At 40.4% G+C, this 50,452-nt stretch carries 45 protein-coding genes and 6 pseudogenes; 27 read left to right on the plus strand and 24 right to left on the minus strand.

The features are described from left to right. The coding region (locus CV014_RS15710; RefSeq protein ID WP_236142889.1) for a thioredoxin-like domain-containing protein at positions 1-838 on the minus strand (838 nt) is incomplete at its 3' end. Positions 839-899: 61 nt separating this feature from the next. Here CV014_RS15710 and CV014_RS15715 point away from each other — a divergent pair. Next, a pseudogene (locus CV014_RS15715) lies at positions 900-1,813 on the plus strand (glutaminase). A gap of 92 nt (positions 1,814-1,905) precedes the next feature. Here the strand turns inward: CV014_RS15715 and CV014_RS15720 are convergent. Beyond that, entirely contained in the window at positions 1,906-3,456 is a 1,551-nt protein-coding gene (locus CV014_RS15720; RefSeq protein WP_236142926.1) for a hypothetical protein, read from the minus strand. A 729-nt stretch (positions 3,457-4,185) separates the two neighbouring features. Here CV014_RS15720 and psaA point away from each other — a divergent pair. Further along, positions 4,186-6,444 (plus strand): photosystem I core protein PsaA, encoded by a 2,259-nt coding sequence (psaA, locus tag CV014_RS15725; protein ID WP_236142890.1) that lies wholly within the window; start codon positions 4,186-4,188, stop codon positions 6,442-6,444. Between the two features lie 124 nt (positions 6,445-6,568). Then, the gene (psaB, locus tag CV014_RS15730; protein ID WP_236142891.1) at positions 6,569-8,794 is read left to right on the plus strand and encodes a photosystem I core protein PsaB; all 2,226 of its coding nucleotides are present in this window, start codon (positions 6,569-6,571) and stop codon (positions 8,792-8,794) included. Between the two features lie 113 nt (positions 8,795-8,907). Here psaB and CV014_RS15735 read toward each other — a convergent pair whose 3' ends face one another. Further along, positions 8,908-10,440: a hypothetical protein gene (locus tag CV014_RS15735; RefSeq protein WP_236142892.1), complete on the minus strand. Its 1,533-nt coding sequence runs from the start codon at positions 10,438-10,440 to the stop codon at positions 8,908-8,910. 285 nt (positions 10,441-10,725) lie between these two features. Between CV014_RS15735 and CV014_RS15740 the strand changes: the two genes are divergently transcribed. From CV014_RS15740 to CV014_RS15750, 3 genes are all read left to right on the plus strand, one after another. Next, a complete protein-coding gene (locus CV014_RS15740) occupies positions 10,726-11,250 on the plus strand; it encodes a DUF433 domain-containing protein (RefSeq protein ID WP_236142893.1) in 525 nt (174 codons plus the stop codon). Beyond that, on the plus strand, positions 11,244-11,717 hold the full coding sequence (locus CV014_RS15745) for a DUF7689 domain-containing protein (RefSeq protein WP_236142894.1): 474 nt from the start codon (positions 11,244-11,246) through the stop codon (positions 11,715-11,717). Before CV014_RS15740 ends, CV014_RS15745 begins: the two co-directional genes overlap by 7 nt. Positions 11,718-11,853: 136 nt before the next feature. Beyond that, positions 11,854-12,132: a UPF0175 family protein gene (locus tag CV014_RS15750; protein WP_236142895.1), complete on the plus strand. Its 279-nt coding sequence runs from the start codon at positions 11,854-11,856 to the stop codon at positions 12,130-12,132. A gap of 55 nt (positions 12,133-12,187) precedes the next feature. Here the strand turns inward: CV014_RS15750 and CV014_RS15755 are convergent, their stop codons facing one another. From CV014_RS15755 to radA, 3 genes are all read right to left on the minus strand, one after another. Continuing rightward, on the minus strand, positions 12,188-12,463 hold the full coding sequence (locus CV014_RS15755) for a hypothetical protein (RefSeq protein ID WP_236142896.1): 276 nt from the start codon (positions 12,461-12,463) through the stop codon (positions 12,188-12,190). 324 nt (positions 12,464-12,787) lie between these two features. After that, the gene (locus CV014_RS15760; RefSeq protein WP_236142897.1) at positions 12,788-13,543 is read right to left on the minus strand and encodes a Uma2 family endonuclease; all 756 of its coding nucleotides are present in this window, start codon (positions 13,541-13,543) and stop codon (positions 12,788-12,790) included. 81 nt (positions 13,544-13,624) lie between these two features. After that, entirely contained in the window at positions 13,625-15,148 is a 1,524-nt protein-coding gene (gene radA, locus CV014_RS15765) for a DNA repair protein RadA (protein WP_236142898.1), read from the minus strand. Positions 15,149-15,325: 177 nt separating this feature from the next. Here radA and rpaB point away from each other — a divergent pair, with 177 nt between their 5' ends. From rpaB to CV014_RS15800, 7 genes are all read left to right on the plus strand, one after another. Next, on the plus strand, positions 15,326-16,054 hold the full coding sequence (rpaB, locus tag CV014_RS15770; RefSeq protein WP_103135659.1) for a response regulator transcription factor RpaB: 729 nt from the start codon (positions 15,326-15,328) through the stop codon (positions 16,052-16,054). A gap of 89 nt (positions 16,055-16,143) precedes the next feature. Further along, positions 16,144-16,785 (plus strand): cofactor assembly of complex C subunit B, encoded by a 642-nt coding sequence (locus tag CV014_RS15775; RefSeq protein WP_236142899.1) that lies wholly within the window; start codon positions 16,144-16,146, stop codon positions 16,783-16,785. A 21-nt stretch (positions 16,786-16,806) separates the two neighbouring features. Then, the gene (locus CV014_RS15780) at positions 16,807-17,436 is read left to right on the plus strand and encodes a Uma2 family endonuclease (protein WP_236142900.1); all 630 of its coding nucleotides are present in this window, start codon (positions 16,807-16,809) and stop codon (positions 17,434-17,436) included. Between the two features lie 128 nt (positions 17,437-17,564). Continuing rightward, the gene (locus CV014_RS15785) at positions 17,565-18,071 is read left to right on the plus strand and encodes a hypothetical protein (protein WP_236142901.1); all 507 of its coding nucleotides are present in this window, start codon (positions 17,565-17,567) and stop codon (positions 18,069-18,071) included. Between the two features lie 5 nt (positions 18,072-18,076). Next, entirely contained in the window at positions 18,077-18,355 is a 279-nt protein-coding gene (locus CV014_RS15790) for a hypothetical protein (protein WP_236142902.1), read from the plus strand. Between the two features lie 222 nt (positions 18,356-18,577). Next, on the plus strand, positions 18,578-19,102 hold the full coding sequence (locus CV014_RS15795) for a DUF456 domain-containing protein (protein ID WP_103135664.1): 525 nt from the start codon (positions 18,578-18,580) through the stop codon (positions 19,100-19,102). 506 nt (positions 19,103-19,608) lie between these two features. Next, entirely contained in the window at positions 19,609-20,466 is an 858-nt protein-coding gene (locus tag CV014_RS15800; protein WP_236142903.1) for an exosortase-dependent surface protein XDP2, read from the plus strand. 432 nt (positions 20,467-20,898) lie between these two features. Here CV014_RS15800 and CV014_RS15805 read toward each other — a convergent pair whose 3' ends face one another. The 5 genes from CV014_RS15805 to CV014_RS15825 all read right to left on the minus strand — a co-directional run bounded on the left by CV014_RS15805 (position 20,899) and on the right by CV014_RS15825 (position 25,668). Further along, positions 20,899-22,713 carry a C2 family cysteine protease gene (locus tag CV014_RS15805; protein ID WP_236142904.1) on the minus strand — a complete coding sequence of 605 codons (1,815 nt, stop codon included), beginning with the start codon at positions 22,711-22,713 and terminating at the stop codon, positions 20,899-20,901. Positions 22,714-23,157: 444 nt separating this feature from the next. Continuing rightward, positions 23,158-23,820: a phycobilisome degradation protein NblB gene (gene nblB / locus CV014_RS15810; RefSeq protein ID WP_236142905.1), complete on the minus strand. Its 663-nt coding sequence runs from the start codon at positions 23,818-23,820 to the stop codon at positions 23,158-23,160. Between the two features lie 119 nt (positions 23,821-23,939). Then, complete coding sequence (locus tag CV014_RS15815; protein WP_236142906.1) at positions 23,940-24,398, minus strand: CBS domain-containing protein; 459 nt, start codon at positions 24,396-24,398, stop codon at positions 23,940-23,942. A gap of 198 nt (positions 24,399-24,596) precedes the next feature. Then, the gene (gene mutT / locus CV014_RS15820; RefSeq protein WP_236142907.1) at positions 24,597-25,007 is read right to left on the minus strand and encodes an 8-oxo-dGTP diphosphatase MutT; all 411 of its coding nucleotides are present in this window, start codon (positions 25,005-25,007) and stop codon (positions 24,597-24,599) included. Positions 25,008-25,323: 316 nt separating this feature from the next. Then, positions 25,324-25,668, minus strand: a complete 345-nt coding sequence (locus CV014_RS15825; protein WP_236142908.1) for a DUF760 domain-containing protein — start codon at positions 25,666-25,668, stop codon at positions 25,324-25,326. A 442-nt stretch (positions 25,669-26,110) separates the two neighbouring features. On the opposite strand from CV014_RS15825, the gene gmd reads away from it, so the two are divergent. From gmd to CV014_RS15840, 3 genes are all read left to right on the plus strand, one after another. Then, positions 26,111-27,190 carry a GDP-mannose 4,6-dehydratase gene (gene gmd, locus CV014_RS15830; RefSeq protein WP_236142909.1) on the plus strand — a complete coding sequence of 360 codons (1,080 nt, stop codon included), beginning with the start codon at positions 26,111-26,113 and terminating at the stop codon, positions 27,188-27,190. Between the two features lie 24 nt (positions 27,191-27,214). Next, positions 27,215-28,159: a GDP-L-fucose synthase family protein gene (locus tag CV014_RS15835; RefSeq protein WP_236142910.1), complete on the plus strand. Its 945-nt coding sequence runs from the start codon at positions 27,215-27,217 to the stop codon at positions 28,157-28,159. Positions 28,160-28,336: 177 nt separating this feature from the next. Next, a complete protein-coding gene (locus CV014_RS15840) occupies positions 28,337-28,843 on the plus strand; it encodes a 5-formyltetrahydrofolate cyclo-ligase (RefSeq protein ID WP_236142927.1) in 507 nt (168 codons plus the stop codon). Here CV014_RS15840 and CV014_RS15845 read toward each other — a convergent pair whose 3' ends face one another. Beyond that, positions 28,844-29,461 carry a Uma2 family endonuclease gene (locus CV014_RS15845; RefSeq protein WP_236142911.1) on the minus strand — a complete coding sequence of 206 codons (618 nt, stop codon included), beginning with the start codon at positions 29,459-29,461 and terminating at the stop codon, positions 28,844-28,846. A gap of 210 nt (positions 29,462-29,671) precedes the next feature. On the opposite strand from CV014_RS15845, the gene CV014_RS15850 reads away from it, so the two are divergent. Further along, positions 29,672-30,685 carry a catalase family protein gene (locus CV014_RS15850; protein WP_236142912.1) on the plus strand — a complete coding sequence of 338 codons (1,014 nt, stop codon included), beginning with the start codon at positions 29,672-29,674 and terminating at the stop codon, positions 30,683-30,685. An 82-nt stretch (positions 30,686-30,767) separates the two neighbouring features. Then, positions 30,768-31,607, plus strand: coding sequence for a carbohydrate ABC transporter permease (locus tag CV014_RS15855; RefSeq protein WP_236142913.1), 840 nt, complete (start codon positions 30,768-30,770; stop codon positions 31,605-31,607). 154 nt (positions 31,608-31,761) lie between these two features. On the opposite strand, the gene CV014_RS15860 is transcribed toward CV014_RS15855, so the two are convergent. Then, positions 31,762-33,405: a Ppx/GppA phosphatase family protein gene (locus CV014_RS15860; RefSeq protein ID WP_236142914.1), complete on the minus strand. Its 1,644-nt coding sequence runs from the start codon at positions 33,403-33,405 to the stop codon at positions 31,762-31,764. Between the two features lie 482 nt (positions 33,406-33,887). On the opposite strand from CV014_RS15860, the gene CV014_RS15865 reads away from it, so the two are divergent. Then, positions 33,888-34,760: a 4-hydroxybenzoate solanesyltransferase gene (locus CV014_RS15865; protein ID WP_236142928.1), complete on the plus strand. Its 873-nt coding sequence runs from the start codon at positions 33,888-33,890 to the stop codon at positions 34,758-34,760. 315 nt (positions 34,761-35,075) lie between these two features. On the opposite strand, the gene CV014_RS15870 is transcribed toward CV014_RS15865, so the two are convergent. The 3 genes from CV014_RS15870 to CV014_RS15880 form a co-directional block, all read right to left on the minus strand. Beyond that, a complete protein-coding gene (locus CV014_RS15870; protein WP_236142915.1) occupies positions 35,076-35,273 on the minus strand; it encodes a type II toxin-antitoxin system Phd/YefM family antitoxin in 198 nt (65 codons plus the stop codon). 14 nt (positions 35,274-35,287) lie between these two features. Further along, complete coding sequence (locus CV014_RS15875; protein ID WP_236142916.1) at positions 35,288-35,536, minus strand: type II toxin-antitoxin system RelE family toxin; 249 nt, start codon at positions 35,534-35,536, stop codon at positions 35,288-35,290. Positions 35,537-35,705: 169 nt separating this feature from the next. After that, positions 35,706-36,107 (minus strand): endonuclease domain-containing protein, encoded by a 402-nt coding sequence (locus CV014_RS15880; RefSeq protein WP_236142917.1) that lies wholly within the window; start codon positions 36,105-36,107, stop codon positions 35,706-35,708. Positions 36,108-36,339: 232 nt separating this feature from the next. Between CV014_RS15880 and CV014_RS15885 the strand changes: the two genes are divergently transcribed. After that, complete coding sequence (locus CV014_RS15885) at positions 36,340-37,443, plus strand: endonuclease NucS domain-containing protein (RefSeq protein ID WP_236142918.1); 1,104 nt, start codon at positions 36,340-36,342, stop codon at positions 37,441-37,443. Between the two features lie 43 nt (positions 37,444-37,486). Here CV014_RS15885 and CV014_RS15890 read toward each other — a convergent pair. The 4 genes and pseudogenes from CV014_RS15890 to CV014_RS15905 form a co-directional block, all read right to left on the minus strand. After that, positions 37,487-37,829 (minus strand): annotated as a pseudogene (locus CV014_RS15890) (XisI protein). Further along, positions 37,817-38,236, minus strand: a complete 420-nt coding sequence (locus tag CV014_RS15895; RefSeq protein ID WP_236142919.1) for a XisH family protein — start codon at positions 38,234-38,236, stop codon at positions 37,817-37,819. The pseudogene CV014_RS15890 and the gene CV014_RS15895 overlap by 13 nt, the downstream one beginning before the upstream one ends. Positions 38,237-38,313: 77 nt before the next feature. After that, a complete protein-coding gene (gene acnB / locus CV014_RS15900; RefSeq protein WP_236142920.1) occupies positions 38,314-40,938 on the minus strand; it encodes a bifunctional aconitate hydratase 2/2-methylisocitrate dehydratase in 2,625 nt (874 codons plus the stop codon). Positions 40,939-41,193: 255 nt separating this feature from the next. Then, complete coding sequence (locus tag CV014_RS15905; RefSeq protein ID WP_236142921.1) at positions 41,194-41,589, minus strand: hypothetical protein; 396 nt, start codon at positions 41,587-41,589, stop codon at positions 41,194-41,196. A 383-nt stretch (positions 41,590-41,972) separates the two neighbouring features. Here CV014_RS15905 and CV014_RS15910 point away from each other — a divergent pair, with 383 nt between their 5' ends. The 4 genes and pseudogenes from CV014_RS15910 (at position 41,973) to CV014_RS15925 (ending at position 43,357) form a co-directional block, all read left to right on the plus strand. Next, on the plus strand, positions 41,973-42,266 hold the full coding sequence (locus CV014_RS15910; RefSeq protein ID WP_236142929.1) for a helix-turn-helix domain-containing transcriptional regulator: 294 nt from the start codon (positions 41,973-41,975) through the stop codon (positions 42,264-42,266). 176 nt (positions 42,267-42,442) lie between these two features. Continuing rightward, positions 42,443-42,643, plus strand: a pseudogene (locus CV014_RS15915) (Uma2 family endonuclease); the annotation flags it as partial. An 80-nt stretch (positions 42,644-42,723) separates the two neighbouring features. Beyond that, entirely contained in the window at positions 42,724-43,038 is a 315-nt protein-coding gene (locus tag CV014_RS15920; RefSeq protein WP_236142922.1) for a 2Fe-2S iron-sulfur cluster-binding protein, read from the plus strand. A 133-nt stretch (positions 43,039-43,171) separates the two neighbouring features. After that, complete coding sequence (locus CV014_RS15925) at positions 43,172-43,357, plus strand: hypothetical protein (protein ID WP_236142930.1); 186 nt, start codon at positions 43,172-43,174, stop codon at positions 43,355-43,357. A 250-nt stretch (positions 43,358-43,607) separates the two neighbouring features. Here CV014_RS15925 and CV014_RS15930 read toward each other — a convergent pair whose 3' ends face one another. Then, on the minus strand, positions 43,608-44,102 hold the full coding sequence (locus tag CV014_RS15930) for a hypothetical protein (protein ID WP_236142923.1): 495 nt from the start codon (positions 44,100-44,102) through the stop codon (positions 43,608-43,610). A gap of 332 nt (positions 44,103-44,434) precedes the next feature. Between CV014_RS15930 and CV014_RS15935 the strand changes: the two genes are divergently transcribed. Then, positions 44,435-45,502, plus strand: coding sequence for a DUF3326 domain-containing protein (locus CV014_RS15935; protein ID WP_236142924.1), 1,068 nt, complete (start codon positions 44,435-44,437; stop codon positions 45,500-45,502). A 73-nt stretch (positions 45,503-45,575) separates the two neighbouring features. Continuing rightward, on the plus strand, positions 45,576-46,157 hold the full coding sequence (locus CV014_RS15940) for a CPBP family intramembrane glutamic endopeptidase (protein ID WP_103139664.1): 582 nt from the start codon (positions 45,576-45,578) through the stop codon (positions 46,155-46,157). A gap of 7 nt (positions 46,158-46,164) precedes the next feature. Here CV014_RS15940 and purN read toward each other — a convergent pair. Then, positions 46,165-46,805 (minus strand): annotated as a pseudogene (gene purN, locus CV014_RS15945) (phosphoribosylglycinamide formyltransferase). Positions 46,806-47,397: 592 nt separating this feature from the next. On the opposite strand from purN, the pseudogene CV014_RS15950 reads away from it, so the two are divergent. Beyond that, positions 47,398-48,282 (plus strand): annotated as a pseudogene (locus CV014_RS15950) (carbohydrate ABC transporter permease). 47 nt (positions 48,283-48,329) lie between these two features. Here the strand turns inward: CV014_RS15950 and CV014_RS15955 are convergent. Both CV014_RS15955 and fraD read right to left on the minus strand, forming a co-directional pair. Further along, entirely contained in the window at positions 48,330-49,103 is a 774-nt protein-coding gene (locus CV014_RS15955) for an ABC transporter permease (protein WP_236142925.1), read from the minus strand. Positions 49,104-49,216: 113 nt separating this feature from the next. Continuing rightward, positions 49,217-50,243 (minus strand): annotated as a pseudogene (gene fraD, locus CV014_RS15960) (septal junction protein FraD). Positions 50,244-50,452: the final 209 nt, after the last annotated feature.

Here is a 50,452-nt window from a genome sequence, read left to right on the forward strand (position 1 = left end):
CCCCATGAGGGTGAATATGACGGCTTTGTTCACCAGTCCCGGCGATGGTTTCTACTAATTGATGTTGCAGATCAACTCGACGTATTGCATGATTCTCGGTATCAGCAACATACAGAATTTGATTGCTGACATCAAATGTCATTCCTTGGGGTGCAGAAAACTGTGCTGTTGAAAAATCACCATCTGTCAAACCAGCTTTCCCATTACCAATTACATGAATAATTTCGCCATCCACAGAACTCATCACGATACGATGGTGTCCAGAGTCAGCAATATACAACGCTGCTGGGGTAGCCAATACTTTACCTGGAAAAGCCAGAGGTGTGATTAATGGTTGTCGCTGTTTTTCTAAAGTCAGCCTGAGTTCTTGAAAGTTAAGTGTACCTTTGTGTTGATGTTCTTGAATCAACTTTGCAATCAGTTGGTCTAAAGTATCACGATTACCTTCACCAGAAATAGTAGCAATTACGTAACCATCTGGGTCAATGACGATGAATGTAGGCCAAGCACGTACTGTATATTCTTGCCAAACACGAAAATTCTTGTCTACTATCACCGGATGTTCGATGTCGTAACGCAGGATGGCTTGGCGGATGTTTTCGGTTTCTTGTTCGTTGTCAAATTTAGCAGAGTGAACACCGATGACTGTCAGACTGTCTTGATATTTCTGCTCTAGATACTTGAGGTCTGGTAAAACATGAAGACAATTGATACAACAGTATGTCCAAAAATCTAAAATGACGACTCTACCCCTAAGTTTTTTGAGTAATATTGGTTGCTCAGTATTAAACCATATAAAATTTTGCGGTAGTTCTGGGGATCTGACACGAGAAATCATAAATTAATTCAAAATAAAGGCTGACAGTTAAATCTGATATTTTTTCGGGGTTGTGTCTGCTGTGAGCAAATTTGAGAAATTAAATACCGACGATTTACGTGATTGGGTGGAATTAGCGAAAACTCAAACGCATTTGGGGAAAGTTTGCGATCGCATTCCGCAATTAGCTAAGGCTGATCCCCGTTGGTTTGCAGTCCACATTTGCTGCGAATCCACACCAAGCTACAGTTTTGGAGATACGGCTTGTGTATTTCCACTGATGAGTGTCATCAAGTCTTTCTCTCTACTCTATCTGCTAGAACAATTTGGTGCAGAACAAGTGCTGCAATGGGTAGGTGTTGAACCATCTGATGCACCATTCAATTCTTTAGAACAGTTAGTGGCTGATGGTGGTAAACCCCGCAACCCGATGATTAATAGCGGTGCGATTACTTTGGCTGATAAGTTACCAGGAAGGGATGCTAGCGATCGCGTTCAATCTTTTTGTCAATGGTTAAATCAATCGGCTGGCTGTCAACTCCAGCTAGATGAAGTCATACTGGCTTCAGTTAGGTCATCTCGTTCTCCAGTAAATCAGGCGATCGCTAATCATTTAGCTCAGACAGGAAATATTACAAATCCCGATATTGCTCTTGACATATATGAACAAGTATGCTGTTTTCTGGAACTGTCCAAGATTTAAGCCTACTCGGAAAACTTTTAGCCTGTCAGCACCAGAAGATACCATCACAGCACCGTCAGATAGTCAATGGTGTGATGTTAACCTGCGGTTTATACGAAGCTTCACCGTTATTAGCAATCAAAATTGGACTACCGATGAAGTCGGGGATCGGTGGTGGGTTATTAGCGATATTACCAGGGGAAGGAGCGATCGCTTGTTACAATCCGGTTTTAGATCGTATCGGTAATCCCATAGCAGCGATCGCGTTTGTAGAACTGTTAGCTCAAAAGCTAGAGTTGAGTATTTTTCATTGAATCAGGAGAAGAGTAGGCAGGGTGCAGGGGTGCAGGGGGGCAGGGGAGAACCAATACAACCACCCAATGCCCCATGCCCAATACCCTATGACCTATTCTCCAGATGCAGGACGCGATCGCCTTTGGAAATAATCTCTCAAATTCACCTTTTTGGGTTTATTGGCAGGTTGTTCAGATGATTCAGCGTCCTTGACCTCTGGTTGAGATTCTGGGGTAGGAGTGGGAGAAGGTTGATTTGTAACTGGTGGTGGTAATTCTTCCTTAACTTGAGGCTGAGGTACTACCTCTGGCTGGGGTTCAGCAGTCATGTTTGGTGATGGTGTTGGCGTTATTTCTATCTGAGCTTCAGGGGTAACGCTGGGTGATGGTAATGCTGTTGGTTTCTCCTCCGGTTGTAGTTCAGGGTTAATGCTGGGTGGTGGTGTTGTAACTTCTGGCTGGGGTTCAGGAGTAATAGGTGATGGTAATGCTGTTGGTTTCTCTTCTGGCTTGGGTTCAGGAGTGATGGGTGATGGTGTTGCTGTGACTTCTGGTTGTGGTGTAGGAGTTGGAATTGGGGTAGGGAATGACTTTGGAGATTTAGGTTCTAACTCAGTATTTTCAGGTTGTTCTACTTCAGGTGTGGTCAGTGTAGGTGATTCGGTCGGTTTGGAACTAGGTGCAATTTCTGGTTGTGGTGTTTCTATAACTTCAGGCGTTGGCTGAGTTTCTGGTGTAGGTTCTGTGACTGGTTGTTTAGCTGTATAGGAGGAATCTACGATACTGCGTACCTCATCAGCCGTTAATTCGCCTCTGGTAATTCTAGAGAGTGTGTCTTTACCCTTCGGTTGGTAGTTAACTAGTCTAACTGTGGTGTTAAAAGCATTTTTGACTGGGTTTCCCTGATTATCGAGGAATTCTAACTTCACCCAGTTCACGCCCGGTTTAAAGCCTTTGAGGTAAACTGACTGCCAGCGATCGAGTACGAAACTTTCACCGTTAATCGTGCAGCGAATCCGCCAATCACTGAATAAGTCATTTGTATTATCTTCAGAGCGCAAGTGTAGAGGCGCGTTAGTCAGGTAAAAGTCTAACAAGATGGGTTCTGCACCATAACTACCTTGAGGACTGTTGTAGGTTAACAGGGGTAGGGATGGATCAGGGTTATTGTCGTCAGTTTTAGTGAATAAATGGAATGTTGTCTTGGCATAAGCACCTGCATTTTTAAAACTCTCGTGCCAAGGGCGAGACGCAAAGACCCGTAGAGTATGAGTACCTGGGGATAGGTCTGACAATACTAGGGGCTTTTCTAAGTCATGAATAGGAATATCAGGCTGATTATCAACTATTAAATGCAAATAAGGGCCAAGTTGCCATTGTGGATGCTGAAAAATCGGTAAATCTTTAACTTGAAGCCGGACTGTCACTTTGTTGTCTGTGAGAATCTCATCAGGTTGGGGCGTAATAATTTGGACTTGTGGCCGATAGGCTTCTAAAGTTGACCGTAGTTGTTGAATAACTGATGGTGGCGATACTTCAGAAAACTGCCGAGATATTTGTTGAGTTTGGTCTTTGTCCTGAACAGATACTTCCTGTCCAACGCTTTTTTCTCCACAACTAGCCAAGCTCAAGACGAACAATAGTGTAATTAGCCACCTCAACATAGGTGAAAAAAGGGTGTAGGGGTGTAGGGGTGTAGGGGTGTAGGGGATGAGGTTTTGGGCTTTGGGCTTTGGGAGCAAAATCTCCCCTAGCCTCTTGCACTCCTGACCCCTGCCCCCTGCCCCCTGCCCCCTGCCTCTTGCCTCTCCGAAGTTTCGAGCCGACGAAGCCTCGGCTCTAACTTCTCTCTGCCTGTGGTTCATGGCTGATACCCGATGATTATTTTTGACAATTGCTTGATTATTTTGACCGATATTATCTTCTGCAAACTACGGTCTTAAAGGTTAAATCTGTCTTGCATACCATGAATGTCTAAAATCGACATAATAAACGTTAGATTATTTACATCTTGTATTGATTAAGTATTTAAATAACCAATCAAATTCATTGATAAACAAATATACCAAGTGCTAGAGCCTGCTGTGGACTGGGCTTCCGATGTATCAAAGGATAAATTTTACGAATTGTTATTGTTTGTAAATTAAATAGATAAAGTATTGACTTTTTGGCAAATAGTTTGCAGGTAAAAGGCAAGTAAGACAATTATTCTGGGGATTTTGAATTATTGTTAAAATCTCTCCAACAATGTACAAGTGAAGACTTTATAATTCAACAGAAACAAATTTCCACATAGCGTCTTCATCGCGGCTCCAGAAAAATTCTGTGGGAAGCGATCGCGGTTCTCTCTGTGGTTTCATGATTCCTCATTCCTTATCTAGAGAGGAGGTCGAATGACGATTAGTCCTCCGGAGCGAGAGGAAAAAAAAGCAAGAGTGATAGTTGATAACGATCCAGTACCAACCTCATTGGAAAAATGGGCGCAACCTGGACACTTCGACAAATCCTTAGCTAGAGGCCCCAAAACCACCACATGGATTTGGAACCTTCATGCCCTCGCCCACGATTTTGATACACATACAAGCGATTTAGAAGACATTTCCCGCAAGATTTTTGCGGCTCACTTCGGACACCTGGCCGTTGTGACCATTTGGTTAAGCGGGATGATATTCCACGGCGCGAAGTTTTCTAACTACGAAGCCTGGTTGAGCGACCCCTTGGGTGTAAAACCCAGCGCGCAAGTTGTTTGGCCAATTGTGGGACAAGACATCTTAAACGGTGATGTTGGTGGTGGATTCCACGGTATTCAAATCACCTCTGGCTTGTTCCAAGTATGGCGGGGCTGGGGGATTACCAACTCCTTCCAGTTGTACTGCACCGCTATCGGTGGCCTAGTGCTAGCAGGTTTGTTCTTGTTTGCTGGTTGGTTCCACTACCACAAACGCGCTCCTAAACTGGAATGGTTCCAGAATGTGGAGTCCATGCTGAACCACCACCTGCAAGTGCTGTTAGGCTGCGGTTCTTTGGGATGGGCTGGTCACTTGATTCACGTCTCCGCCCCAATCAACAAGCTTTTGGATGCAGGTGTGGCTGTTAAAGACATCCCCTTGCCCCATGAGTTCATCCTGAACAAAGACCTGTTGATTGAGCAGTTCCCCGGCTTTGCCAGTGGTTTAACACCATTCTTCACCTTGAACTGGGGTCAGTATGCTGACTTCTTGACCTTCAAGGGTGGTTTAAACCCTGTTACCGGCGGCTTGTGGTTGACTGACATCTCTCACCACCACCTAGCGATCGCTGTACTCTTCATCATCGCTGGTCATCAATACCGCACTAACTGGGGAATTGGTCACAGCATCAAAGAGATCCTCGAAAACCACAAAGGCCCCTTCACTGGGGAAGGTCACAAGGGTCTTTATGAGAACATGACCACCTCCTGGCACGCTCAATTGGCAACTAACCTAGCTTTCTTAGGTTCTTTGACCATCATCATCGCGCATCATATGTACGCGATGCCCCCCTATCCCTACTTGGCGACTGACTACGCAACTCAGTTGTGCTTGTTCACCCACCATATGTGGATCGGCGGATTCTTGATTGTGGGCGGTGCTGCTCACGCTGCCATCTTCATGGTGCGTGATTACGATCCAGTTGTTAACCAAAACAACGTTCTGGATCGGGTGATTCGTCACCGGGATGCAATTATTTCTCACCTGAACTGGGTTTGTATTTTCTTAGGCTTCCACAGCTTTGGTCTATACATCCACAACGACACAATGCGTGCATTGGGTCGTCCCCAAGATATGTTCTCCGACACAGCAATTCAGTTGCAGCCAGTATTTGCTCAGTGGGTGCAGAATCTGCATACACTAGCTCCTGGTGGTACAGCTCCCAACGCTTTAGAAGCAGTTAGCTATGCTTTTGGCGGCGGTATTGTGGCTGTGGGTGGCAAAGTCGCAATGATGCCCATCGCTTTGGGTACTGCCGACTTCCTCGTTCACCACATCCATGCTTTCACCATCCACGTAACTGTACTGATTCTGCTCAAAGGTGTACTATTCGCCCGCAGTTCTCGCTTGATCCCCGATAAAGCCAACTTAGGCTTCCGCTTCCCTTGCGACGGTCCAGGCCGTGGCGGTACCTGCCAAGTTTCCGGTTGGGATCACGTGTTCCTCGGACTGTTCTGGATGTACAATTCCTTGTCAATTGTAATTTTCCACTTCAGCTGGAAGATGCAATCTGATGTTTGGGGAACAGTAGACGCAGCTGGTAATGTGTCTCATATTACTGGTGGTAACTTTGCCCAAAGTGCCATCACCATCAACGGCTGGTTGCGTGATTTCTTGTGGGCGCAAGCTTCACAAGTAATCAACTCCTACGGTAGTGCTTTGTCTGCTTACGGACTCATGTTCCTCGGCGCACACTTCGTTTGGGCATTCAGCTTAATGTTCTTGTTCAGTGGTCGTGGCTACTGGCAAGAGCTAATTGAGTCCATCGTTTGGGCGCATAATAAACTGAAGGTAGCTCCAGCAATCCAACCCCGCGCTTTGAGCATCACTCAAGGTCGTGCAGTTGGTGTAGCTCACTACCTCCTGGGAGGGATTGCCACAACCTGGGCATTCTTCCACGCACACATTCTTTCAGTAGGATAGCAATCAGTTTACGGAGTGCTGAGTGCTGAGTTGTGAGTGCTGAGTGATCAAAACTTAGAACTCAAAGCTCAGAACTCCAAAAGCTGAAACCTGATGGCTAAAGGTCAGAGGAAATATCAAACCTATGGCAACAAAATTTCCAAAATTTAGCCAGGATCTCGCACAGGACCCAACTACGCGGCGCATATGGTATGCGATCGCGATGGGCAACGACTTTGAAAGCCATGACGGTATGACCGAAGAAAATCTTTACCAAAAGATTTTCGCTACCCACTTCGGACACCTGGCAATCATTTTCCTTTGGGCTTCTAGCCTCCTGTTCCATGTAGCCTGGCAAGGTAACTTTGAACAGTGGATTAAAGATCCTCTACACGTCCGCCCCATCGCCCACGCGATTTGGGACCCCCACTTCGGTAAACCCGCTATTGAAGCATTTACCCAAGCTGGTGCTAGTAATCCTGTAAACATTGCTTACTCTGGTGTTTACCATTGGTGGTACACCATCGGTATGCGGACAAACCAAGAACTGTACATCGGTTCATTAGGTCTGTTATTATTCGCTGCCCTCTGTTTATTTGCTGGCTGGTTGCACTTGCAACCCAAGTTCCGTCCCAGCCTCGCCTGGTTCAAGAGTGCTGAATCTCGCCTCAATCACCACCTTGCTGGTTTGTTTGGCGTTAGCTCTCTGGCTTGGGCAGGTCACTTAATTCACGTTGCTATCCCCGAAGCTCGCGGACAGCACGTAGGTTGGGATAACTTCTTAACTACTGCACCCCACCCAGCAGGTTTACAACCCTTCTTTACAGGTAACTGGAGCGTTTACGCCCAAAACCCTGATACAGCAGGTCATATCTTCAGCACATCTACTGGTGCTGGTACAGCGATTCTGACCTTCTTAGGTGGTTTCCATCCTCAGACAGAATCTCTGTGGTTGACCGACATCGCTCATCACCACTTGGCGATCGCTGTTCTGTTTATCGTTGCTGGTCATATGTATCGCACCAACTTCGGTATCGGTCACAGCATCAAAGAGATGATGAATGCCAAAACTTTCTTTGGCAAGCCCGTTGAAGGTCCCTTCAATATGCCCCACCAAGGCATTTATGACACCTACAACAACTCTCTGCACTTCCAATTAGGTTGGCACTTGGCTTGTTTAGGCGTTGTTACCTCCTGGGTGGCACAGCATATGTACTCTATGCCTTCCTATGCGTTCATCGCTAAGGACTACACCACACAGGCAGCTCTGTACACCCACCACCAATACATTGCGATTTTCTTAATGGTTGGTGCGTTTGCTCACGGTGCAATTTTCTTAGTTCGTGACTATGATCCCGAACAAAACAAAGGCAACGTACTTGAGCGGATGTTACAGCACAAAGAAGCATTGATCTCTCACTTAAGCTGGGTATCTCTCTTCTTAGGCTTCCACACCCTTGGTTTATACGTTCACAACGACGTAGTAGTTGCTTTCGGTACTCCTGAAAAGCAAATCCTAATTGAGCCAGTATTTGCTCAGTTCGTTCAAGCTGCGAATGGTAAGGTACTCTACGGATTGGATGTTCTGTTGTCCAACCCAGAAAGCGTTGCCTACACAGCTTACCCCAACTATGCAAACGTCTGGTTGCCTGGTTGGTTAGATGCCATTAACGCTGGCACCAACTCCTTGTTCTTAACAATTGGCCCTGGCGACTTCTTGGTACACCATGCGATCGCTCTCGGTCTCCACACCACCACCCTCATCCTAGTCAAAGGTGCTTTGGATGCTCGTGGTTCTAAGCTGATGCCCGATAAAAAGGACTTCGGCTATGCCTTCCCTTGCGACGGCCCCGGTCGTGGCGGTACTTGCGACATCTCCGCTTGGGACTCCTTCTACCTAGCTCTGTTCTGGGCGTTAAACACAGTAGGTTGGTTAACCTTCTACTGGCACTGGAAACACCTGGGTATTTGGCAAGGTAACGTTGCTCAGTTCAACGAAAACTCTACATACTTAATGGGCTGGTTCCGTGATTACCTCTGGGCTAACTCTGCTCAGTTGATCAACGGTTACAACCCCTACGGCGTGAACAACCTGTCTGTCTGGGCTTGGATGTTCCTCTTCGGACACCTAATCTGGGCTACTGGCTTCATGTTCCTCATCTCCTGGAGAGGTTACTGGCAAGAGTTGATCGAAACCCTAGTTTGGGCGCACGAACGTACTCCTATCGCTAACCTCGTTCGCTGGAAAGACAAACCCGTTGCTCTCTCCATCGTTCAAGCTCGTGTAGTTGGTCTAGCTCACTTCACCGTCGGCTACGTCGTCACCTATGCAGCTTTCCTCATTGCTTCTACTGCTGGTAAGTTCGGTTGATCTGGCTGCTAGTTTTGTAGGAAAGTAATCAAAAATCCCCTGCCGCAAGGTGGGGGATTTTTTATCAGAGGGTAAAAATAAAAATCCTTTGATATTCATTCAATGTATAAAAACTAATTTTTTACCTGTGTACTAACAGCAGAGTAATTATTTTTATAAATAGATAGCTTTTCTTTAGCTTTTGTAGAAACAAATGTACTCTCTGGAATTGTTTCTAATAAATTAATCGCTTGTTGCCACTTATCTCTTGCTTGTTTCCAAACTATAGCTGGATGAGGAGGATTTTGCCCTAAAATAGCAGCTTCAATGGCTAATTTCTGAGCAGATTCAAAATCATCTAATGCTTTCTTTTCAGTTAATATTCTTTTTAATATAGCTTGACTGTTATTTTGATAAGTAGATATTTGTGTTGTTGCCTGTTTATATACAGATGTACCTTCAGGGATTTTTTCTAATAAAGAGATAGCTTCTTGCCATTTGATGTGTGAATTTTGCCAAACTTGCAGAGGATGAGGAGGATTTTGAACCATTAACGATGCTTCCATACCCATCTTTTGTGCAGATTTAAAATTTGTAATGGCATTTTCTTCCAGACTAGTATTTAATAAAATTTGTTGGATTTGTGGTAACTTATCCTTAACTATCCAAGCTCCAACAAACGCTGATATTGTACTAATCAATGCAATAATTATTGATGATTTAAAAATATATTTTTTTTGCTTTTGATTTATAGTTTCTATTTTTATACCTTGATTTTGCTTTAAGTTCTGTTTATTCAGTTCATGTTGGTTTTTATGATTATTTTCTAAACGATGTAAAGCTTCTTCAGCTTGAGTTCTCAGATCATTCCCATTTAAAATTAAATCTCCAACTTTTTCTTGAAAATATTCACAATTGCTGATGATTTCTGCTAATGATGTAAGTTCACCAGAACTTGCAACAATTAACCCATGCTCATCATCAAGCCATTCTAAAGAAAGACCAGCATTTCCATAAAAATTAGATAAACCAATTAACAATTGATAAATATCGTTACTGTTTTTTAAAATATCAGAAGTATGCACTAACTTTTGTTGTAATTTGATTAAATCATCTTGAGCATGAGTAATTTGATTAATTTGCTGAATTAATAAATCAGAATTATTAAGTGCTAAATTTATTTTTATTAAATTATTAATTTTTTGTAATTTGTTGTTTATATTATAACTATTAAGATTAGTATTAATTTGATTGAGAACATCACCATCGTGTAGAATGTGTTCAGCTATTTCTTTTAGATCATGTACCCACCCAATCCATTCATACATTTTATCTTGTAAATCGCTCAAAGTTATTTCTGTATCTGTATTTCCAAATTTTTCTGCAAGCAAGCTTGCTCCACCGGCAATCATAGCATCTACTAGAAAACCACCAGGAATAAAAACGCTGGCTACTGTACCTAAAAATGGCAATGCTCCTATTGCTGCATTTTTTATTTTTTCAAATCCCAATTCTGACTCAATTGCTTCTTGTATTGTGCCTAAACTGGATAAAATATGATTTAGTCTTAATATTTCATCTTTCATTTTTTTACGACTGCCAATATTAAGATTGAGTTCATCAATAATGTTTGGCAATTCACTAAGTAAATTTTCTAATTCAGCCATAAAATTATCCTTTTGTCTAGCTAAAAAATAAAATATCTCTATATGAGGTTGATGACGAGAACTTTAACTTGTAACATTTATGATTACTAAGTATAAATAACTAAGTTCTAGTTTGTGTCTCGTCATTCTTAGTTTGCCCAAGTTGATTGAGAATACTTCCTTATCTCTTCACTAGTTACTAAATAGATAACTTAGGTTGATGAATTTCAGTGTTTAGATATCTGAGTGTAGTAAGTCAAAAGAGTAAACGCCTATAAACAGCTTTAACCAAAAACACTCAAAACCATGACTAACTGGCAAGAACACATTAGTATCAATCCTCAAACCTGTCATGGTAAACCGCATATTACAGGTACACAAGTGATGGTTTCAGTCATCCTTGATAACATCGCTGAAGGATTGACATTTGAGGAAATAGTCAAAGATTACCCACCACTGACATTACAAGATGTTCAAGCTGCTGTTGCCTATGCAGCACAACTGACTAGAAAACAGGAACTGCAAATTTCTAATCAAGCTGAAATAGAATCAACTTTCATGACACTAGCCCAGCAATGGCGTGAAGAAAATCGTGGTGTCTCGTCTACTAATCAAATGTCAATGCACCCTGCGTATCAACAGATTATAGGAATGGGTGAAACTGTTATACCTTTGCTACTCAGAGAACTGGAAAAGAAATCAGGGCGTTGGTTTTGGGCATTAAAATCTATTGCAAGAGTTGATCCTGTGCCTTCGCAGTATAGAGGAAATACAAAAGAAATGACTAGAGCTTGGCTAGAATGGGGTAGACAAAGGGGTTATCAGTGGTAGGTAATAACGCTTGGGATAGCTATGTAAAATCTTTTATTGAACGTGATTTTCCCAAACTAGTTATTGACGGTTATAAGCTGACAAGTCCAGATACAACTGACTATAACTGTGTTGCTTGGGCAGCAGAAGATGATGAAAGATGGTGGTGGTCAGATGCTCAATATGAAGAATACTGGCCGCCAGATATCCCCAGAGAAGAAACTCTTGAGGCTTTTCAAGCAGCATTTCGCACACTTGGTTATGAAATCTGTAGCGATTCTTCTTTAGAAACAGGATTTCAAAAAATCTCAATATATGTGAACTCCAGCAAAATACCAACTCATGTTGCTAGACAATTACCCGATGGTAAATGGACAAGCAAGCTTGGTCAAGATGAAGATATAGAACATAATAATTTACAAGGTTTAACTGGCAATCCTGGTTATGGTGAAGTTGCCTGCATTATGAAAAAACCAATTACAGCATAGTAGTAAGTTGATCTGAGGAACGAAACCCAACATTATAAAGGCTTTTTTGGGTTTGCTATCGCTTAACCCAACCTAATTTTCCCGTTAACTGAATCGTATTACCAGATATTGAAATTTCTTAACTCAAGAAAAATTTATGCGAACAGTCCCAATTCAATTACCCGAAACAGTCTTTTCGGCACTTCGCAAAAATCCTGAAGAGTTTATCCAAGAAATGCGAATCGCCGCAGCAGTTAAATGGTATGAATTAGGGGAAATCCCACAAGCTAAAGCCGCAGAAATAGCGGGACTAACGCGTGCTGAGTTTATTCAGGCATTATCACGCTACCAGGTTGATTTTATGCAATATACAGATCAAGAGTTAGCCGAGGAATTGGGGAATGTCGCTTTTTTGAAACAACAAGCAGGGGAATAGAATATTGATTTGTCAAAAACCCCGACTTTTGGGATAAGTCAGGGTTCTAAAACTATTAAATGAGAATTTGCCGAATTAAAATACTCATAACTTCGCCTGGGTTAGCGGTGGGTAACAGTGGACTCCATTCACCGACGCTGGCGTAACCAATTACCTGTAAGTAGTGAATGGTACTGGTGACGGTTTTGTGTGAGCCTATCAGTAGATGTTTAATCGGTTCTCTCTGGGGTAATGGTTGTTGATTTGGTTGATTAAGGCTTGGTGTATCTGTGTTTTCGCCTAAAAACTGCTCTAACTTGGATTGGGCAGATTGTTGTAATTGTGCCATCATTGTATTTATCTCCTGTATTGGGAGCTACATAAAGGCGATCGCAAAATTCTTGGTCGGATACCGCGATCGCCTTTATCATGCTGAAAATATACTAAAGTATATTTTTATACAAGTCAAGTATTTTCAAAATATTTTTATAGCCCTATTTAGCAGGGATTTTACAGCTATAGATTGTCTAAACCTAGTATTATTTCGTAGTTAATTTGATAAATTCAAACAACAAAAAAGCTAGATTGATGTCATCTAGCTAGGTGGGTACGCTGGAGGCGATGGCGTACACGCCCACCGGAGGTGATCGCAATTGATAAATTGTTGATAATAAGTCTAATCTTCCGGCTCAATTCCTGCGGCGCGTAGTTGTGCGGCTAATCTTTCGGCGCGTTGGCGTTCCTGTTCAGCGCGTTGTCGTTCTTGTTCAACGCGTTGGCGTTCTTTTTCAACTAACTCCGAACCCCATAGTAGTAATTGTCCGCTTTCATCCCACCAGCGTAACCAATTACCTGTGCGGTTTTCACGCGTACCTTGCCATACGCCAAGGTCAAGATTCATCTCGGTTATTAAGTAATGTTGGTTCTCGTTGGGGGTTTGTAGGCTATATCTACCTGTCTTTTGATCTAGGCGATATACTTCTAACTCTCCTGTGTTGGGTTCAAAGATGGCGTAACTCGGTACTTTTAAGACACATTCATAAAAAAACCATTTACCAGGGGGGTAAGTCGGTTTACTAGAATATTCACTGCCATCGGTATCAGATAAAAATTCGATGACAATTACCGGGATGTCTCCCTCTAGTTGCGGGGTGTAACTGCGGGTTACTTCTTCTCTACTAACTGTGATGTTGGGAATATATGCCCAATCGGGGGCTTTAACAACAGTTTTGCCATTTAATGTGGCGCAAATACCGTAATTTGTCGTTGTTAGGGCGTTAGGTGGCATTTTTCCCGCTAATTCTAAACTTTGGGTGAGTGCGGCTGCGAGAAATGGTTGGTTGATGTTGTCTACTGGTTCATCTGGTAGCTTGTAATCTTCGGGTAGCTTTTCCCAGGAGATTTGGTAGTTGGGAATGATAGTGGCTGTCATGTTTAGGGGTGTGGGGGTGTAAGGGTATAGGGGTGTAGGGGAAAGAAAAAATTATTTCTTCATACTTCTGTAACCTGTAACCTATTCTTCTTCGTCTAACTCTAAGTCTTCGGCTGTTAATTCTTGGTGGGGGATGGCGGCGATGATGGCATCTATGACTTTGGAGACTGGTACAATTTCGATGTCAAAGTTGGGGAATTTTTGACCTTTAGGGACGATCGCTCTTTTAAATCCTAGTTTAGCGGCTTCTTTTAACCTCAGTTCCATCTGAGAAACGGCGCGCACTTGTCCACCCAAGCCGACTTCACCGATTAATACTGTACCTGGATCTACTATGCGATCGCGGAAACTCGCAACTATGGCAATAGCAATTCCTAAATCTACGGCTGGTTCTCCCACATTTAACCCCCCAGCCGAAGCAACGTAGGAATCTAATTTGGACATGGGTATCCCGACACGCTTTTCTAAAACGGCGAGAATCTGCACTAGTCGGTTATAATCTATACCCGTTCCAGCCCGACGTGGTGAGGGGTAACTGGTGGGACTAACTAAGGCTTGTAACTCAACTACGATGGGGCGTGTACCTTCACAAGCTACTACAATAGCTGTGCCTGGTGCGGGGTCGTCACGGTTGCCTAAAAATAACTCGCTGGGGTTAGGGACTTCACGGAGTCCGTTTTCCACCATCTCAAAAATCCCGATTTCGTGGGTTGCACCGAAGCGGTTTTTGACTGTCCGTAACAAACGATGGGAGGCGAAGCGATCGCCTTCAAAATACAGTACCGTATCTACTAAGTGTTCTAATACTTTCGGCCCAGCGATCGCCCCTTCTTTAGTTACGTGTCCGACAATTAACATGGTAATATCTTCATGTTTTGCCACCTTCATTAAGGCCGCCGTACATTCCCTGACTTGTGCTACTGAACCAGGTGCGGAAGTTAAAGCGGGGAAAAATACGGTCTGAATACTGTCAATTACCGCTACATTTGGTTTTAAGGAATCTACTTCCCGTAAAATCTCTTCTAAATCTGTTTCTGGCAGGACGTATAAATCTGCACCTATGCTTGGTGATGATTCTTTTTCTTTTTCTTTTTCTTCTTCTTGGTCATTTTCATCACTTACGACATTTAAAGGTTTAGACACACCTAAACGCGAAGCCCTTAATTTAACTTGTTGTCCTGATTCCTCACCCGAAACATACAGGATGCGGTATCTCTGCGCTAGCTGATTTGATACTTGCAAAAGTAGCGTAGATTTGCCGATACCAGGGTCGCCACCAATTAACACCATTGAACCAGGAACAACGCCCCCACCCAACACCCGATCTAACTCACCATATCCCGATTCCCATCTAGTGACTTGGCGATCGCTAATTTGGTCAAATGTTAAAGAAGCTCTGGGTTTAGCTGGTTTATTCGCAGGCTTCCCGTTACCCTGGCCGGAATGCCAACCGCTTACCCCCCGACTAGGTACATCTACAGAAGATTGGATGCTAATCTGTTCTTCTAGGGAATTGTAAGTACCACAATTAGGACACTTACCAAACCACTGGGGAGACTCTGCACCGCATTCGTTACAAATATAAATAGTTTTTGGCTTTGGCATTATTAAATCTTAAATATTATTAAATATCTTAATTTTTCCTTAATTTTTGGGCTACTTGAAAATCCCATTAATAGAAGACTTTCCCGCTTTTTCCAAATCATTTCTGAGAATGATATCTTAATATTATGGTATTAAAAATTAATCATGAAAAATTTTAGTTAAGGAGCGTTGAGAAACTTGGAAACTCATAAAGAAAAAATTCTGGTAGTAGACGATGAAGCCAGTATTCGCCGGATTTTAGAGACGCGCCTGTCGATGATTGGCTACGATGTAGTCACTGCTGGTGATGGAGAAGAAGCTTTAGAAACATTTCGCAAAGCTGATCCAGACTTAGTGGTTTTGGATGTAATGATGCCAAAACTAGATGGCTATGGTGTTTGTCAAGAGTTACGTAAAGAATCAGACGTACCCATTATCATGCTAACAGCTTTGGGTGACGTAGCCGATCGCATCACCGGTTTAGAATTGGGTGCAGATGACTACGTAGTTAAGCCATTCTCCCCCAAAGAACTAGAAGCGCGGATTCGCTCAGTTTTACGCCGAGTAGACAAAACAGGCGCATCGGGAATTCCCAGTTCTGGTGTGATTCACGTAGGTAACATCAAGATTGATACCAACAAACGCCAAGTCTACAAGGGTGATGAGCGCATCAGATTGACAGGAATGGAATTTAGCCTGTTGGAATTACTAGTCAGTCGTTCCGGTGAAGCCTTTTCCCGTTCCGAGATTTTGCAAGAAGTTTGGGGATATACACCAGAACGCCACGTAGATACCCGCGTAGTTGATGTACATATTTCTCGGCTCCGCGCAAAATTAGAAGATGATCCCAGCAACCCAGAGTTAATACTCACTGCGCGCGGTACTGGCTACTTGTTTCAACGCATAATTGAACCAGGAGAAGAATAGGCAGGGGAGCAGGGAGCAGGGGAGCAGGGGGAGTAAAACTCTTCAATTTTGAATTTTGAATTTTGAATTTTGAATTGGAGCGAAGCGACTTGACTAAATCCGATCCCAATCGAGTTGTACGGCGTATACCCTTAGTAGTTGGGGGTTTGGGTGCTGTGCTGTTGCTAGTTAATCGTTTGTTGACACCAGAACTTACAGACTCTCAGGCGCGGGGGGATGTTTTGGGAGTCATTTTGAGTGCCGTTTTGATTTTAACTGGTTTAATTTGGCAACAAGTGCAGCCGCGATCGCCTGATGTAGTCGAACTGATTGGGGAAGAAGGCTTTGTGTTAGCAGATGATTTACCAGAAGCCGTGAAAACAGAATTAGCCTGGGCATCACATTTATTGTTAACTAATACAGTGACGCGATCGCTCATAGTTTTCTATCAGGGCAAAGTTTTGTTACGTCGCGGCATTCTGGCAAATAAATCAGAAGTTATCCCAGGGGCAATTGTCAAACGGGTTTTAGAAAAACAACAACCAGTGTATTTGGTAGCATTAAATGTTTATCCAGGACGCATTGAGTTTGATTATTTACCAGATAATACCCAAGGTGTGATTTGTCAACCCATCGGCAATCAAGGTGTATTGATTTTAGGAGCAAATGCACCCCGCAGTTACACCAAACAAGACGAAAATTGGATAGCCGGAATTGCCGATAAATTAGCAGTAACTCTGGGAAATTCTTAATATTCTCAAGGGATTATTTATATGACAACAGCATCACTGGCACAAACAAGAACTTTGCTCAAAAATATTAGCTGGCAAACGTTCAAAGCGATGCTGACGGACATGGGTAATGAACGTAACTCAAGATTAGCGTACGACAATGGCATAGTAGAAATCATCACACCACTCATGTCACATGAGAATTCTAACCGTCTGATTGAAGGTTTAATTCTTGTACTTTGTGAAGAGTTTAATTTAGAGGTTAAAACTACAGGTTCACTCACCTTGACACGAGATGATTTAGAAAAGGGAGCAGAACCAGATAGCAGTTATTACATTCAAAATGAATTTTTAGTCAGAGATAAAGACAATATCGATTTAAATCAAGACCCACCTCCAGATTTAGTATTAGAGGTAGATTACTCCAAACCTAAAATAGATAAATTATCTCTCTATGCGGCAATGGGTATTCCTGAGTTTTGGAGATATAACGGTACTAAATTACGAATTTATATCTTGACAGGAAATCAATACACAGAAGTAGAACAGAGTCCTACTTTCGCGCCTGTGATGGTGAGAGACATTCCGAGATTTCTACAAGAAAGTCAAAAAATAGGTCAGCTAGCCGCCAAGAAGGCTTTTCGCGCTTGGGTAAAACAGCAGATTGCTTAGTATTTACACGTAATTTACAGAAAATTAAGCGTATTGGTTATTAAATAATATTTCAAGTCAAAAGCAACACCTGAAAATAGTGAAATACTGACAAGAGAATGTACAACCTCTTGTGAGGGAAAGATTTTATGAAGTTTAAGTCAGTATCCACGGGTATAGTTTTAGGCGTAATCAGTAACTTACTGGTAGTTAGCCCCAATCTCATCGGTAACTCTAATCAAGTCATTGCTCAAGACGTATCTCCTACTTGTCCTCTCCCATCCGAAATCGCTGTCACTTTCCTTGATTCTAAATGTGAGGAGGTCACATTGAAACAACCACGTACTTTTTATCGTTACTATAGTAGCGATAGCAATAAATACGGTAGATACCTCACAACGGACAAATACAAAAACAACGTCGATGTCATCAGGAAATTAGCCCTCAATCAAGCATGGGGAAATCAAGCGACTATGAGACTCAAAGTAACAATACCCGCAGACACAACCGTTTACCAAGGTATTGTCGCCCCTCAAACACCCGCCTCATGCTACCCAGGTGGTGGTCAACAGACTTTCATTAAAGATTCCAAAGATCCTAATATCAAGTGGTCTAAAGGTAAAAGCATAACTGTCACAGAGTTCACTTGTCCCTAAAATTCATGGAAACTCAAACAGAAGAATTTATCAAGCTGATTAACCAGTCAGTTGCTATTGCCGAACAAATGCGTAGTCAATCTGGACAATCGCAGCGTTTAAATAATGTCATTAATGTTCTCCAGTCTGTGAAAAATAAAGTCATGATTGGTCAACTAGAACCATCAGCAGGTAACTCTACCCTTGGGTTATCCCATGAGGTAGCTGATTGGATTGAAACATTAGACGCGCCATTACTTAAAGCTGTGGGTGCAGTAGAGGCGTATTACCAACAACATTTTTAAATCTGCGTCACAGATTGAGTTTAGCTCGCCAAAGCTCATTTTTCGTTAAATAATGACTGCTGATGATTTTTCGGCAGTCATTATTTAATGGATATTGAGAATAAATGTATCAGTTCAGGACGCAATATTTTCATGTAAGTTCGATAACCTCTCCCCACAAAGAGAATATGCAAAATTTCAGACTAAAATATTAATAAATTACCCCGATGAATTATTAAGTATATGCAAACAGAAGTTATTTATTGGCTATTAATTGCCATGATGATTGTAGGCATTATTGGTGCTGTAGTACCTGCCATTCCTGGAACAAGTTTAATTTTATTAGCAGTGATTATTTGGGGAATAGTGAAACAATCCTTTGCCGCGATCGCTACCCCTTTAATTGTCACAGCCATTATTTTAATTTTGAGTATTGGGGTTGATTTTTTAGCTGGTTACATAGGTGCAAAACAAGCCGGTGCTAGCAAATGGGGTCAAATTGGTGCATTTGTCGGCTTTTTATTAGGGTTTTTCGGACTATTACCCACTTTACCAATAGGCGGGCCAATAGTGGGGATTTTCTTTGGGCCTTTATTGGGTGCGATTATTGCTGAATATATTTACTGTCGGCAGTTAGGAGTGGCAATTAAGGCTGGTATTGGAATTGTCGTCGGTACGGTTTTAGGCAACTTGCTTCAAGGATTACTGGCGATCGCATCTGTGGTAGTTTTTATCTGGACAACTTGGCCACAAGTATTTGGCAGTTAAGATGTATCTAAAATCAATATACCGGAATATGTAGATGTCATCTCCGAAAGTAATATTTCATTGATTGATTGTTACTTTCAAGGGAGAATAAACGGACGAACTAAGTGTATATTTATTTCGTCCATAGAAAAATTATTAGGGACAAAATTGTAGCTGCGATCACTTCATTCCAGTAGCTCATAACCTGAAGTTGCTAATACTCAGACTATTTAAACCGTGAGAATTTACCGATTTAATCACAAGCTAAAAACACAGAACGACGTAACACCAATCATTGTACCTACAGTAGATTCATTTATCTTTGAAAGATGCTTGTGACAGTATAAGAATTGATACACAGGGGTTCTATATTGTCTTTATGCAAAAATCACATAATTCCTGGCATAGTTTACGTAATTTTCAATAAAAACCCATTACTTAAGTAATTTTCTGGTGCTAGACTCTGTATTGAGAGTACAGATTTCACTGGTATTTTTACCAATAACTACGTAATAACAGGAAAACACATGAAAGCTAAAAATATATTCTTATCAACTGGATTAGTTCTCAGTGCTGTATTAGGTGTTTCTAGCAATGCTCAAGCGGCTAGCTTTACAACTAAATTTAGTCCAAACCCTTTTAATCCCGCTACTGATTCTACAAGAGATATTGAATTGCTGTCTATTATTCGGAACGATAACAAAGAAATCAGTGACTTTAAATTAGTTGATAGAGTGAACATCATCAGCAATGTAGGTACTCTAGGCCCAGCTAGCACTGACAGGGGTGAGAACGCTACTAACCCTACAGGTTTTCCTCCCACAGAACAACCTTCAGCCTCGGCAATTGCTGCTTACTTAAATAGGGACGCAAACGGCAAGATTAACTTGAACAACATTATCGATACTGAAGATGGTGGTGAGTTTGAACTGGATGTATTTTTTGAGAGTGCCGTTGCATCAAACAACCAGGAACTAGACAACTTCTTCTTCTGGGAAAGAGGAGGCGAAGGAAATCAATATGGCAATAGTGATATTAAAGTTCAAGCAATTGATGCCTTTGGAGGTCTATTGGGTCCTGCTGTTACAATCAATAGGTCATTGTGGCAAAACGCTGGCTTCCAGATTGATACCACAGAAGCTGGTCAACAAAATGTAGGTGCTTGGGCTTTGAGCTTTAAAGATTTGGGATTAAATAACGGCACTTTAGTCGGTGGTCTGAAATTAATATCTGAAACCAGCTTTAATGGACCTGATTTCAAAGTTGTTGCTGCTGACGTTTTTGAAAGAACTCCAGTACCTGAGCCTACCACTATGCTCGGTTTAGGTTCAGTTGCAGCACTAGCTTTATTACGTCGTCGCCAAACCAAGAAAACTGCTTGTTAGTATTTTTTTAGCCATATCGCCAATGCTATATTCGCACTCTCTGGCTGCATAATCGTTTTGGCGAAAAAATATCGGTGCTTTATAGTCAAAAACAGAGGCAATCTCTGTTTGCTCAACAAAAATATTTAGTAACCTAAAAACCCGCTTCGGCGGGTTTTATATTTTTGGAAATTAGGAAACTACGGGCTTTCCAAGAAATAAATTATCCGTCTTGAGGGGTAATATCAATCCTCTATGAAGTTGCGCCAAATAAATGATGTAGAGACGTTGCATGCAACGTCTCTACAGTACAGAATAAAGTACATCTTCATCAAGCAAGGGGGTAAGCATCTTGGCAAATATGAGAACGGGCAAGATGCCTATCCTACAACAAAATTTGGGATATTTTTTATTTGGCAGTCCCTAAAACTTGCAAAAATCAGGTGTCACACATTAAGCGACAACGATTCCATAATTAAAAGACTCGATGAACTGATCAAAGGATAAATCGATAAATCCGTCGTCGCTACCACTCTTAGTTTTACCATCTACGCCCCACGGATTTCGCACTACCACCCGTTGTTCACCGCTAGCATTATTGTATACATTGGTAATTGAATAAGCATGGTAACTGACAATATATTTACTATCATCACCAACTCTTGCCGTGGTCAAAGCTTGACCATTTGCTAAAGCAGTTTCCAGACTGGAAAAACTAACGGTGCTAATACTATGATAAGTAGTCTGCTTTCCTGTAATCTGCTTAAGAGGAGTATCAATAGAGCCTCCATTACCAATGAGGTTATATCCAGGCCTTCCTTTCGCACTCCATTCGCGCCATTGAGCATAGGCTTTTTCAACTAGTGCCACCCACAGAATACCGTTATTTTGTTTAGCAGCAATACTTGTAGCGATACGACGATCAACTGTCACATATTCAGCTCCACTATATGAATAAAAGCGCACAGTGTAAGTATTATCACCATTATCTGTGATCATGCTATTAATCGCAGAACTAAAAGTATTACCTGAATCATCGGACTGACGACCAAAAGTTGCACCTAATGCTGCTAAAAATGTGCAATCACCTAATTGTCCTTGATCTATATCACCAATTCGCGCTTGACCAGAGCTACCATAAAGAGTACCAGTAGCTACGGTATAGGTGAGATTGTTCCCATTAAACACAGGTGTAGGTGCTACTGTGCCTAAAAACCAACGACCTACTAAATTAGACTCGAAATCACTAGCACTCATATTGATAGATGCACCATTAGCAACCTGTGTTGATAGCCATTTCACAGAATCTTGCATAGTAAAAGGCGCAGCACCTACCAATGTTTTCAGGTCTTTGACCTCATTGGCATCAATGGCAGAATTATCTTGAGCATTCCTAAAAATACTCAACATATCTTGACGACTAAAATTACCATCAGATCCTAAACTTCGTGCCAAGGTAATTATTTGTTGGTCAGTCAGATTTTTACTAAACCAGTCATTAACTGTGGTCGATGTAGAGGTTGATGTCGGAGTTGATGTTGATATTGGAGTAGAAGTTGATGTCGTCGTTGTAATTGTAAATGTCTGCTGGACGACATTGCTTTTACCACCGCTTCGATCATAAGCTATGCCTTGAAGAGTATATTTACCATTGCCAACATTAAAGTTTGCTAGAGACAAACTGTAGCTGAAACTTCCTTTATTTGCGTTACTAGAATCGGCTTTAAATACATTAGTATCAGCCACATCTATCCATGTTCCATCTGCTTTTTGTAAGCGAAAATCGATTTTGGAAATATCACTCACACCATTTTGATCCGATACCCAAGCACTATTAATACTGAGAGTATCTGTTGGTTTGAGGGTAGTGCTATTCAGTTTGAACTCTAATGAAGTTGGAGCAACATTTTGAAAAATTTTGAGTTTGTAGTTAGTATCGCCACTTTTGTAGTAGGCTTTAACGAAGTAATTGCCTGCATCTAAAGTTTTTTGAATTGAGTCAATTTGAGTTCCACTTTTATAAGAACCGGCAATTACTTCACTATCTTCCACTAATCCATTACTATTAGAGTCTTTAATTAGTCGTACATTCGCATCTGCGCTTAACCCATCAATGGTGAGATAAATACTACTGCGGGCTGTCAGAGTGAAACGGTATAAATCATCAATATCTGATGATCCAACCCAATCTGAAAAAGTCTGAATATTAGTGTTGAGGGTTATTTTTCTCGCACTATTTAAAGTGTTACCTGCATTATCAAGAGGCATAAATATCCTTACTTACACAGTTAAAAAATGTGGACTATCACACCCTTTCACTTATGTAAAAACTAGTTTTTACAACAAAAACGAATTTAAGCTTTTGTTAATTTTCTTGTTAAAAATTTATAATATCCAGGTAAAATACACTCAATATAAGGTTGCAGGTATAATTGCTGAATTTAAGAATAAATATGCAATAAAGCTATAAATATCTTTGCTATTCAGATGAGTTTACGGAGAGAAAATCTATATATTAAAGACATAAAATACAATATGTTGATAATATTTTTATGGGGAAGCACTGTTGACTTTTGAAGAATAATTTTCATAATTCAAAAGACATCACAAAAAAATTTACTGTGAGAGTTCGCAATAGTTGATGACAACAAAAAAGACCTAGATAAGCTATCTAAGTCTTTCAACAATTCTGATGAATCAACAGATGTGATACTAAACCGAATGTAAGGATTTTTGGGCTTCAGTAGCGATCGCTTCTACTTCATCATTCACCAAACCAGCTAAGATGGACTGAGATTCTGCACCACCCAAGAGCGTCAAAGCCTGTACTACCCTGTAACGAATTTGCCAATCAGGATCAGTTGCATAAGCAGCTAACAAAGGAACTGCTTGGATATCTCCTAATTCTCCCAAAGAACTAATCGCCGCAGTTTTGACTAATTCTACATCGGAAGTGAGGGCTTCCTTGAGTAGTTCTAGCCCTCGTGGATCACCGAGTTCTCCTAGAGTAGCAATAATACTGAATTGGACGAGCCACTCAGGGGTTGTGTGATAAAGGTGCTGTAAATCTTCAAAAGCTGATTGTAACTTCAGCGCGCCTAAACAATCGGCGGCGGCGGCTTGCACATCAGCCTCTGGATCTTTTAATAAGCTACGCAATAAATCCAAAGATAAATCTAAATCCTGAGTACCGAGAGTATCTAATTGACTGACTGCTGAATAGCGAACACGAGAGTTACTATCACCTACAGCAACTTGCACTAATTCAAAAGCATTTGTCGGTTCAAGTTCACGGATTTGATTCACAGCACGCAAGCGATCGCCCAAATCCTCAGAATTAAGCAATTGTCTTACAGACTCAGGAGTTACACTCATTTAATTACCTTAATTTGTCAAAGTTTAAAAAAAGCCAACAGTCAACATACCATTGAGAACAGATAAAAAACTAATCAATAAAGCATTTTTGCTTTTGACTAATGACTGATGACTCATGACTAACTAACAGCCATAGCACGAACAATATCACCACGAGTCAAAATGCCTATGACTTTACCCGTATTGTCTATGACAGGTAAACGATGAACATTGCGATCGTGCATAATTTGCGCGGCTTGTTGTAAAGTCTTATCAGCAGTAATAGTAATAGGATTTTTACTCATCACTTCACCAACAGTTTGTCCTAAAGCTTTATGCAGATCACGTTCATAAGCAGCAGGATTTTTCAAGTAGATTACACTATCCAGAAACATGACATAAGCCGGAGGCGTCATACCACTTGCTTGCCACATCAAATCTGTCTCTGAGATAATGCCTATCAACTTACCAACATCATCTACAACAGGTAGCCCACTGATACGTCGTTCTGCCAGAATTTGGATTGCTTCTTGAAGTGGAGTTGCTGGCCGGACAACAATTGGCTCAGGACTCATTATATCGGCAACGGTTTGAGGCATTGACTTGCTTACACCCTCGATCACAGTCTCTGCAAATATTGTAAAAAATTCAGTGCCTTAACCCGATTCAGTTAATACATTGTTACGGTTGTAGTCAATAGTCAATAGTCATTAGTCATTATTTTTTCTCCCCCCGCTCCCTGCCCCCTGCCCCCTGCCCCCCTGCTTTCCCAGTCCCCAGTCCCCAATCCCCAATCCCTATTCCCTACTCCCTTTCAATGCAGCAATAATTTGACCATTGGCTTGGGGAAAAGCAAATTGTTCTAATTCATCTAAACTCACCCAGCGCACTTCATCACACTCTAAAGGCTGAGGAACACCTGCAACTAGGTGACAGTGATGTACTGTTAATGTGACACGTAAATGAGTATAGGTGTGGTCAATAGTGATCAGATGTTCCCCCACCGTTACTAATACTCCTAGTTCCTCGTAAATCTCCCTTTTGATGCACTCTTCCACTGTTTCACCAGGTTCGACCTTACCGCCAGGAAATTCCCATAAACCCCCCATTGCGCCTTCCTGGCGACGACGATCAATTAAAATCTGTTCTTGATCATTCCAAATTACAGCCACACCGATAATTTTATGTGGTGGTAGAGTCGTCATCATGTTTAAATTGCTTTATTATTAGTGATTGACTATTAACTATTGACAAATAACAAAACTCGGCAGACTTATAGGATATCTACCGAGTTTTTACTTATTTTAAAATATAAACTGTCGAAAATTTATCTAAACTTTTACTTACGTCGTTGTTGACGAACAAGAAGCGTTAGCCTTGGAGACGCTGCTGACTCTGCCAAAGTTGCTAACGCTTGTGTGATCATTTGGTAATTTGGGAAGGTAGGCTGTGAGAATTCCGCATGAAACTGCTGTTCGATATTTTTTTGAGTAAATTCACTAGGATTTACTCCAGATGAAATAACTATTCACCATCGTGATGACTACTTTCAGTCCCTTGCATCACCTTTTCAAAGCTCATTCTTTGTTCGGCATTTCGCAAGAAATAACCACTAATCATGGCTGACGCTAACAACCGTCCCAAGTTTTCCCGACTAGTTGTAATAGTAACGTCAAAGTGTTCCGAAGGCAGATTTCCCAACAGTCCGATAATATTACGCTCCATGACTTGAAAAACTTCAGGAGAGGTGGGTTTGGATAGCTGGCTAACTGTTTCTGGGTTCAAAGACTTGACATACTGCCACAGTAAATTGCCTGTTTCCGATTCGCTATCAAAAAATTCTGAAACTCGGTTAGATGGGTTACTCACTTTGTACCTCCGGTACTACCAATGTTTGGATATGTTCTTAGCAAACTAATGAGGCTTAAAATCTATGTCCTACCTGACTTAACTGGTGATTGAGTGTTCCTGTCAACTAATGTAACAAGTTAATTGGCGATTGGGAGTAGTTGTAACCGTACAGCTTACAGGGGATTTTCTCGCCTCAAAAACTCAATAATCAGCTAGAAATATGGCACAGCATAGCTTAAATCTAACAATTTTAATTATACTAAGTAGTAAATTCTCAGCCCAATACATTCAGTGTTACACTAGATAACTAATTTACTAATTTTCAGTATATTTATTTACGTTCAAATTCTCCTGTTTTGAAAGTTAGTAGGTTTCCCATTAGGCGATTTGGCAATTAGCTGCTAGGTTGTGTAAATTGGCCTGAATATTATGTTACAGGGAAAAAAGGAATCAAGAGAGCATGGCGCAAAACAAAACTGCCTTAATCACTGGTATTACTGGTCAAGATGGTTCATATCTGAGTGAGTTTTTACTAGAGCAAGGCTACGAAGTACATGGCATCATTCGCCGGACTTCTACTTTTAATACAGACCGGATTGATCACATTTATGAAGACCCCCACAAAGAAGGTGTCAAATTATTTCTGCATTACGGTGATTTGACGGATGGGACAACTCTGCGCCGGATTTTAGAAGAAGTCCAGCCCACAGAAATCTACAACTTGGGCGCGCAGTCTCATGTGCGGGTGAGTTTTGATTCACCCGAATATACTGTAGATGCTGTGGGTATGGGAACACTGCGACTACTAGAAGCCATCCGAGACTATCAAAGACGTACAGGGATTGAAGTCCGCTTTTATCAAGCGGGTTCTTCCGAAATGTATGGTTTGGTACAAGCAGTACCCCAAAGCGAAACTACTCCTTTTTACCCTCGTAGTCCCTATGCTTGTGCTAAAGTTTACGCTCACTGGCAAACGGTGAACTATCGTGAATCCTATGGAATGTTTGCGTGCAATGGTATTTTATTTAACCATGAATCGCCACGTCGGGGTGAAACATTTGTAACTCGTAAAATTACTAGAGCCGTTGCACAGATTGTAGCTGGCAAACAGAAAAAGCTATACATGGGTAATCTAGATGCTAAAAGAGATTGGGGCTATGCTAAAGATTATGTCCGGGCTATGTGGCTAATGCTACAAAAAGAAAAAGCAGATGATTATGTCATTGCCACTGGGGAAACTCACTCAGTGAAGGAATTCTTAGAACTAGCGTTTAATTATGTCAATCTGAATTGGCAAGATTACATAGAATTTGATGAACGCTATCTGCGTCCGGCAGAAGTAGATTTATTAATTGGTGATGCCACTAAAGCAAGGGAAAAACTGGGTTGGCAACCTTCAGTGACTTTTCCAGAGTTAGTAGCACTGATGGTAGAAGCAGATTTACAAGCTATCGGTCAAACTTCACCTAATGGTAATGGTTCACACTTACCTAAAGATGTTGCTACTATTCGTCAAGAACTAGGCGCACTCCACTTTTGATCAATTCTTGCTAAGGATAAAAATATGACTGCCTTAGAACTAAAAAATAAACGGATTCTCGTTACTGGTGGAGCAGGGTTTTTAGGCCGTCAGGTGATAGATCAGCTGTGTAAATCTGGGGCTGATTTGGCTAAGATTACTGTACCGCGATCGCGCGAATTAGATTTACGCGTTCTCGAAAACTGCCAACGCGCAGTAGATCACCAAGATATCGTCATCCACTTAGCGGCTCATGTTGGTGGTATCGGTCTAAACCGCGAAAAACCGGCGGAGTTATTCTACGATAACTTGATTATGGGGACGCAGTTAATTCATGCTGCTCATCAAGGTGGTGTGGAAAAGTTCGTCTGCGTCGGGACTATCTGTGCTTATCCAAAATTTACCCCAGTCCCATTTAAAGAAGAAGACTTGTGGAACGGGTATCCAGAAGAAACCAATGCTCCCTATGGGGTGGCGAAAAAAGCACTTTTAGTACAGTTGCAATCTTATCGTCAGCAGTATGGCTTTAACGGTATTTATTTACTACCTGTAAATCTATACGGGCCTGAAGATAACTTTGACCCTGGTAGTTCCCATGTTATCCCTGCCTTAATTCGCAAAGTTTACGAAGCTCAAGTTAGGGGAGATAAACAACTACCAGTTTGGGGTGATGGTAGTCCTACCCGCGAATTTTTGTATTCAGAAGATGCCGCACGCGGTATTGTTATGGGTACACAATTCTATAACGACTCTGAACCAGTAAATTTGGGAACGGGTTCGGAAATTTCCATCTACGATTTAGTCACCTTAATTTGTGAACTGATGGAATTTGAAGGTGAAATCATCTGGGAAACAGACAAACCCAACGGTCAACCCCGGCGTTGTCTGGATACAGAAAGAGCTAAACAGGCTTTTAATTTCACTGCTCAAATAGATTTCCGGCAAGGTTTGAAGAATACTATTGATTGGTATCGTCAAAATGCTGCATAAACTATAGGGCATTGGGAATAGGGCATTGGGCATGGGGCATTGGGTAATTACCCTACCCTGCTTTCCCTACTCCCAGTCCCCAGTCCCCAGTCCCCAGTCCCCAGTCCCTCTATTTACGTGAATGACCAATTAAGTAAAATACAATTGCGTCGGTCTTTGTTAAAAACTCGTCAGTCAATGTCTGCAAAAGAATGGCGAGAAAAAAGCGATCGCATCTGTACACTATTACAAGCTTCTACTCTCTTCACTCAAGCCAAAACAATCCTTGCATATTTCAGTTTTCGCCAAGAACCAGACCTGAGTCCCTTATTGTGCAACCATCAATATCGTTGGGGATTTCCTCGCTGCATCGGTCAATCTCTACACTGGCATAGTTGGCAACTGGGGGAGTCTTTACAAATTAATTCCTATGGTATTCAAGAACCCCATTCTCATGCACCCACTATAGATCCTGATGAGGTGGACTTGATTCTCGTTCCTAGCGTTGCTTGTGACCAACAAGGATATCGTCTAGGTTATGGTGGTGGTTATTATGACCGCTTGTTAAGTTCTCCAGAATGGGCAAATAAGCCAACGGTAGGAATAATTTTTGACTCTGCTTATTTATCAAAATTACCGACTCAACCTTGGGATAAACCGCTACAAGCTGTTTTTACCGAAACTAGGTTGGTAGAAATTAGGTGATTAAAGTATATCTCCAGCATGAAAAATTTGCTCTGCGGTTAAATTTAACTCTGGGAAAGTAGGTGAAATAATGCGTTCCCTGCCTCGAAAACGAGTAACTTGATATTCATCATCAATTAGTTGATAAATAGACATTGTAGGTTGTTTAGGGTTGCCTGTGAACTTTTTTGCCCCTAAGCCGAGATAATCTACAACCCAGTATTCGGGAATGCCAATACTTTCATACTTACCCTGTTTTGTGTAGTAATCATCATCCCAGTTGCTACTAACTACTTCAACCACTAAAGGAATTGATGCGGCATATGATACAGTGGATGCTTTTTGCCATAGTGGTTCACTGACTAAATTGGGGCGATTTAATATCAGCACATCAGGAGAATAACTAGATTCCGAATGAGGTGGTTTAATCAGCGCGGTTTTGGGGATGATGTAAGGTAAATTTAATCTGTCAAACTCTATTGTGATTTTTCTGGCGATAAAACCAACTACGTCTTCATGATCTCCTGTCGGCTGTGCCATTTCAACAATCACTCCATCATGCAATTCATATCTTCCGCCTTCAGGTCGCCACGCGGCAAATTCATCAAATGTGACTATTTTCGGTATCGCTTGAGTCATAAATCTTTACCGATGTGGGGACATTGTCTGAATCATACACATTGTAGATATTTTTTTAGCGATCGCACTCTTGGATATATCCTAACTTGATACTCCACTATTGACGGATGGTATCAACTCAGGGTGTTCATGGTAGCATCTGACGGGGTAAAAATTTTAGGGCTATCAAAAAACATTCAGGTCAAATATTCTACCCAGAGTACCATTCATATGAATAATCCTAGCTTATCTACTACTGAGCAAGAAGTGATAGTTGACGAGGTGCTAGCAGCTAGTCTGCAAGCACAGCAAAAAGCAGGCCCCGATTTACGTCAAATCCACACTAAAAGTCATGGACTATTATGGGGAGAATTTATAGTTGAACCCAATCTTCCAGAACATCTGAGAGTAGGCTTATTTAAAACCCCGCAAACTTACCCAACTTGGATTCGTTTTTCTAGCGGCGGTTCGCCGGAAAGCAGAGGGAAACTGCGTTCTGATAGACAACCTGATGTCCGAGGTATTGGTATTAAGGTGATGAATGTAGATGGTGAGAAGGCCTTAGATGATGAAGAAAAAACCCAAGATTTTACACTCAATAGTCATCCTACCTTTTTAACTAAAGATATTCGTGATTATGCTGATCTGCCGAAAGTCGCTACTGGGGGATTGACTCCAGAAAGGCTCAAGGAAATGGCTTATACCGCTAATATTTTGCAAAAAATAGCCGAAAAGAAAGTAGGCAATCCGCTTTTAATTCAATATTGGAGTATGTCCCCTTTCCGGTTTGGGGAGAAAATTGTCAAATTAAGTGTCAAATCACAACAACCAGAACAACCACCAGAAAATTTACCAGAATCAGAAAATTACCTTAGAGAAGCAATAGTAAAGTATTTGACGGAAGACAAACAAGAGGCTTATTTTGATTTCTTGATTCAGTTTTATGTAGATGATGAAAAAACACCCATAGAAAATCTTGCTCAAGAGTGGGTAGAAACTGATTCACCGTTTATCAAAGTGGCTACTATTCGCATTCCTAGTCAGACATTTAATTTGGAAGAACGTAAACGCTTGGATGAGGGGATGTTATTTACTCCTTGGCATACCATACTAGAGCATGAGCCGGTGGGTAGTGTGAATCTGTCTCGCAAAAAGTTATATAGTGAATTGGCAAAAGCTAGGCGGGAAGAAATCGCTCAACGCTTGCGAGAACCGCAACCTTATGAAGTGCTGAGTGCTGAGTAGGGAGTTGTGAGTTGAGGGAAATGGGAAATTGGGAATGTAGTTCCCCGTCTCCAGTAATTTTTGGAATTGGGAGTGGAGAAAAATGACTTGGACAACTCAAAAGTCGCGTTGGCAGATGGTGGCGATTTATGGGTTATTGAGTGCGATCGCAATTATTACGCTTTTCCCTTTGTTGTGGCTCATCAGCACAGCTTTAAAATCACCTACGGAAAATATTTTACAGTCGCCACCGCAGTTATTACCTAGTCAACCGACTTTAGAAAATTTCCCCAAGGTTTGGCAAGCTTTACCCTTTGGACAATACCTCTATAACAGTACATTGGTAGCGGCTCTAACTGTAGGTTTAAATTTATTATTCTGCTCCTTGGCAGCGTATCCTTTAGCAAGGTTATCCTTTCCAGGAAGACAGGGAATTTTTATTGCGATTGTCTCGACAATTATGATTCCTTTTCAAATTGTGATGATACCTTTGTATATTTTGACGGTGCAGTTAGGGTTGACAAATAGTTATTTAGGAATGATTTTCCCCAGTTTGGCTTCAGCTTTCGGGATTTTTCTTCTCAGACAAGCTTTTATGAGTGTTCCCAAGGAAATAGAAGAAGCCGCGCGGATGGATGGCAGTTCAGAGTTAGGTTTATGGTGGCATATTATGTTACCAGCCGTTAGACCTGCACTCATAACTTTAGCTATTTTCGTGTTTATTGGTTCTTGGAGCGACTTTCTTTGGCCTTTAATTGTGATTCAAGATGAAAATTTATACACCCTACCTTTAGGCGTAGCCAAATTAGCCGGCACATTTTCTCTAGACTGGCGTTTAGTGGCTGCTGGTTCAGTAATTGCGATCGCACCTGTTTTATTACTGTTCCTAGTCTTACAGCGTTACATTGTTGCTACAGATACTAGTAGCGGGGTGAAGGGATAGTACAGCAGGGAATGGGGCATTGGGCATCGGGCATTGGGCATTGGGCAAAAAAATTCAAAATTCATTAGTTTGTCCCCCTTCCCCTTGTCTCCCTTGTCTACCTTGTCTACCTACCTCCCTTGCACCCTGCACCCTGCCCCTGCACCCCTGCCTCCTAAACCCCTACACTCTTCTCCAAATGAGTGACCAATTTCACGCCAAATTCCGCTTCAAATACGGCTTTTTTGAAGTCTAAACTCCAGAGTTCTAAGGCGCATTCATCATTGGAATTGGTGGGATAAATTAACAAATTAAACTTCTGAAATTGGGGATAGTAATCACATTGGATTTGAGCGATCGCCCCAATTTGTCTTCTGTCTAATGCTACAGCTAATCTTAACAGCGCACTCAATTGACTAACTACTTGCCGATGTTGTTTATTCAACAAATTACGGTAATTTTCGTGTCGTTTTTTGGGTGGCGATTTGCGATGGTAACGGGCTAAGTTGGCAATAATTTCGATCTCGGTTTCGTTATAACCGAGTAATTCACTGTTGCGAATGAGATAGTAAGAGTGTTTATGGTGAGCTGAATGGCTAATATGATGACCGCAGTTGTGTAATATTGCCGCCGCCCACAATAATTGTCGTTCATTTATTCCCCAATGGTGCAGTTGTCCTTGGGTTTGGTCAAATAAACTTAAAGCAAAGGCAGCGACGCGATCGCTATATGTTAAGTTGACTTGGTATTTATTCGCCTGTTTTAAGACACTCCTCTCCCTCACCGAACTTTGAAAGCGCAGTTTGTCTTCGATTAAGCCGTGGCTTAACATCCAGTCAACAATGACACCTTCCCGCAAAGCCCGTCCACAGGTGGTTATAGAATCCACACCCAAAAGCATCATCGCTTCTTGTAATACTACTGCTCCTGCTAAAATGACTTCTGAGCGTCTTTCTGGCATTCCTGGAATAGCGGCTCTTTCGGCGTTGGTCATTTTCCGCAGGCGATTTACCCAATTTTCCAAGTCGTCCAGGCTGAATTGATAGCCGTTGAGGGTAGAAGGAACATTACCCAATTTTTCCCGCGCCTGAATCATGGCGATGGTTTCAATTGTGCCGGAAGTGCCAACTAAACGGGGAAATTCACCAAATTTAAGGTTAGCTAACACCTCATCTACAGAACGTTCTAACATTCCCCGCACATATGCTTGGAGATACTGAAATTCAACATCAAGGATGGGGTCAGAACTAATTAACTCAGTTGTCAACCGGACAGCACCGACTTTAGTGCTGGTAAGGGTGCGCGGTTCATGACTATCACCCAAAATGATTTCTGTAGAACCCCCACCAATATCAATAATGATGTGCGGTTTGTTATGGAACTCCATCCCCGACAGCACACCCAAATAGATGCGGCGCGCCTCTTCTTGACCAGAAATCAAGTCAACACTTAAACCCAATTCAGATTCGACTCTATGCAGAAAATCCTTGCCGTTGGGAGCTTCCCGCATCGCACTAGTAGCGACAGCAATGATAGTTTCGGCATTAGCGGTTTTAGCCACCTCTTGGAAACGACCCAAAGCCGCGATCGCTTTTGTCATAATTTCTGGTTTTAACTCACCAGTAGTAATATCGCGATCGCCCAATCTTACCGTTTCTTTTTCTTTAGCAATAATCGTAAAAGCTGGTAGATTCGGGTCAATCCTGACGATGACCATATGCAGGGAATTTGTCCCCATATCAATGGCAGCAATAATCCGGTGTTGCTTCACTACTTGGGTATTAACACTCAAATAGTCAGCCGAAACTAAATTCAGCATTTAAGTTGCTCTCTGTATTTAGGAAGGATGGTGAAAAATGGGCTGTGGGGTAGTTGGCACTGATATTGGTTGCAACATACTCAGAACTGGTCATGGGGCATAGGAAATTGGGCATGGGGCATAGGTTTTTTCTCCCGCAGCTTTTTCTGCTTGACGGCTGTTATTCCTGGGGGAAACCCCTTCCCTACGGGACAGTGAACGCATAGCGTTTCGTAGAAAAGACCGGACTGCCTCCCTATGTTCCTCAAAATTATCTATTCACACAATCTAAGTATATTCACCCTGCTGCTTACAATCTTAGCGACAATTTCAACTTGTTTAAAGTTGTCACTGGACATTGTGTTTTTACAAATATCAAAAAAAGATATTCTATAGATGTAAAGATGTGTGAAGAAAAAGCAAAAGTAAAAAGGCAAAAGGCAAAAGGTAAAATCTTTTGACTTCTCCCTAATTTTATGCCCAATCCCCAATCCCCAGTCCCTATGTTAGAAACCAACCAAGAACCAATTTTGCTGACAATTATCCGGCTTTTGCGGTGGCATAAACCCGAAGGACGTTTGATTTTGATGATTCCGGCACTATGGGCAGTGTTTTTGGCTGCTGCTGGTAAGCCACCTGTGCCTTTAGTGGGTGTGATTATTTTAGGTACTCTCGCCACCAGTGCGGCTGGATGTGTGGTTAATGATTTATGGGATCGAGATATTGATCCAGAAGTGGAAAGAACACGCGATCGCCCTTTGGCTTCCCGTGCGTTATCTGTAAAAGTGGGAATTGTCGTCGGGATTATTGCTTTAGCTTGTGCGGCGGTGCTGGCGTTTTATCTCAATCGTTTGAGTTTTTGGTTATCTGTGGCGGCTGTACCAGTAATTTTATTGTATCCTGGTGCCAAGCGTGTATTTCCTGTACCGCAGTTGGTGTTGTCAATTGCCTGGGGTTTTGCAGTATTAATTAGCTGGAGTGCAGTCACACAAAATATTTCTCTATCCACTTGGTTATTGTGGGGGGCTACTGTGTTGTGGACATTGGGATTTGATACAGTTTACGCCATGAGCGATCGCGAAGATGACCGCCGCATTGGTGTTAATTCTAGTGCTTTGTTTTTTGGAGATTACGCACCTGTAGCCATTGGGGTGTTCTTTTTAGGTGCGATCGCTTTACTGGGTTGGCTAGGCGTTGCTATTCACCTAAAATTAGCTTTTTGGATTAGTTTAACCATCGGAACTATTAGCTGGTTGTGGCAATTTATTGAGTTAAGAAAACCAGAATTACCTAACCCTATTTATGGGCAAATGTTCCGTCAAAATGTTTGGATTGGGTTTATTTTGTTAGCGGGAATGATTCTTGGTTCTTTCTAAGATTATAGATGGTCATTAACTTTAATCATTAGGGTTTAACAGTGTTAAACCCTAAAATAAAATTATGTTTTTACAGAAATGTTGAATGGCGTAATAAAACTTCATATATTTAGATAAACTTAGCCTATAAGTGCTACTTTTCATCTTATACAAATAAGTTTTCTGAACCAATGAACATAACTTATTTCCTGACATTCAAAACTTTTGGACTGGCTTCAGTTTAGTTAATTAAATTGGGTTGAGTCATTAGGAATTATTCCTCATAAAAACTATTACAGTGAAATGAGCCATCACGACTCACCCTAATTAGCAAATTTAGGATAATAACATTTTCTTAGCCTCAGCTAAAGATACCGAAGCACTATCTTTTTCTTCTGTTTTCGCATTTCTTAAATCTTGTAAATCTTCCAAATCTTCTAACAATTCCTGAACTTTTAAAAACTCCTCATAAGGTAAAATGGCAAATTGCTTTTGACCATTTTTTGTTAGAAATTCAGGATGTAATTCAATCATTTTGATAACTCCTTTTACTCATAAGCTTTACTGCGATGCTTCACCCTATATATCATGATAGTCTGTTCTTCTAATTCAAACAAAACGCGATAATCACCTACTCTCAAACGATATTCTGGTGTAAAGTTTGTTAAGTGTTTAACATCTCCCTGCAAGTCATCTTGCATTGCTTCAATTTTACTGATAATGCGTTCTCTAATATCTACAGGAAATTTCTCTAAATCTTTAATTGCTTTGGGCTTAAATTCTATTTGGTACTGCACATACTTGACCCTCTTGAAATATATTATACTATGTCAGATTTTAAGCGATCGCAAAATCAGTATATTGTCTCACCTCTCTATCAACGAAGAATGAAGGCAGGCGATCGCATATTTAGGTAAAAACAGTAAAACTGTTCCCCCTTCCCTACAAGGGAAGGGGGTTAGGGGGTTAGGTCTCTTCACAACAAACTTGATAAATCAGCATCAAAACCCGATCAATTTCCTGTACCACTTCCTCATTGTTAATCCTTAACAAGTGCAACCCTCTAGCTGATAAAACTTTCTCACGTTCCGCATCATATTCAGCTTGTTGTTCGTGAATTTTTCCATCTACCTCTATCACTAATCTAGCAGCGTGACAGTAAAAATCTGCGATGAAACCATCAATAATTTGCTGACGACGAAAGTGTAAACCATGCAAACAATTACTGCGAAGATATTCCCAAAGAATTTTTTCTGCTGGTGTCATCTGGCGACGGAGTTCTTTTGCACGGTGTATTTTGTCTGGGTTGATTTTTTGTCCGATAACTATATTGTTAGTGTGGTCTTTTTTTGGTTTTGAATTATTCATGTATGAATTATGTAAGCTGGTGTTGATTCATACATTATGGCTGACCTCTCCCCCAACCCCTCTCCGCGTCGGAGAGGGGAGCTAGATTTTTCTTATTTTACTTTTATAAAGTCAGTTTGCAGCATTCACGTGTAGCAAATAAAGACATTAGATAATTTTTAGTTTAATCTGAATACAAGAACTAATTTTATCATATTTAATAGCCATATTTTTACATAGAGTAAAATATCAAATGACAAATAAAAACGTAGCATTACGTAAAACTGGACAAGATTGGAAATTTATTGATGAGTCGGAATTAGAAAATTTCGTTTGGGATAACTTGGAAGAAATTTTTGGACTAAAACCATTGGCAAGACAATTATTTGTCAAGGGTGAAATTTGTGACATTCTAGCAATAGGAGAAAACAATCAATTAACTATTATTGAATTGAAAAATATAGAAGACAGATATGTAATTAATCAGTTGACACGCTATTATGAAACTTTGTTAGAAGAACAACCTTTGAAAAGTCATATTAATTATGATGAGCCTATTCGTTTGATTGCTGTTTGTCCAAGCTTTCACAGACATAATTTAATTGATAAAAAATACAGTAAATTAGATTTTGATTTTTTCACTTTTTTTATTAAACATGAAAACAGTGATTTTAATTTTCATCTAACTCACATTCTTAACCAACTTGAGCAAAAAGTTATAAAAATTAATTATCAAGAAGTTAATTTCCAAAAACTAATCCCAGATAGTATTCCTGAACCACCAAGATTATTATTAGATTGGTTAGGAAGTTTGACACAAACAGAGATAGAGAATTTAACAAAAATTAGACACCAAATATTAAGCTTCGATTCCAGAATAGAAGAGATGATAGTAAATAAAAGTATTTTATATGCAAGTAAATACGGCAAGAATAAGATAAAACAGTGTGCAGAGTTATGTTTTGATAGGAAATCGAAAAAAATACTATTATTTCTCTGGCTAACTATCCCTAATCGCAAAAATCAAACTATTGTCAGAATGCAAATTGACACAATGAATGATTACTTAACATATTGGCGATATATTCCTTTAAAAGAAGGAAGTATTTCTTGTAAAAAATTGTCTTTTCTTAGTATAAATTATACATTTTATAGCGTTCCAGGTAATTCACAAAACTTTCTTTATTTCAACGGAAATGGGAACTCAATGATTAGAGAACTAGATACGAACAATATTACTCATCTTAAAGGTGGAGAGCTAATATTTAAAGAATCAGCAGATGGAGAGATTATAGTTGATTCAATCAAACATATAGTTAATCAAGCATTAACTATATGGTTAGAAAGAATTAATTAAAATAATCACTAAATATCAATAGTTGTATTCACTATGGCAAATTTTAAGCGATCGCAAAATCAGTATACTGTCTCACCTCTGGTGGCTGAAACGCCAAGACAATATCACTAGCCGGAACACCTAAGCGCATTAACTCCGTTGCTATTCCTTCCTCTGTCCAATCTTCCTCAATGTAAATCTTTTCATTTTTAATGCGAATATGGACATGAGTATTATTGATTCTTTTTTGATTAACCCAGTCTATAGACATCCATAAATAATGATCATGATTTTCGTCGAAAATTAAACAGGTTTCATATTTTTTCTTAGATGAGCGATTAGCAAAGTCATCATAATCTGTTAATGTTTTTTTTGATAATCTCTCGATAATTCACTAATTTATCCATTCTACAATTTCCTCCCTTTCCATATTAATGACAACCAAGGAAAGCTGATTTAATTTAACTATCGCTTTAATCGATTTCCGTTGAAAGAAAGTTTCATAAATTCCATCTTTGATTGCTAGGTAAATTTCTTGATATTCATCTTGAGATAATTGAATTAAATTGCGATATACAATATATTGTCCTAAAGCCTTTTCAAAATCTTGAATTAATGAAGGACTGATAAAGCTTTTAATTTCAATAATAATCTTACGTTGTGTTCTGGTCTCTGAAATTAGCTTTTCTATAGCTAAATCTGGATAAAGTTCAATGTCTTCATATTCAAGCGGATAAGGATCTGCGGTAATTGTCCAACCATCTTTAATAAAAGCATTTTTTACGGCTGTATGATAGATATCTTTGGCTGACATTATTGAATCTATTTATTCAATAGTTATAAGTGCTGGTTCAACTTCAAGGTGAGCCATGAAGACTCACCCTAGTTAAACTATACTAACAAAGCTTCCTCCTCTTTAGAAATCACCCGCCCTTCATCCTCAAAACCGGCGATTTGATCAAAGTTCAAATACCGATACAAATTATCAGCAAAAGGATGAATCTTATTCGCCACAATATCAAGATATTCCTGTACTGTGGGAATGCGACCTAATAACGCGCAAACGGCGGCTAACTCAGCAGAACCTAAATACACTCGTGCGCCTTTACCCATGCGGTTGTTGAAGTTGCGGGTAGAGGTAGAAAATACAGTTGTGCCATCAGCAACTCGCGCCTGATTTCCCATACATAAACTGCATCCAGGCATTTCTGTTCTCGCGCCGGCTGCACCAAATACACCATACACACCTTCTTCTTTTAATTGGTGTTCATCCATGCGGGTGGGTGGTGCTATCCACAGGCGAGTTTTGACTGCACCTGCACCTTCTAAAACTTTCGCAGTTGCGCGATAATGACCGATATTTGTCATACATGAACCGACAAATACTTCTTGTACTGGATCATTAGCAACTTCCGATAATAATTTAACATTATCGGGGTCGTTTGGAGCGGCAACAATTGGTTCTGTAATTTCGTTCAAATCAATTTCAATTACTGCGGCATATTCTGCATCTGCGTCGCCTTCTAGTAATACAGGATTCGCCAACCATGCTTCCATTTGGGCGACGCGGCGCATAATTGTACGCGCATCTTGATAGCCTCTGGCTACCATGTTCTTTAACAGGGCAATGTTAGAACGCAGATATTCAGCAACGGTTTCTTCGCTCAATTTAATGGTGCAGCCTGCACAAGAACGTTCGGCGGAAGCGTCTGTTAATTCAAAGGCTTGTTCGACTTTTAAATCTGGTAAGCCTTCCATTTCTAAAATTTTGCCGGAAAAGATGTTTTTCTTGTTCTCTTTCTCGACGGTTAGCAAACCTTTTTGAATGGCAACGTAAGGAATGGCGTTAACAATATCTCTTAAGGTAATTCCTGGTTGCAATTCTCCTTTGAATCTGACTAATACTGATTCTGGCATATCCAAAGGCATGACACCTAACGCACCTGCAAAGGCGACTAACCCAGAACCGGCGGGGAAAGATATTCCCAAGGGGAAGCGGGTGTGGGAGTCGCCACCTGTACCGACGGTATCAGGTAACAGCATCCGGTTGAGCCATGAATGAATGATACCATCGCCGGGACGTAGGGCGACACCGCCACGGGAGGAGATAAAATCGGGGAGTTCGTGGTGGGTTTTGATGTCTACGGGTTTGGGATAGGCGGCGGTGTGACAGAAACTCTGCATGACTAAGTCTGCACTAAAGCCGAGACAAGCAAGTTCTTTGAGTTCGTCGCGGGTCATGGGGCCTGTGGTATCTTGAGAACCAACAGTGGTCATGATGGGTTCGCAGGATGTACCGGGGCGCACACCTGGTAAACCGCAAGCTTTACCGACCATTTTTTGGGCGAGGGTGTAGCCTTTACCTGTGTCTTCTGGTTGTTGGGGACGGATGAACAGGGTGCTGGGTTCTAAGCCTAATGCTTGGCGGGTTTTGTCGGTGAGGGTACGTCCAATTAGTAGGGGGATGCGTCCACCGGCGCGGACTTCATCGAGGATGGTGTCAGGTTTGAGGTTGAAGGTGGAAATAACTTCGCCGTCTTCGTTGGTAATTTCACCTCTGTAGGGATAAATGGTAATTACCATGCCGGTTTCGAGTTTGGTGACATCGCATTGTATGGGTAAAGCACCGGCATCTTCTGCTGTGTTGAAAAAGATAGGAGCGATCGCACCACCTAAAATATAACCCCCAGCGCGTTTGTTGGGAACATAGGGGATATCGTCTCCCATGTGCCATAACACAGAGTTAATAGCCGATTTCCGTGATGAACCAGTCCCAACCACATCCCCAACATAAGCCACGGGATGTCCAATTGTCTTCAACTCAGCAATAGTTTCTAAGCTTCCTGGTTGCCGTGACTCTAACATCGCCAAGGCGTGGAGGGGAATATCTGGACGGGTAGTGGCGTGGGTGGCTGGGGATAAGTCATCGGTGTTAGTTTCCCCAGGAACTTTAAATACAGTAACGTTAATATATTCTGGGAGTTTAGGGCGAACTGTAAACCATTCTGCTTCTGCCCAAGAATCAACTACCCGCTTGGCGTAGGGGTTGATTTTGGCTAATTCTAAAACATCATGAAAGGCATCATACACCAATAAAGTTTTACTGAGGGCGGCGGCGGCATAGGCGGCGATGGGTTCTTTACCTTCTCCTCCCATGACTAAGGGTGTATCACCTTCCGATGGTTTGGTAGAAAATTGCAACAACTCAATTAAAGACTGCACATTATAACCGCCTACCATCGTCCCTAGTAATTCCACTGCTTCAATTGAGGAAATTAAGGGACTAGTGATTTCGCCTTTAGCAATACCTGTAAGGAAACCGGCTTTTACATAGGCGGCTGCATCCACACCAGGGGGGACGCGATCGCGCAATAAATGTAATAATGTATCTTCCTCCCCTGCTGGTGGATTTTTCAGTAATTCACACAACTCTGATGTTTGCTGTGCATCTAACGGTAAGGGCGGAATACCAAGGGCTGCCCTTTCGGCAACGTGTTGACGATATTTTTCTAACATTTTTGTGTTCTCTGTTTGTATGCTCTCACTCTAATTATGAATTATTTTTAGACAAAACTTAGCAAGCAAAGTTTTTCCGATTTCTTGTCTAAAAGCCTTACTGGTAATCGCTTATAGATATCTTGGTTTTATACTTAAAGTATAGTTTTCGTGATCAATTTCCACTGAAGATATTTTAATTACCTACACAGCTAGGGGCAGAATATATTCTGCCCCTACAATCATATATATGCCACTTGATAGCGAACTATTATACTAGGCGGTTATGACAGTTTCATCTGCTGTTTTATCTGTATAAGATTTCAAGCGTGTCAATCTACTTTTACGGACACGTTCACTATCTCTCACTCCGCCTGCAATCTCATATTCATTACTGTTTTTACCATACTTAAAGCCAACGCCCATAAGCATTTTGTCTGAAATTTGACCTAAGCTTTTTTCCATTTCATCTAGCTTTTTTTTAGACGAGTCTATCATTGCTATAGCAGCATTATAATCATCCAGCATATTGTGGAACTGATTAATTAATTGCGTCAGGTTTTGCAAGTTACAGGTATTATCAAAAGTCAAATTGGGATCAATAGCTTTTAATCCTGCCACTCTAAACTCAGCTTTTTCTAGAATCCGCGAACTACGCTTTTTTCTAGCCATAGAATTACCCTTTTACAAGCTTTACAACGCTATTGTGTCTCAATTAAGCTAGATTATAGTTCAGCAAAATTCACATTTAATTTTGCTATTTTTTTGATTTATACCCGTAATTTTTCGGAATTGCTTCAATACATCGCCTGTTTAGTGCAGAATGAAGAGCGATCGTTTAAATCTGAAGGCTTAATGTTGTAGCTGTAAGGCTTAATGCTGTAACTGTAAGGCTTAATGTTGTAGCTGTAAGACTTAATGTTGTAGCTGTAAGACTTAATGTTGTAGCTGTAAGACTTAATGCTGTAGCTGTAAGGCTTAATGTTGTAGCTGTAAGGCTTAATGTTGTAAAAATTAAGCTAAAGAATATTGGCGAGACTACAGGAGTAAAGATGATGCCTAGAAGTACAAGCTATCACGAAAAACTGATACAAGACTTAAAAAATCCACTAGAAGCAGCAGCTTATATTGAAGTGGTTTTAGAAGAAGGCGATCCAAGAATGTTAAGTAAAGCACTCCAAAATGTTATAGAATCGCACGGTGGAGTTGATCAGCTTTCTACACAAATCAAAGAACTCTACAATAAACTTGACCAAATGCTATTAGATAAAGGCGAAATTGAGTTTTACAGTCTACATTCTTTGTTAGATGCTTTAGGCTTACATTTGGCAGTAACAGTAAAGTCATAATTTGCAACTAGGCGGTTGGTGCGTGACGCTATAAATCTTAAACTACGTTCCCATATTGTTGCTGCGTCACGCACCCTACATAAAAAATGTGCTAGATGCGTATGTCATATCATTAATCAATCAGTAAAGATTATTACAGTAATACAATCTGGACATTCAATCCTTACACATCACATTTAAAACCAAATCCCCAAGGGTGGTTATGGAGTCAGCAATTAAAATTATATTTAGGTGTACAAGATAGTAAATTACGCTATTTTACGTCACAAGGTGAGTTAGTGCCGACACCAGAGGAGTTGGCAGAACAGGAAAAGCAACGCGCAGAACGTCTAGCTGCTAAGTTACGCGAATTAAATATTGACCCTGATGTTCTATAAAATTATTGGTGATGGTGAGGGATATCTTCAGCAATTCAGATATAATAGTGAGTTTGTCTATAGCACTCATTTTTTAGCATATGTCTACGACTTACAACGTTGAGATTCTTCACCAGGGTCAAACTCACACATTCCAAGTTCCTGAAGATAAAACCATCTTATCAGTTGCAGATAAGCAAGGGTTGGAATTACCCAGTTCTTGTCATGCTGGTGTTTGCACAACTTGTGCAGGGCAAATTCTCAGTGGTACTGTAGATCAAACTGATGGTATGGGTGTTAGTCCTGAACTGCAAAAACAAGGCTATGTCTTGTTGTGTGTTGCTTATCCCCGTTCTGACTTGAAAATTGAAACGGAAAAAGAAGAAGTAGTCTATCAGAAGCAATTTGGTAAATAAAGGGATTGGGGACTGGGGACTTGTACTGAGCTTGTCGAAGTATTGGGGACTAGAAATAGTGATTTTTCAACAGTTTTTAGCTTTGGCTGAGATCGGTTATTCTAGAATCTACAAACTAATTGGATTAACGGCGATGACTACTCATTTTATTACCGCAGAAATCGACCTCCAAGAAACACCTACAGAGTTGCAACAGATGATTGAGGCTGAATTGCAAAAGCAAGGTGAACCCCTAAGATGGGCAATTACTGCTGTAGACGCAGAAAAAGAAAAAGCGACTGTAGAAGCTGTGGTAACTACAGGCAGCGTTAATCAATAATTAAATAGTATATATAAAACTTAAGGTGTGTTGAACTGATGCTGACACACCTTAGTTTTATCTCTAAAGTTAAATATGATTTTTAATAAAAAGGACACATATAGGAATCCGACTTGATTATTGAAACGATTTGCGTAGGTAGGGAACAGGGAACAGAGAATAGGGAACAGGAAAAGAAGTAACAGAGGTATACCGAGTTTTTTCAGAAATCAAATATGATTCCTATAGTATTGCTCAATTTAATAAAAAACTAATTTTCTCTAATTTCGTAAAACCAGATATTTTTACTTTTTACTTCTTTAGTGTAAGCATTAACTATTACAGAATCATTAGAAATAGATTTATCTTCTTCATTAAAGAGAGATTTATTTAAGGAATGATCTATGTCATGCCAAATTTCTTTTGCTGGGGAATCACCGCTTTGATCGATATTTCCCACGTTGATCCTGCTGATTCCAGGAAAAGGCCATGAAGCAGCTAATTGGATAAAACCTGAACCTTCTTGAATTTGATAATTAACAGCAAACGAAAAAGAATAACAATTGAATTGCCCTATCGCTAACTCATTGGGAAAAATATTTCCTAAAGGCCATTTTTCTGCGTTGTTGTAGGTACCTACACGGTTAAGTGTATAGCGAGTAAAATTAGCCACTTTAATAATATACTTGGCATCATATTTAATCAGTTTAGTCAGCTGGTCTACAGTTTGATTTACATCTATTTTGACTACTTGTGATAATGCCATTAAATTGACCCTTTACTACTGAATTGTCGCAGTTTTTCTAGTTTTAAATGGAGAAATAAGGTTATCTCTCCAAAGATGTATTGACATTATTTCGGATTGTGTAATACCCATACAACCTTATAAATACCCGTTTTACCGAAAAATGTAAATTTATGTGTTTTTACTGAACAATTCAATTTTTTGTAAGAAATCAAAACTATATCAAGAAAAACTTATAGTTTGTATGTGAAAACCCAAATACATTACACAAATTTAACCAAATTCCTTCAGCTTAATTTGACACTTAGCCAACTTTTAACGTAGTATCTTGAACTCAAAATTTAATCCTAGAGATGAATCATCCTTACACTGCTATTCTCATTGTCCCGACTGGTGTTGGTGCAGCAATTGGTGGTTATGCTGGAGATGCTATACCCGTAGCTAGATTATTAGCACAGGTTTGCGATCGCCTGATCACTCATCCTAATGTTCTTAATGGTGCAAGTTTGTACTGGAATATTCCCAACGCTTTCTATGTCGAAGGCTATGGATTAGATAAATTTGCTACTGGAAACTGGGGTTTGCGTCCTGTCCACAGTAACAAAATAGGTTTACTTTTAGACCAAGGAATTGAACCAGAGTTAAGGCTGCGACATCTACAAGCAGCCGATGCAGCCCAAGCAACACTCGGTTTAACCTTGACTGATTATGTAATTACAGATGCCCCACTAAACGTAGAATTGCGTACATCAGCATCAGGCGTAAGCTGGGGAACAATTGGCAACCCCGATAGTTTACTTAGAGGGGCTGAAACATTAATTAAACAAGCAAAAGCAGAGGCGATCGCAGTTGTTGCCCGTTTTCCCGATAATATAGATGAAGAGGCTGCACAAAACTATCGCCAAGGCAAAGGCGTAGATCCCATTGCTGGCGCAGAGGCTGTAATTAGCCATTTAATCGTCAAAAACTTTCAAATTCCTTGCGCCCATGCACCAGCCTTAGCAGCTGAACCGCCCCAACCAAATTTATCTCCTCGTTCTGCGGCGGAAGAATTGGGTTATACTTTCTTACCAAGTGTACTTGTAGGATTAAATCGCGCCCCACAATTTATAGTAAAAAAGGAATTAACTATATCCCTCCCCGACGACATTTGGGCAGAGCAAGTAGATGCCATAATTATGCCAGCCACCGCCTGTGGTAGCAGTGCATTACTCAGCCTCAGCCAAAAACCATGTCAAATTATCGCAGTGGAGGAAAATCAAACCCAAATCAAAGTCCCACCCCAAAGCCTGGGAATCAAAGCCATAAAAGTCAACTCATATTTAGAAGCAGCAGGTTTATTAGTAGCACACAAAGCAGGGATAAACCCGACTTCCTTGACTTCTCAAATAGGATCTTTGGCAAGAGTCAATAGTCAATAGTCATTAGTCATTAGTCATTAGTCATTAGTTTATCTTCCTGCCCAGTCTCCAGTCCCTCAGTCTCCAAAAACCCGTGGTAGAAAAACAAAAACAAGAACCAGAAATCCCATATTTATCGCGTGTCCAAGTTCTAGTGGCGATGGGAGTCACTGCATTATTGTTGTGGACAATAGCCAGGGTATGGTTATACTTTGGCAACTTTTTACTATTTGAATGGCATTTGTATCCTAGAGATTTACTCTTGGGACTGGGTATAGGTTTATTCATTACTGGGTTAAGTGGTCTAGCTTATCGCGTTTGGCCAAAGTACCGTTATAGTGCTGATTATTACCTGGAAATGGTGCTGAAGCCTTTAGCTTGGCCGGATTTAATTTGGTTAGGTTTGCTACCTGGGTTAAGTGAAGAACTATTATTTCGGGGTGTAATGTTACCCGCTTTAGGATTAGATCACCTGGCGGTTATCGGCTCTAGTGTTTGCTTTGGTATTTTACACTTGAGTGGTTATCAACAATGGCCTTATGTTGTTTGGGCAACGATTATTGGGATAATACTGGGATATAGCGCACTGTTAACGGGTAACTTACTAGTGCCGATTGTGGCTCACATGGTGACAAACTGGATTTCTAGTTGTTTGTGGAAAATCCAGCAAGGATAGTAAAAAATTACTTTTGTGCAGCTAGAGCGATCGCCTGTGGTAAAATCCTGTGTTCTTGGATTTGAATTCTCGCGTGGAGTGTTTCGGCTGTATCATCTGGTAATATTGGTACAGCCGCTTGAATTAAAATTTCGCCGCTATCGACTTCTAAACATACTAAATGCACTGTACAACCAGTAATCTTTACCCCAGCTTCTAAGGCTTGTTCTACAGCATGAATACCTTTAAAACTGGGTAATAAACTGGGGTGAATATTAATAATTTTATTGGGAAAAGCGTCAATAAATGTCGATGTGACGACTCGCATCCAACCAGCTAAAATTACCCAATCTACATCATAACGCCGCAATGTATTGACAATTTCTTGGTCGAATAAGGCACGATTTTATATTCGCGGTGATTTAATAATACTGTTTCAATCCCTCGGTTAGCAGCTTTATGTGCAACCTTAGCTGAGGGATTATTGTAAATTAGAACTTGTATTTGGGCATTGAGTTGCTTGTCTTCTATAGCCTGTGCCACTGCTTCAAAATTACTCCCGCTACCAGAAGCCAAAATTCCTAGTTTGAGAGGATTTATTACAGTAAATTGATGGTTATTAACGCAAGGAGAAACAAGACTAAAGGTAGAATCAGCACAGATGGTCATAGAAAATTCACAATTCAAAATTACGTAAACACGACAAGTGTTGAGTTAAAAATACTATTAATCAAGTAGAAGGTAAACCCGTACTGTTTAACTGACTCATACCTAATTTTGGATTTTGGATTTTGGATTTTAGATTAAAAGCCTAGTGGCGTGGCAAGCCTTAAATGTTGCAATACAAAATAACGAAAAAATCGTAGGTTGGGTTGACGTTAGGAAACTCAACACTGATATCTATTTTGGGTTTCGCCTTGATCAACCCAACCTACATTTAATACACTATTTTAGTCTAGACACGCTACTAGATTCTTAGAGGATGTTTGAAAAGTATCATTCCTAACATCAAAATCTTAAAAACCTAACCTTCCTAGCTTCCCTACAAGAGAATGGGGGTTTCAAAGCCTCTCTCCGTTTCGGGGAGAGGTTTGGAGAGGGGTTTCTAGTATACTTTTCGACTTTTTAAACACCCTCTTAGACTGTTCCAGAATATCGAAACAATACTACTTATCCCAAATTTGGTATAACATCACTCACTACTCAGCACTCAGCACTTCCTACTCAGCACTCTAACTAAACAGCCAAGAGGATAATTATAATGCAAAAAAAATATGCAAAGTCATGGTTAGATAATGATTCATTTGCAGCTTGGACTTTTCTCTCACCCGCACTGATTTTATTAGGTTTATTTGTTATTTGGCCGATAGCTTATTTGTGTTACCTGAGTTTTACGGCTGGGAGTTTTACTTCTACAGGTGCTTATTGGGTAGGGTTAAAAAATTACTGGCGTTTAATTTTCAATCCTGATTTTTGGCAAGTTCTTGGCAACACAGTTTATTTTACCGTTGCTACAGTTATTCCTAGTTTGATTATTCCTATTGGTTTAGCAGTCTTATTAAATCGTTCCATAGTGCTACGCGGTTTTTTGCGGAGTGCTTATTTTTTACCTTCTATTACATCTTTAGTAGCGGCTGGTTTAGGATTTCGTTGGTTATTTCAAGCTTCCGGCCCCGTTAACGCATTTTTAGGTTTATTGAACATTCCCGCTATTTCTTGGCTGGGAGATACATTTTGGGCAATGGCCTGTATTAATTGTCTTAAGTGTTTGGAAACAACTGGGTTTTAATATGGTGGTATTCCTAGCAGGTTTACAAGCCATTCCTCCTAGTCGCTACGAAGCCGCAGAATTAGACGGTGCTAATGGTTGGCAACAATTTTGGCACATTACTTTACCTGGATTGCGTCCGACTTTAATTTTTGCCACAATCACCACTGCTATTTTTACTTTACGGAGTTTCGAGCAAGTTTATGTAGTTACGGGGGTGGGCCGTTAAATACTACGAATTTGTTAGTTTACTATATTTATCAAGAAGCTTTCGGTCAATTTGATTTTGGTTATGCAGCCGCAGCCGCTACTGTGTTACTAGCTTTTACTTTGGTATTAGTTTATTTACAATTACAAAGCTGGGGAGAAGAATCTTAGGAAGGCAAAGGGAAAAAGGTAAAAAATAAAAGATGAAAGAGGAAAATTTAAAATTCTCGTCGGGAGAAAAGGAAAATAGCGATCGCCAATAACATGGTAATGTAAATCACACCATATACTGCATTACCCATTAAAGTTGATGGGTTTGGCATTGCTTGCAAACCATAAACAGCGTCATTCTTTAAATCTAGACGCGATAAATCAGGCAATACTAAATATAAACCCTGGGTAATCCCTTCCATGAAAATATTACGACTCATCCGACTCAGTTGCACTAAATTCTGTGTAATATTTCCCATCAAATAAACAGCAAAAGTTAAAGCAACAGCCAATAAAGAACTAGTAAACACACCAAAAGTAATAGAGACAGCAGTAATTACAGCTATCTGTAATAATAAAAATATGGCTGCCATTAAAATGCTACCAACTGCATATTTAACATTGCCGAACTGTAAAAATAGTAAATAGATAACCGTCATACTAGCAATTAAAACAGCTAGCACAGCCGATAAACCAAAAAATTTACCAGTGATAAATTCAGCACGACTGACAGGTTTAGAAATTAATAATAAAATCGTGCGTTTTTCAATTTCCTTATTCACTAAACCTGTGCCGATAAAAATAGCAACAATTAAACAAATAGCATTCATTGCCGCTATACCGAAATCTAGAAACATCTTATCTTCGGTATTAGCTGCATATTCTGGTAAAGCGCGACTAGCTATAGCCAAAGCAAGAGTATAAAATCCGATAATATACAGGATGCGATCGCGCACCACTTCCTGAAAGACATTTTTAGCAATTACTAGTGTTTTAGTCATTGGGGATTGGGGAATAGGGAATGGGGAATGGGGAATGGGGAATGGGGAATGGGGAATAGATTAATATTTGTATCCAATGCCCGATGCCCTATGCCCCATTCCCAAATAAATATTTACTGTTGCGGTGGGGGTGTTTCTCGTTTGATAGAAATTGTGCGATCGCAAGAAATTTCGGCTACTGCAATTTTGTCTTCTGATGAACTGCTAGAACTGCGATTTCTTGATGCTGCTAGTGGTTCAATTCGACATGATTTTTTAAGAAATAACCTTTTACTCCAGCACTAGGGCCCGTCCAAATAGCTAGTAAATCTAATACGTAACCACCAGCTTTAGTATTAGTTACACGCGGTTCAATACGCCATAATTCTTTTCATCAAACTGAGATAAATTCTTATCTACAATTCCTTTTCCTAGCTGCCCTATATTGACTTTTGCTTCTAATAACCATCGTTCAACTTCTGACCAAGGTTTTTCAGAAATTCGTGATTCTACTAATGGTTGTAGTTGATTTAAAATTAACACCCCATTTTCTGGGACTCTTTCTCTTTCTCCTCTTTTAATTACAAAGGTACTATTTTGAAATTCATCTGCTAATAAACTGGGATATTCTTGTAGCCACTTATCCATAACAAAATAAAAGTTTAACCAGCAGCTAATCACCATACAACTAGCAACTAAAATAATAATTTTCTGTCGGGCTTCTGGTTTGGGTATTCGCGCTTTAGAATCAGTGTCAGTACCCTCAATAAAATCTGGAATCGCTGTAATTAAAGCTGCTATCGTCGGCCAAATAACAATTGTTCTGGGTGTTAATAAATCTTTTTGATTACCAAATGCAAAAACAGCTACTAGAAATCCGGTAATTAATGCACCTACAGGCATATTGGTACCAGGAACTTTTAGAGGATCATCGGTGGTATACCAAGCAGTTCCAGCAATTAAGAATAACCAACCACAAAGCGCAATAATATCTCTAATAGGGCTAACTGCAAAAGAAGACATCAAGCCTGAAAAAGCACTTAAATAAATCAGAGTTTGCCAAGAATAAGCCTTTGGTGGAATTAAAATTTTTTTCAGTTGTTTATAGACATCATCAAATATACCAAATATTCCAAAAATATCTTTGAGTAACGAGTTCATCTATACACCTCTGGATAACGGCACACAAGGTTAACTAATTGAGATGATTTGAATGTTGAATAAGCAGGTTGAGATTAACTTGATCTATCTTAGAAATAACGCCTGTTCAGTATGAAGTAAATATCCTTAAAGTTCTAAACCATAAAATAAAAGTAATCGCAGTGTAACTCAGCGAATTGGCGATGATTGTAGTAGTAACTAAATTAGTA

The organism is Nostoc sp. CMAA1605 (genome assembly GCF_021596505.1).
GTDB lineage: Bacteria > Cyanobacteriota > Cyanobacteriia > Cyanobacteriales > Nostocaceae > Trichormus.

What these genes read in the sequence shown, in the direction of transcription:
- CV014_RS15720 (WP_236142926.1), bottom strand. Translation starts at nt 3,456, where the DNA reads ATGTTGAGGTGGCTAATTACACTATTGTTCGTCTTGAGCTTGGCTAGT.
- psaA (WP_236142890.1), top strand. Translation starts at nt 4,186, where the DNA reads ATGACGATTAGTCCTCCGGAGCGAGAGGAAAAAAAAGCAAGAGTGATA.
- psaB (WP_236142891.1), top strand. Translation starts at nt 6,569, where the DNA reads ATGGCAACAAAATTTCCAAAATTTAGCCAGGATCTCGCACAGGACCCA.
- CV014_RS15735 (WP_236142892.1), bottom strand. Translation starts at nt 10,440, where the DNA reads ATGGCTGAATTAGAAAATTTACTTAGTGAATTGCCAAACATTATTGAT.
- CV014_RS15740 (WP_236142893.1), top strand. Translation starts at nt 10,726, where the DNA reads ATGACTAACTGGCAAGAACACATTAGTATCAATCCTCAAACCTGTCAT.
- CV014_RS15750 (WP_236142895.1), top strand. Translation starts at nt 11,854, where the DNA reads ATGCGAACAGTCCCAATTCAATTACCCGAAACAGTCTTTTCGGCACTT.
- CV014_RS15755 (WP_236142896.1), bottom strand. Translation starts at nt 12,463, where the DNA reads ATGATGGCACAATTACAACAATCTGCCCAATCCAAGTTAGAGCAGTTT.
- CV014_RS15760 (WP_236142897.1), bottom strand. Translation starts at nt 13,543, where the DNA reads ATGACAGCCACTATCATTCCCAACTACCAAATCTCCTGGGAAAAGCTA.
- radA (WP_236142898.1), bottom strand. Translation starts at nt 15,148, where the DNA reads ATGCCAAAGCCAAAAACTATTTATATTTGTAACGAATGCGGTGCAGAG.
- CV014_RS15780 (WP_236142900.1), top strand. Translation starts at nt 16,807, where the DNA reads ATGACAACAGCATCACTGGCACAAACAAGAACTTTGCTCAAAAATATT.
- CV014_RS15785 (WP_236142901.1), top strand. Translation starts at nt 17,565, where the DNA reads ATGAAGTTTAAGTCAGTATCCACGGGTATAGTTTTAGGCGTAATCAGT.
- CV014_RS15790 (WP_236142902.1), top strand. Translation starts at nt 18,077, where the DNA reads ATGGAAACTCAAACAGAAGAATTTATCAAGCTGATTAACCAGTCAGTT.
- CV014_RS15795 (WP_103135664.1), top strand. Translation starts at nt 18,578, where the DNA reads ATGCAAACAGAAGTTATTTATTGGCTATTAATTGCCATGATGATTGTA.
- CV014_RS15800 (WP_236142903.1), top strand. Translation starts at nt 19,609, where the DNA reads ATGAAAGCTAAAAATATATTCTTATCAACTGGATTAGTTCTCAGTGCT.
- CV014_RS15805 (WP_236142904.1), bottom strand. Translation starts at nt 22,713, where the DNA reads ATGCCTCTTGATAATGCAGGTAACACTTTAAATAGTGCGAGAAAAATA.
- nblB (WP_236142905.1), bottom strand. Translation starts at nt 23,820, where the DNA reads ATGAGTGTAACTCCTGAGTCTGTAAGACAATTGCTTAATTCTGAGGAT.
- CV014_RS15815 (WP_236142906.1), bottom strand. Translation starts at nt 24,398, where the DNA reads ATGCCTCAAACCGTTGCCGATATAATGAGTCCTGAGCCAATTGTTGTC.
- mutT (WP_236142907.1), bottom strand. Translation starts at nt 25,007, where the DNA reads ATGATGACGACTCTACCACCACATAAAATTATCGGTGTGGCTGTAATT.
- gmd (WP_236142909.1), top strand. Translation starts at nt 26,111, where the DNA reads ATGGCGCAAAACAAAACTGCCTTAATCACTGGTATTACTGGTCAAGAT.
- CV014_RS15835 (WP_236142910.1), top strand. Translation starts at nt 27,215, where the DNA reads ATGACTGCCTTAGAACTAAAAAATAAACGGATTCTCGTTACTGGTGGA.
- CV014_RS15840 (WP_236142927.1), top strand. Translation starts at nt 28,337, where the DNA reads ATGTCTGCAAAAGAATGGCGAGAAAAAAGCGATCGCATCTGTACACTA.
- CV014_RS15845 (WP_236142911.1), bottom strand. Translation starts at nt 29,461, where the DNA reads ATGACTCAAGCGATACCGAAAATAGTCACATTTGATGAATTTGCCGCG.
- CV014_RS15850 (WP_236142912.1), top strand. Translation starts at nt 29,672, where the DNA reads ATGAATAATCCTAGCTTATCTACTACTGAGCAAGAAGTGATAGTTGAC.
- CV014_RS15855 (WP_236142913.1), top strand. Translation starts at nt 30,768, where the DNA reads ATGACTTGGACAACTCAAAAGTCGCGTTGGCAGATGGTGGCGATTTAT.
- CV014_RS15860 (WP_236142914.1), bottom strand. Translation starts at nt 33,405, where the DNA reads ATGCTGAATTTAGTTTCGGCTGACTATTTGAGTGTTAATACCCAAGTA.
- CV014_RS15865 (WP_236142928.1), top strand. Translation starts at nt 33,888, where the DNA reads ATGTTAGAAACCAACCAAGAACCAATTTTGCTGACAATTATCCGGCTT.
- CV014_RS15870 (WP_236142915.1), bottom strand. Translation starts at nt 35,273, where the DNA reads ATGATTGAATTACATCCTGAATTTCTAACAAAAAATGGTCAAAAGCAA.
- CV014_RS15880 (WP_236142917.1), bottom strand. Translation starts at nt 36,107, where the DNA reads ATGAATAATTCAAAACCAAAAAAAGACCACACTAACAATATAGTTATC.
- CV014_RS15885 (WP_236142918.1), top strand. Translation starts at nt 36,340, where the DNA reads ATGACAAATAAAAACGTAGCATTACGTAAAACTGGACAAGATTGGAAA.
- CV014_RS15895 (WP_236142919.1), bottom strand. Translation starts at nt 38,236, where the DNA reads ATGTCAGCCAAAGATATCTATCATACAGCCGTAAAAAATGCTTTTATT.
- acnB (WP_236142920.1), bottom strand. Translation starts at nt 40,938, where the DNA reads ATGTTAGAAAAATATCGTCAACACGTTGCCGAAAGGGCAGCCCTTGGT.
- CV014_RS15905 (WP_236142921.1), bottom strand. Translation starts at nt 41,589, where the DNA reads ATGGCTAGAAAAAAGCGTAGTTCGCGGATTCTAGAAAAAGCTGAGTTT.
- CV014_RS15910 (WP_236142929.1), top strand. Translation starts at nt 41,973, where the DNA reads ATGCCTAGAAGTACAAGCTATCACGAAAAACTGATACAAGACTTAAAA.
- CV014_RS15920 (WP_236142922.1), top strand. Translation starts at nt 42,724, where the DNA reads ATGTCTACGACTTACAACGTTGAGATTCTTCACCAGGGTCAAACTCAC.
- CV014_RS15925 (WP_236142930.1), top strand. Translation starts at nt 43,172, where the DNA reads ATGACTACTCATTTTATTACCGCAGAAATCGACCTCCAAGAAACACCT.
- CV014_RS15930 (WP_236142923.1), bottom strand. Translation starts at nt 44,102, where the DNA reads ATGGCATTATCACAAGTAGTCAAAATAGATGTAAATCAAACTGTAGAC.
- CV014_RS15935 (WP_236142924.1), top strand. Translation starts at nt 44,435, where the DNA reads ATGAATCATCCTTACACTGCTATTCTCATTGTCCCGACTGGTGTTGGT.
- CV014_RS15955 (WP_236142925.1), bottom strand. Translation starts at nt 49,103, where the DNA reads ATGACTAAAACACTAGTAATTGCTAAAAATGTCTTTCAGGAAGTGGTG.